This window comes from Amycolatopsis sp. NPDC004772 (assembly GCF_053601215.1).
In genome coordinates, this window is the sequence record NZ_JBSGBK010000032.1 from 1 (window position 1) to 54,453 (window position 54,453).

63 protein-coding genes (1 of these 63 only partly in view) are annotated in these 54,453 nt (G+C 70.7%); 45 read left to right on the forward strand and 18 right to left on the reverse strand.

The features are described 5' to 3' along the window. Positions 1 to 116: 116 nt before the first annotated feature. Genes ACWEF6_RS20565 through ACWEF6_RS20580 form a run of 4 tightly spaced genes read right to left on the reverse strand, consistent with a single transcriptional unit; the run spans position 117 to position 3,196 of the window. The gene (locus ACWEF6_RS20565) at positions 117 to 491 is read right to left on the reverse strand and encodes a VOC family protein (RefSeq protein ID WP_449684426.1); all 375 of its coding nucleotides are present in this window, start codon (positions 489 to 491) and stop codon (positions 117 to 119) included. An 11-nt stretch (positions 492 to 502) separates the two neighbouring features. Beyond that, complete coding sequence (locus ACWEF6_RS20570) at positions 503 to 1,768, reverse strand: mannosyltransferase family protein (protein WP_449684427.1); 1,266 nt, start codon at positions 1,766 to 1,768, stop codon at positions 503 to 505. Continuing rightward, on the reverse strand, positions 1,761 to 2,195 hold the full coding sequence (locus tag ACWEF6_RS20575; protein ID WP_310967032.1) for a GtrA family protein: 435 nt from the start codon (positions 2,193 to 2,195) through the stop codon (positions 1,761 to 1,763). The genes ACWEF6_RS20570 and ACWEF6_RS20575 overlap by 8 nt, the downstream gene beginning before the upstream one ends. Further along, positions 2,192 to 3,196, reverse strand: coding sequence for a glycosyltransferase family 2 protein (locus tag ACWEF6_RS20580; protein WP_310967033.1), 1,005 nt, complete (start codon positions 3,194 to 3,196; stop codon positions 2,192 to 2,194). The genes ACWEF6_RS20575 and ACWEF6_RS20580 overlap by 4 nt, the downstream gene beginning before the upstream one ends. A 323-nt stretch (positions 3,197 to 3,519) precedes the next feature. Here ACWEF6_RS20580 and prmC point away from each other — a divergent pair, with 323 nt between their 5' ends. Further along, entirely contained in the window at positions 3,520 to 4,386 is an 867-nt protein-coding gene (gene prmC / locus ACWEF6_RS20585) for a peptide chain release factor N(5)-glutamine methyltransferase (RefSeq protein ID WP_191316922.1), read from the forward strand. 388 nt (positions 4,387 to 4,774) lie between these two features. On the opposite strand, the gene ACWEF6_RS20590 is transcribed toward prmC, so the two are convergent. Next, a complete protein-coding gene (locus ACWEF6_RS20590; RefSeq protein ID WP_449684428.1) occupies positions 4,775 to 6,748 on the reverse strand; it encodes a M6 family metalloprotease domain-containing protein in 1,974 nt (657 codons plus the stop codon). 677 nt (positions 6,749 to 7,425) lie between these two features. Here ACWEF6_RS20590 and ACWEF6_RS20595 point away from each other — a divergent pair. The 14 genes from ACWEF6_RS20595 (at position 7,426) to aroA (ending at position 19,474) form a co-directional block, all read left to right on the forward strand. Continuing rightward, positions 7,426 to 8,076 (forward strand): L-threonylcarbamoyladenylate synthase, encoded by a 651-nt coding sequence (locus tag ACWEF6_RS20595; RefSeq protein WP_310967035.1) that lies wholly within the window; start codon positions 7,426 to 7,428, stop codon positions 8,074 to 8,076. A 74-nt stretch (positions 8,077 to 8,150) separates the two neighbouring features. Next, complete coding sequence (locus ACWEF6_RS20600; protein ID WP_310967036.1) at positions 8,151 to 9,308, forward strand: glycosyltransferase family 4 protein; 1,158 nt, start codon at positions 8,151 to 8,153, stop codon at positions 9,306 to 9,308. A 48-nt stretch (positions 9,309 to 9,356) separates the two neighbouring features. Beyond that, positions 9,357 to 9,800: a hypothetical protein gene (locus ACWEF6_RS20605; RefSeq protein WP_086840678.1), complete on the forward strand. Its 444-nt coding sequence runs from the start codon at positions 9,357 to 9,359 to the stop codon at positions 9,798 to 9,800. A 520-nt stretch (positions 9,801 to 10,320) separates the two neighbouring features. Further along, positions 10,321 to 11,106 (forward strand): F0F1 ATP synthase subunit A, encoded by a 786-nt coding sequence (gene atpB, locus ACWEF6_RS20610; RefSeq protein ID WP_310967037.1) that lies wholly within the window; start codon positions 10,321 to 10,323, stop codon positions 11,104 to 11,106. Between the two features lie 55 nt (positions 11,107 to 11,161). Continuing rightward, positions 11,162 to 11,419, forward strand: a complete 258-nt coding sequence (locus ACWEF6_RS20615) for an ATP F0F1 synthase subunit C (RefSeq protein WP_310968453.1) — start codon at positions 11,162 to 11,164, stop codon at positions 11,417 to 11,419. Positions 11,420 to 11,448: 29 nt separating this feature from the next. Continuing rightward, the gene (locus tag ACWEF6_RS20620) at positions 11,449 to 12,009 is read left to right on the forward strand and encodes a F0F1 ATP synthase subunit B (protein WP_449684429.1); all 561 of its coding nucleotides are present in this window, start codon (positions 11,449 to 11,451) and stop codon (positions 12,007 to 12,009) included. Between the two features lie 6 nt (positions 12,010 to 12,015). Next, the gene (locus tag ACWEF6_RS20625) at positions 12,016 to 12,840 is read left to right on the forward strand and encodes a F0F1 ATP synthase subunit delta (RefSeq protein WP_310967039.1); all 825 of its coding nucleotides are present in this window, start codon (positions 12,016 to 12,018) and stop codon (positions 12,838 to 12,840) included. A 57-nt stretch (positions 12,841 to 12,897) separates the two neighbouring features. Beyond that, complete coding sequence (gene atpA / locus ACWEF6_RS20630; RefSeq protein WP_449684430.1) at positions 12,898 to 14,535, forward strand: F0F1 ATP synthase subunit alpha; 1,638 nt, start codon at positions 12,898 to 12,900, stop codon at positions 14,533 to 14,535. Between the two features lie 11 nt (positions 14,536 to 14,546). Next, complete coding sequence (locus tag ACWEF6_RS20635) at positions 14,547 to 15,485, forward strand: F0F1 ATP synthase subunit gamma (protein ID WP_449684431.1); 939 nt, start codon at positions 14,547 to 14,549, stop codon at positions 15,483 to 15,485. Then, the gene (gene atpD / locus ACWEF6_RS20640) at positions 15,485 to 16,912 is read left to right on the forward strand and encodes a F0F1 ATP synthase subunit beta (protein ID WP_086840690.1); all 1,428 of its coding nucleotides are present in this window, start codon (positions 15,485 to 15,487) and stop codon (positions 16,910 to 16,912) included. The genes ACWEF6_RS20635 and atpD overlap by 1 nt, the downstream gene beginning before the upstream one ends. Before the next feature lie 113 nt (positions 16,913 to 17,025). After that, the gene (locus ACWEF6_RS20645) at positions 17,026 to 17,391 is read left to right on the forward strand and encodes a F0F1 ATP synthase subunit epsilon (protein ID WP_003102658.1); all 366 of its coding nucleotides are present in this window, start codon (positions 17,026 to 17,028) and stop codon (positions 17,389 to 17,391) included. Positions 17,392 to 17,416: 25 nt separating this feature from the next. Further along, positions 17,417 to 17,851, forward strand: a complete 435-nt coding sequence (locus ACWEF6_RS20650; protein ID WP_003102655.1) for a DUF2550 domain-containing protein — start codon at positions 17,417 to 17,419, stop codon at positions 17,849 to 17,851. 54 nt (positions 17,852 to 17,905) lie between these two features. Then, complete coding sequence (locus tag ACWEF6_RS20655) at positions 17,906 to 18,226, forward strand: putative quinol monooxygenase (protein WP_449684432.1); 321 nt, start codon at positions 17,906 to 17,908, stop codon at positions 18,224 to 18,226. Positions 18,227 to 18,235: 9 nt separating this feature from the next. Then, positions 18,236 to 19,474: a 3-phosphoshikimate 1-carboxyvinyltransferase gene (aroA, locus tag ACWEF6_RS20660; RefSeq protein WP_449684433.1), complete on the forward strand. Its 1,239-nt coding sequence runs from the start codon at positions 18,236 to 18,238 to the stop codon at positions 19,472 to 19,474. A 54-nt stretch (positions 19,475 to 19,528) separates the two neighbouring features. Here aroA and ACWEF6_RS20665 read toward each other — a convergent pair whose 3' ends face one another. After that, positions 19,529 to 20,104 (reverse strand): cob(I)yrinic acid a,c-diamide adenosyltransferase, encoded by a 576-nt coding sequence (locus ACWEF6_RS20665; RefSeq protein ID WP_449684434.1) that lies wholly within the window; start codon positions 20,102 to 20,104, stop codon positions 19,529 to 19,531. Positions 20,105 to 20,165: 61 nt separating this feature from the next. On the opposite strand from ACWEF6_RS20665, the gene murA reads away from it, so the two are divergent. Beyond that, entirely contained in the window at positions 20,166 to 21,440 is a 1,275-nt protein-coding gene (gene murA, locus ACWEF6_RS20670) for a UDP-N-acetylglucosamine 1-carboxyvinyltransferase (RefSeq protein ID WP_310967046.1), read from the forward strand. Between the two features lies 1 nt (position 21,441). Here the strand turns inward: murA and ACWEF6_RS20675 are convergent, their stop codons facing one another. Beyond that, positions 21,442 to 22,035: a TetR/AcrR family transcriptional regulator gene (locus ACWEF6_RS20675; RefSeq protein ID WP_449684435.1), complete on the reverse strand. Its 594-nt coding sequence runs from the start codon at positions 22,033 to 22,035 to the stop codon at positions 21,442 to 21,444. 50 nt (positions 22,036 to 22,085) lie between these two features. On the opposite strand from ACWEF6_RS20675, the gene ACWEF6_RS20680 reads away from it, so the two are divergent. Genes ACWEF6_RS20680 through ACWEF6_RS20690 form a run of 3 tightly spaced genes read left to right on the forward strand, consistent with a single transcriptional unit; the run spans position 22,086 to position 24,551 of the window. Next, the gene (locus ACWEF6_RS20680; RefSeq protein WP_449684436.1) at positions 22,086 to 22,553 is read left to right on the forward strand and encodes a nuclear transport factor 2 family protein; all 468 of its coding nucleotides are present in this window, start codon (positions 22,086 to 22,088) and stop codon (positions 22,551 to 22,553) included. Further along, the gene (locus tag ACWEF6_RS20685) at positions 22,546 to 23,364 is read left to right on the forward strand and encodes an NmrA family NAD(P)-binding protein (protein ID WP_449684437.1); all 819 of its coding nucleotides are present in this window, start codon (positions 22,546 to 22,548) and stop codon (positions 23,362 to 23,364) included. Before ACWEF6_RS20680 ends, ACWEF6_RS20685 begins: the two co-directional genes overlap by 8 nt. Then, positions 23,361 to 24,551 carry an alpha/beta hydrolase family protein gene (locus ACWEF6_RS20690; protein WP_449684438.1) on the forward strand — a complete coding sequence of 397 codons (1,191 nt, stop codon included), beginning with the start codon at positions 23,361 to 23,363 and terminating at the stop codon, positions 24,549 to 24,551. Before ACWEF6_RS20685 ends, ACWEF6_RS20690 begins: the two co-directional genes overlap by 4 nt. On the opposite strand, the gene ACWEF6_RS20695 is transcribed toward ACWEF6_RS20690, so the two are convergent. Both ACWEF6_RS20695 and ACWEF6_RS20700 read right to left on the reverse strand, forming a co-directional pair. Further along, positions 24,548 to 25,174, reverse strand: coding sequence for a LysE family translocator (locus ACWEF6_RS20695; protein WP_449684439.1), 627 nt, complete (start codon positions 25,172 to 25,174; stop codon positions 24,548 to 24,550). The genes ACWEF6_RS20690 and ACWEF6_RS20695 overlap by 4 nt on opposite strands. Then, positions 25,174 to 25,800 (reverse strand): LysE family translocator, encoded by a 627-nt coding sequence (locus tag ACWEF6_RS20700; RefSeq protein WP_449684440.1) that lies wholly within the window; start codon positions 25,798 to 25,800, stop codon positions 25,174 to 25,176. The genes ACWEF6_RS20695 and ACWEF6_RS20700 overlap by 1 nt, the downstream gene beginning before the upstream one ends. A gap of 260 nt (positions 25,801 to 26,060) precedes the next feature. Between ACWEF6_RS20700 and ACWEF6_RS20705 the strand changes: the two genes are divergently transcribed. The 3 genes from ACWEF6_RS20705 (at position 26,061) to ACWEF6_RS20715 (ending at position 29,255) form a co-directional block, all read left to right on the forward strand. After that, on the forward strand, positions 26,061 to 26,582 hold the full coding sequence (locus tag ACWEF6_RS20705) for a PH domain-containing protein (RefSeq protein WP_449684441.1): 522 nt from the start codon (positions 26,061 to 26,063) through the stop codon (positions 26,580 to 26,582). Positions 26,583 to 26,638: 56 nt separating this feature from the next. Next, complete coding sequence (locus ACWEF6_RS20710) at positions 26,639 to 27,151, forward strand: hypothetical protein (protein ID WP_449684442.1); 513 nt, start codon at positions 26,639 to 26,641, stop codon at positions 27,149 to 27,151. 85 nt (positions 27,152 to 27,236) lie between these two features. Continuing rightward, a complete protein-coding gene (locus ACWEF6_RS20715; protein WP_449684443.1) occupies positions 27,237 to 29,255 on the forward strand; it encodes a protein meaA in 2,019 nt (672 codons plus the stop codon). Here the strand turns inward: ACWEF6_RS20715 and ACWEF6_RS20720 are convergent. Next, entirely contained in the window at positions 29,248 to 29,790 is a 543-nt protein-coding gene (locus ACWEF6_RS20720; protein ID WP_449684444.1) for a cysteine hydrolase family protein, read from the reverse strand. The two genes, ACWEF6_RS20715 and ACWEF6_RS20720, sit on opposite strands and share 8 nt — an antisense overlap. Before the next feature lie 72 nt (positions 29,791 to 29,862). Between ACWEF6_RS20720 and ACWEF6_RS20725 the strand changes: the two genes are divergently transcribed. The 4 genes from ACWEF6_RS20725 (at position 29,863) to ACWEF6_RS20740 (ending at position 32,628) form a co-directional block, all read left to right on the forward strand. Continuing rightward, the gene (locus ACWEF6_RS20725; RefSeq protein ID WP_449684445.1) at positions 29,863 to 30,831 is read left to right on the forward strand and encodes a GlxA family transcriptional regulator; all 969 of its coding nucleotides are present in this window, start codon (positions 29,863 to 29,865) and stop codon (positions 30,829 to 30,831) included. Beyond that, the gene (locus tag ACWEF6_RS20730; protein ID WP_449684446.1) at positions 30,828 to 31,601 is read left to right on the forward strand and encodes an enoyl-CoA hydratase-related protein; all 774 of its coding nucleotides are present in this window, start codon (positions 30,828 to 30,830) and stop codon (positions 31,599 to 31,601) included. Before ACWEF6_RS20725 ends, ACWEF6_RS20730 begins: the two co-directional genes overlap by 4 nt. A gap of 65 nt (positions 31,602 to 31,666) precedes the next feature. Next, complete coding sequence (locus tag ACWEF6_RS20735) at positions 31,667 to 32,167, forward strand: TetR/AcrR family transcriptional regulator (protein ID WP_449684447.1); 501 nt, start codon at positions 31,667 to 31,669, stop codon at positions 32,165 to 32,167. Further along, positions 32,164 to 32,628, forward strand: coding sequence for a DUF2867 domain-containing protein (locus ACWEF6_RS20740; RefSeq protein ID WP_449684448.1), 465 nt, complete (start codon positions 32,164 to 32,166; stop codon positions 32,626 to 32,628). Before ACWEF6_RS20735 ends, ACWEF6_RS20740 begins: the two co-directional genes overlap by 4 nt. On the opposite strand, the gene ACWEF6_RS20745 is transcribed toward ACWEF6_RS20740, so the two are convergent. Continuing rightward, on the reverse strand, positions 32,600 to 33,145 hold the full coding sequence (locus ACWEF6_RS20745) for an NUDIX domain-containing protein (protein ID WP_449684449.1): 546 nt from the start codon (positions 33,143 to 33,145) through the stop codon (positions 32,600 to 32,602). The genes ACWEF6_RS20740 and ACWEF6_RS20745 overlap by 29 nt on opposite strands. 37 nt (positions 33,146 to 33,182) lie before the next feature. Between ACWEF6_RS20745 and nucS the strand changes: the two genes are divergently transcribed. The 10 genes from nucS to ACWEF6_RS20795 all read left to right on the forward strand — a co-directional run bounded on the left by nucS (position 33,183) and on the right by ACWEF6_RS20795 (position 42,698). Beyond that, entirely contained in the window at positions 33,183 to 33,842 is a 660-nt protein-coding gene (gene nucS / locus ACWEF6_RS20750; RefSeq protein WP_449684450.1) for an endonuclease NucS, read from the forward strand. A gap of 1 nt (position 33,843) precedes the next feature. Next, on the forward strand, positions 33,844 to 34,050 hold the full coding sequence (locus tag ACWEF6_RS20755; RefSeq protein WP_449684451.1) for a DUF1653 domain-containing protein: 207 nt from the start codon (positions 33,844 to 33,846) through the stop codon (positions 34,048 to 34,050). A gap of 385 nt (positions 34,051 to 34,435) precedes the next feature. Further along, positions 34,436 to 35,212: a hypothetical protein gene (locus tag ACWEF6_RS20760; RefSeq protein ID WP_449684452.1), complete on the forward strand. Its 777-nt coding sequence runs from the start codon at positions 34,436 to 34,438 to the stop codon at positions 35,210 to 35,212. Between the two features lie 199 nt (positions 35,213 to 35,411). Continuing rightward, entirely contained in the window at positions 35,412 to 37,109 is a 1,698-nt protein-coding gene (locus ACWEF6_RS20765; RefSeq protein ID WP_449684453.1) for a sodium:solute symporter family protein, read from the forward strand. Positions 37,110 to 37,118: 9 nt separating this feature from the next. Next, entirely contained in the window at positions 37,119 to 37,403 is a 285-nt protein-coding gene (locus ACWEF6_RS20770) for a hypothetical protein (RefSeq protein WP_449684454.1), read from the forward strand. Positions 37,404 to 37,450: 47 nt separating this feature from the next. Beyond that, the gene (locus tag ACWEF6_RS20775; RefSeq protein WP_449684455.1) at positions 37,451 to 38,443 is read left to right on the forward strand and encodes a DUF3558 domain-containing protein; all 993 of its coding nucleotides are present in this window, start codon (positions 37,451 to 37,453) and stop codon (positions 38,441 to 38,443) included. Positions 38,444 to 38,510: 67 nt separating this feature from the next. Next, positions 38,511 to 39,512 carry a dihydroxyacetone kinase subunit DhaK gene (dhaK, locus tag ACWEF6_RS20780; protein WP_449684456.1) on the forward strand — a complete coding sequence of 334 codons (1,002 nt, stop codon included), beginning with the start codon at positions 38,511 to 38,513 and terminating at the stop codon, positions 39,510 to 39,512. Then, a complete protein-coding gene (dhaL, locus tag ACWEF6_RS20785; protein WP_449684457.1) occupies positions 39,512 to 40,141 on the forward strand; it encodes a dihydroxyacetone kinase subunit DhaL in 630 nt (209 codons plus the stop codon). Before dhaK ends, dhaL begins: the two co-directional genes overlap by 1 nt. Next, positions 40,138 to 40,812 (forward strand): dihydroxyacetone kinase phosphoryl donor subunit DhaM, encoded by a 675-nt coding sequence (dhaM, locus tag ACWEF6_RS20790; protein WP_449684458.1) that lies wholly within the window; start codon positions 40,138 to 40,140, stop codon positions 40,810 to 40,812. The genes dhaL and dhaM overlap by 4 nt, the downstream gene beginning before the upstream one ends. Before the next feature lie 119 nt (positions 40,813 to 40,931). Beyond that, positions 40,932 to 42,698, forward strand: coding sequence for a 3-hydroxyacyl-CoA dehydrogenase family protein (locus tag ACWEF6_RS20795; RefSeq protein WP_449684459.1), 1,767 nt, complete (start codon positions 40,932 to 40,934; stop codon positions 42,696 to 42,698). On the opposite strand, the gene tsaA is transcribed toward ACWEF6_RS20795, so the two are convergent. Genes tsaA through ACWEF6_RS20810 form a run of 3 tightly spaced genes read right to left on the reverse strand, consistent with a single transcriptional unit; the run spans position 42,699 to position 44,373 of the window. Beyond that, entirely contained in the window at positions 42,699 to 43,094 is a 396-nt protein-coding gene (gene tsaA, locus ACWEF6_RS20800; protein WP_449684495.1) for a tRNA (N6-threonylcarbamoyladenosine(37)-N6)-methyltransferase TrmO, read from the reverse strand. It abuts the gene before it with no gap. An 11-nt stretch (positions 43,095 to 43,105) separates the two neighbouring features. Next, positions 43,106 to 43,534 carry a nucleoside deaminase gene (locus ACWEF6_RS20805; RefSeq protein ID WP_449684460.1) on the reverse strand — a complete coding sequence of 143 codons (429 nt, stop codon included), beginning with the start codon at positions 43,532 to 43,534 and terminating at the stop codon, positions 43,106 to 43,108. Beyond that, positions 43,531 to 44,373 (reverse strand): LLM class flavin-dependent oxidoreductase, encoded by an 843-nt coding sequence (locus ACWEF6_RS20810; protein ID WP_449684461.1) that lies wholly within the window; start codon positions 44,371 to 44,373, stop codon positions 43,531 to 43,533. Before ACWEF6_RS20810 ends, ACWEF6_RS20805 begins: the two co-directional genes overlap by 4 nt. A gap of 93 nt (positions 44,374 to 44,466) precedes the next feature. On the opposite strand from ACWEF6_RS20810, the gene ACWEF6_RS20815 reads away from it, so the two are divergent. Together ACWEF6_RS20815 and ACWEF6_RS20820 are read left to right on the forward strand one after the other, a co-directional pair. Further along, a complete protein-coding gene (locus ACWEF6_RS20815; RefSeq protein WP_449684462.1) occupies positions 44,467 to 44,931 on the forward strand; it encodes an Lrp/AsnC family transcriptional regulator in 465 nt (154 codons plus the stop codon). Further along, positions 44,915 to 45,439, forward strand: a complete 525-nt coding sequence (locus tag ACWEF6_RS20820; RefSeq protein WP_449684463.1) for an AAA family ATPase — start codon at positions 44,915 to 44,917, stop codon at positions 45,437 to 45,439. Before ACWEF6_RS20815 ends, ACWEF6_RS20820 begins: the two co-directional genes overlap by 17 nt. A 2-nt stretch (positions 45,440 to 45,441) precedes the next feature. Here the strand turns inward: ACWEF6_RS20820 and ACWEF6_RS20825 are convergent, their stop codons facing one another. Next, positions 45,442 to 45,918 carry an Lrp/AsnC family transcriptional regulator gene (locus ACWEF6_RS20825; RefSeq protein ID WP_086840754.1) on the reverse strand — a complete coding sequence of 159 codons (477 nt, stop codon included), beginning with the start codon at positions 45,916 to 45,918 and terminating at the stop codon, positions 45,442 to 45,444. Between the two features lie 58 nt (positions 45,919 to 45,976). Here ACWEF6_RS20825 and ACWEF6_RS20830 point away from each other — a divergent pair, with 58 nt between their 5' ends. Beyond that, positions 45,977 to 47,095, forward strand: coding sequence for a trans-sulfuration enzyme family protein (locus ACWEF6_RS20830; protein WP_449684464.1), 1,119 nt, complete (start codon positions 45,977 to 45,979; stop codon positions 47,093 to 47,095). On the opposite strand, the gene ACWEF6_RS20835 is transcribed toward ACWEF6_RS20830, so the two are convergent. Then, positions 47,092 to 47,304: an FmdB family zinc ribbon protein gene (locus ACWEF6_RS20835; RefSeq protein WP_020640946.1), complete on the reverse strand. Its 213-nt coding sequence runs from the start codon at positions 47,302 to 47,304 to the stop codon at positions 47,092 to 47,094. The genes ACWEF6_RS20830 and ACWEF6_RS20835 overlap by 4 nt on opposite strands. A 45-nt stretch (positions 47,305 to 47,349) precedes the next feature. On the opposite strand from ACWEF6_RS20835, the gene ACWEF6_RS20840 reads away from it, so the two are divergent. Continuing rightward, positions 47,350 to 48,474, forward strand: coding sequence for an alkaline phosphatase family protein (locus ACWEF6_RS20840; RefSeq protein ID WP_449684465.1), 1,125 nt, complete (start codon positions 47,350 to 47,352; stop codon positions 48,472 to 48,474). A gap of 139 nt (positions 48,475 to 48,613) precedes the next feature. Further along, positions 48,614 to 48,919 carry a hypothetical protein gene (locus tag ACWEF6_RS20845; protein ID WP_449684466.1) on the forward strand — a complete coding sequence of 102 codons (306 nt, stop codon included), beginning with the start codon at positions 48,614 to 48,616 and terminating at the stop codon, positions 48,917 to 48,919. Between the two features lie 48 nt (positions 48,920 to 48,967). Here ACWEF6_RS20845 and ACWEF6_RS20850 read toward each other — a convergent pair whose 3' ends face one another. Then, the gene (locus ACWEF6_RS20850) at positions 48,968 to 49,507 is read right to left on the reverse strand and encodes a GNAT family N-acetyltransferase (protein ID WP_449684467.1); all 540 of its coding nucleotides are present in this window, start codon (positions 49,505 to 49,507) and stop codon (positions 48,968 to 48,970) included. On the opposite strand from ACWEF6_RS20850, the gene ACWEF6_RS20855 reads away from it, so the two are divergent. Beyond that, the gene (locus ACWEF6_RS20855) at positions 49,506 to 50,267 is read left to right on the forward strand and encodes an alpha/beta fold hydrolase (protein WP_449684468.1); all 762 of its coding nucleotides are present in this window, start codon (positions 49,506 to 49,508) and stop codon (positions 50,265 to 50,267) included. The two genes, ACWEF6_RS20850 and ACWEF6_RS20855, sit on opposite strands and share 2 nt — an antisense overlap. On the opposite strand, the gene ACWEF6_RS20860 is transcribed toward ACWEF6_RS20855, so the two are convergent. Then, entirely contained in the window at positions 50,255 to 51,067 is an 813-nt protein-coding gene (locus ACWEF6_RS20860; protein WP_449684469.1) for a phosphotransferase, read from the reverse strand. The genes ACWEF6_RS20855 and ACWEF6_RS20860 overlap by 13 nt on opposite strands. 134 nt (positions 51,068 to 51,201) lie before the next feature. Between ACWEF6_RS20860 and ctaD the strand changes: the two genes are divergently transcribed. The 3 genes from ctaD to ACWEF6_RS20875 form a co-directional block, all read left to right on the forward strand. Further along, positions 51,202 to 52,989: an aa3-type cytochrome oxidase subunit I gene (gene ctaD, locus ACWEF6_RS20865; RefSeq protein WP_449684470.1), complete on the forward strand. Its 1,788-nt coding sequence runs from the start codon at positions 51,202 to 51,204 to the stop codon at positions 52,987 to 52,989. A gap of 115 nt (positions 52,990 to 53,104) precedes the next feature. Beyond that, the gene (gene serB, locus ACWEF6_RS20870) at positions 53,105 to 54,334 is read left to right on the forward strand and encodes a phosphoserine phosphatase SerB (protein ID WP_449684471.1); all 1,230 of its coding nucleotides are present in this window, start codon (positions 53,105 to 53,107) and stop codon (positions 54,332 to 54,334) included. Next, positions 54,331 to 54,453, forward strand: the 5' portion of a protein-coding gene (locus ACWEF6_RS20875) for a peptidyl-tRNA hydrolase (protein WP_449684472.1). It continues 678 nt past the right edge of the window; only the first 123 of its 801 coding nucleotides appear in the window; its start codon is at positions 54,331 to 54,333; its stop codon lies beyond the right edge, outside the window. Before serB ends, ACWEF6_RS20875 begins: the two co-directional genes overlap by 4 nt.

Genomic DNA, 54,453 nt, shown 5'->3' on the forward strand with positions numbered 1-54,453 from the left:
CGCCCATGGTGTCGGGGTGGGTGCCCCCCCCCCCCCCCCCGCCACATTGGGTGCGTCCAACGCAACCAACGCCACATTGGGGCGCATCGGACGTCGATGACTTGCGACGCGCGGGGCTAGCGGCGGACCAGCCAGCAGAGGCAGAAGGGGTGCCCGGCCGGGTCGGCGTACACCTGGAAGTCGTCACCGGTCGTGTTGCCCGCCGCCGGCTTCAGCACCCTCGCGCCGAGGGCCGTCACCTGCTCGTGGGCTTCGGCGAAGTCCTCGACCCACAAGTCGAGGTGGATCTGCTGCTTGACCGGGCCGTCGGGCCACTCCGGCGTCACGTGGTCCGGTGCGAGCTGCACGCCGATCCGCGGGGCGCCGTCCACCAGCACCATGTGCCAGTCGCCGTCGTCGTCGACCTCGCCGCCGAGGACGCCCGCCCAGAAGCGGCTCTCGGCCGCCAGGTCGGCCGCGTCGAACGTGACGACCTGGTGCATGATCCGCATCGCGGGACCTCTCAGCCGGACCAGAAACCCGTGATGAACCGCAGGTAGATCATCCCGCAGACCAGCGCGTTCGCGTAGAGCACGACGTGGACCGCGCCGCGCAGCCGCGGGCGGCGCTCGCCGAACAGCACCAGCGCCACGTACATCACCAGGCACGGCAGCAGGTACCGGTGCACCGACACCACGTTGTTGTTCATCGTCAGCATCACGATCGACGCGAACCCGAACAGCGCCAGCGGGATGCCCTTCGCGCGCAGCGCCACCAGGACGTACACCGAGGACGCGAACAGCAGCGCCAGGCCGATCATCGGCAGCACGTGGCTCATCAGCGTCCACGCGTCCATCTTGGTGTCGCCGAGCAGCGCGTGGCCGGTGATCTTGGCTTCGCGCCAGATCGTCTCGAGGATGTTCGGGTTGAACTTGTGGTACGACCACTCCCGCACACCCTTGAGCGCGTTGAAGCTGCCGAAGAAGTCGCCGGTCTGGATCTTCATGGCGACCATCACGCCGGCCAGGCCGACGAACGCCAGCGGGAACCACAGCAAGTTCCACGACAGCAGGCCGCGCAGCTTCCAGTCCTTCGACCGCCAGAACTCCAGGAAGCACAGGCCGACGAACACCGCCGCCGTGATGCGGGAAGCCGTCAGTGGGATGAGCGTCAGGCCCATCCAGAGCCATTGGCGGCGTAGTGCGAACAGGTAGGCCCAGAAGCCCAGCGCGCAGAACACCGCCTCGCTGTAGAACGAGTGCAGGAAGAACGCGGCGGGCGCGGTGAGGAACGCCGCGACGACCAGCCACGGGGCCCGTTCGCCGTCGAAGAAGTGGCGGCCGATCTTGAGCAGCGCGACGGCGGCCAGCCAGGTGGCCACCAGGTTGACCAGGAACCCGGCGGTGAGCAGGCCGATCGTGCCGAAGCTGACCGTCTGCACCAGCCAGACCAGTACCGGGAACACCGGGTAGAACGCCCGCGTCGGGGCGTAGCTGCCGGTGTAGGCGTGCATGGCGATCTCGCCGTAGTTGCCGGCGTCCCAGCGGTAGGTGTGCGCGAGCAGGCTCATCGTCGAGCCGATGCCGGTCTTCGGGATGCCCTCGTCGGTCGGGCTGGACGGCGCGAACAGGTACGCCAGCGCGATCAGCACCACGTTCCAGGCCAGCACCACCGCGAAGACGCGCGCGTAATCGCCGTTCAGCCAGGCCCAGCGGCTCGCGCGGGCCGTCTCCGGGCGCTCCGGCTCGACCTGGTCGGTGACCCGGGACTCCACGGCCGTGCTAGTCATGCGTAACCTCCGCGACCGGCGCCCCGGCCGCGGGCGCGGGCCGGTGCCGGAAGACGACCTTGTGGTAGAGCACGTAGTTCCAGACCAGGCCGACCACGATCCCGGCGCCCTTCGGGATCAGCACGTTCACCCCGGGGAACGCGCTGGTGACCGCGAAGATGATGGCCGCCTGCACGACCCACAGGCCGAACGCGGTGACGCCGAAGAACAGCAGGGCCTGGCGCCGGACGTCGCCGTCCTTGGCGCGGAACGTGAAGTTCCGGTTGAGCGTGAAACTGAGCAGCATGCCCGTGGTCGTCGAGATGAAGTTGGCGACGAACAGCGGGACGCCCAGCGTCACCAGCAGCGCGTAGCCGAGGGCGTCGACGAGGGTGTTCGCCACGCCGACGATCCCGAAGCGCAGCTGGGTCGCCGAGATCAGCTTCACCGGGCGCCTCTTCCCGCGTCGGCGCCTTCCCGGGCCTCGGCCGGCACCGCCGGGCCCGTGCGCACCGACGCGACGCCGTAGAGCGGCCGGTTCTGAACCTGGGAGTACGTGCGGCCGATGTAGCTGCCGAGCACGCCGAGCATGATGATCTGGATCCCGCCGAGGAAGAACATCGCGATCCCGAGGAACGCCCAGCCGGGCACCGCGGTCTCCGGCGCGAACAGCTTGACGCCGCCGACGTAGAGGATCCCGACGAAGCTCAGGAACGAGATCAGGTAGCCCATGCGCGTGATCATCCGCAGCGGCGTCACCGAGAAGCCGAGGATGCCGTCGGCGGCGAAGCGCAGCATCTTGCGCAGCGGGTAGCCGGTGACGCCGGCGTGCCGCTTGTCGCGGTCGAACAGCACGGCCGTCTGCTTGAAGCCGATGTAGCTGACCAGCCCGCGCAGGAAGCGGTCGCGCTCGCGGTACTTGCGCAGCTCGTCGACGACCTTGCGGTCGATCAGCCGGAAGTCGCCGGTGTTCTTCGGGATGTCGACCGCGGCCATCTTCCGCAGGAACCAGTAGAACCCGCCGGCGGTGAGCTTCTTGAACGCCGAGTCCTGGCGTGAGCGGCGCTGCGCGTAGACGACGTCGAAGCCTTCTTCCCACTTCTCGATCAGCTCGAGCGCCACCCGCGGCGGGTCCTGCATGTCGCTGTCCATGATGACGACGGCGTCCGCGTCGACCAGGTCCAGCCCGGCGGTGACGGCCATCTGGTGGCCGAAGTTGCGGGACAGCTCGACGACCGTGACCCGCTCGTCGCGCGCGCTGAGCTCGGTGAGCTTGGCCAGCGAACCGTCCCGGCTGCCGTCGTCGACGTAGAGGAAGCTGAAGTCGTACTTGCCGGCGAGGGGGGCGGTCACCTCGTCCACCGTCCGGTGCAGCAGGTCGATGTTCTCTTCCTCGTTGTAGATCGGGAAGATGAACGCCACCCGGCGGGTGATCGGCTCTGTGGGCACTGCGGGGCTCCCCGGAGTTTCGGTGCGGAACGGTTCGGGCGGCGCCGTCGAGCAGGCGAATCCCCGACCCGGTGCCCTGCATCCTAGAAGATCGGGCCGATCGGTCCTCCGGGACCCGGTCGGGGCGCCTGCGGCCTCGGCGGGGGACAGGCCGGTGCTCGCGGCGGGCCGGCCGGGTGCGGCGACCTGCCGCGGCGTCGGCGGGGTAGTTGTCGGCCCCGCCGCGGGGGTGCCTCGATACGCTGGACGGCGAAGGACCGGCGCGTGTCCTCACGGGGGAGTTCCGCCTGGTGTGCCAGGCTCGACGAGGTGAAGGACGACGAGTGAATCGGCAGCCGCTGCGCCTGGCCATCATCGAGGCCACCCGGATCCTCGAGCGCGCGGGCGTCGCCTCGCCGCGGTTCGACGCCGAGGTGATCGCCGCGCACGTGCTCGGGGTCGAACGCGGCCGGCTGCCGATGGTGCCGCTGGTCGACCCGCCGGTCATCGAGGCCATCGGCCAGCTCGTCCAGCAGCGCGCCAAGCGCATCCCGCTGCAGTACCTGACCGGCTGGGCCGCGCTCGGCGACATCACGGTCGCGGTCGGTGCGGGCGTGTTCGTCCCGCGGCCGGAGACCGAGCTGCTGCTCGAGTGGGGCGTCAAGTTCCTGCAGGGCCGGGAGTTCCCGGTGGTGGTCGACCTGTGCACGGGCTCGGGGGCGCTGGCGCTGGCGGTGGCCCACGCCCGCCCGGACGCGGTCGTCTACGCGGTGGACATCGACCCGCAGGCCCTGGCCTGGGCCCGCCACAACGCCGACGTCCACGCCGACGCGGGCAACACCCCGATCCGGCTGTACTCGGGCGACATCGGCGACCCGACGATGTTCGCCGAGCTCGACGGCCTGGTCGACCTGGTGCTCTGCAACCCGCCGTACGTCCCGGAGGGCACGCCGGTACCGCCCGAGGTCGCGGAGCACGACCCCCCGCGAGCGGTGTTCGCGGAGGAGAGCGGCCTGGCGGTGATCCGCCACGCGATCGCGGCCGGCGCCCGCCTCCTGCGCCCGGGGGGAGGACTGGCGATCGAGCACGACGACACGCACGGCTCGGCGGTCCCGGCCCTGGTCCGAGCGCGCCGGGTGCTGACCGGCGTCGAGGACCACGCGGACCTGACCGGACGTGCCCGGTTCGTCACCGCGCGCCGCCTGGGCTGAGCGGCTTCCTGGACCGGGCTGCCGAGCCGCGGGCTGTTGCGGCGGGTCATCGGCTTCATCGCCGACCGGCGATGGTTGCCGGCCTGCGCGACGAGGGTGCCCGGTAGAACATTGCCGAGCTGATTTCGATGGCCGAACAAGCCGAAGCGGAGTGGCGGCGGGCGGGTTCCAGGAGCGCGGCTGGTCGAGGGCGCCTTCGCGGCGGATCTCCGCGGTCGCCGCACCTCTTCGCGCCCCGCCTCCTGCGGGTCGCAGGTAAGCGCGTGCTCACCAGCCCGGCCGCCGCGGGGGCGCCCCCCGTCTTCCACGCTACCGGCGGCCACCGACAGTTCCGGGCAGTCCGGAGGGCTGCGGACCAAGTTGTCCACAACCCCTCCGGACTGCTCGCTCAGAAGCCGAACGCCGTGCAGCTCGCCGTCGCGGTCTTCGACGGGTCGCTCACCGACGTCGCCGTCAGCTTCACCCTCGCCGCGAGGTCGCCGCCCTGGCCGCGCTTCGCGTACGCCGGGACCTTCACGTGCCCGCCGAACTTCGCCGTCGCCAGCTCGTTCGGCAGCCTGACCTGCCAGCCCTTCGCGTCCGTCGACACGCTCAGCCGGTACGTGTCGGTGTCGTACGGGGCCTTCGCGCCGCGCGCCGCGCCCGTGTTGAGCAGGCCGAAGTCGCACGTTGCCAAGCCGCCGCGGGCGATGGCCGGGAGGGCCGGGGTCAGCGCGGCTCCGCGGGCCTGGCTGCCCGAGCCGTCCAGCGACGCCACCGTCACCGTGTACGACAGGATCCCGCGGCGGTCGCGCGCCAGGTCGGTGATGAGGAACCGCAGGCGGTTGGCCTCGTCGGTGTACTCGTACGGGCTCGCCGCCTCGGTGCCCGCCTTGAACAGGGCGTCGTTGAGCTGGCGGTAGTCACCGATGGTGATCTTGACCGGCGTCCCGTCCGGCTTCGTGTAGTCGGTGATGCCGATGTCCTGCGGGTTAGCGTCGATCACCCAGTCGAACGGGGCGTTGTCCTTGTTCTTCGTCTTGGTGATCATGACGCCGGAGTCCGGCGCGAACGAGTCCGCGCCCATCCGGTCGACGACCTCGACCGTGTAGTTGTCGTAGCCGCCGCCGTCGCAGAACGGGTCCTTCGACCGGTCGCACTTCGGCGCCTTGTCACCGCCGGTGAGCTTGATGTTCAGGCCGGTGAACGCGCCGGGCTGCGCTTCGGTTTCGCGCGCGGTGAGCCGGGCCGAGACCGGGCCGGTCTTCGCGAGCTCGTCGCGGTCGAGCTGGAGCACGTCCGCCGGGTCGACGATGCCGAGCTTCAGCTTGTTGCGCAGCTGGTGCTGGGCGCCCATCGAGCTGCCCTGCGTCGCCGGGATCTGCCAGCGGGTGTGCGGGCCGCCGGGGCCGTTGAACGTGCCGCGCGACAGCATGTCCCACGGTCCGCTGTAGGAACGTGACGGCGGGGTCCCGAACGGGTTGTTGTAGTTGTCGCCGATGCCCAGGATGTGGCTGAACTCGTGGGCGTAGGTCGACTGGCCCGAGCTTTCGGCCTGCACCGAGCTGCCGTCCTGGGCGTTCGGCCAGATGCTGGCGGCCGACGCCCACGACGTCCACGGCACGTACCGGGTGGCCGCGTAGTTGGGCAGGTCGTGGTCGGGCGGGCCGAAGCTGTCGGGCACGTTCTCCTTGTTGCCGAACTTCATCTCGCCGAATTCCTGCCAGGTCGAGCTCTCGTCCTGGCCGGCGGAGAGGTAGAAGACGAAGTCGAACTGGTTCGCGGTGTCGCCGACGTCGGCGCGCCAGGCGTCCCCGGCGTCCTTGCGGATGTCGCGGGCGCAGTTCGCGCCGGGCGGGCACGCGCTCGGCTGGAACTCCATGCCGTATTCGTAGGACTTCCCGGGCATCCGGTACGGCCCGAACGCGGTCAGCTGCACGCCGAACCGGCCGCCGGAGTCCTCCATCCAGTATTCGTTGATCGTGTGGCCGTTGTTGAGGGCTTCGGGTTTGTTGAGGAAGTCCTGGTAGTACTGGGCGACCTTCGCCCGCGGGACGTTCGCGGCGGCGGGGCCGGGGTTGCCGAAGATCGTCGAGTTCGCCGGCTTCGTGACGACGAAGTCCTGGTCCGGGTAGTCGGCGAGGACGACGGCGCCCTTGAAGGTGCGCTGGGTGGGTTTCAGGGTGGGATCGGCCCAGTTCGTGCCGGGGACCTTGCGGTAGTCGGACCAGGTCATGTGGTCCTGGTTCTCCCACCGGGCGGCATCGATCGGGGCGGGCCAGCCACGGGTGAGCGGCTCGGCGGCGGCGGTCCCGGCACCGAGCCCGGAGAGGACGGCCACGGCGGCGAGCAGGGCGAGCGCTTTCGGGGTTCTGGGGCGCATGTGCGGCTCCTTCACTGGGAACCCACGGGGGTGGTGGTTCCCGAAGATCGACCGTATTGAGCCCCGGTGTCGCGGTTCTCCCTCGCGGCGAGGTCTACCCGCTTGCCCCACGACGAAAGTCTGGCCGGATTGTCAGGTTCGGCTGGACGTCGCGTATGACTCAGGCTCGGCGTCGCGAATGGCTCATTCGCGACCTTTCGGCGCGCCGGGCGTTGTGGACAACTCCGGTCAGGGATGCCGGGAGCGCCGGGAACTGTCGGTGCGGGCCGGTAGCGTGGAAAACGGGGGCGCCCCCGAGGCGGCCGGGTGCGCGAGCCCTGTGCCGGCGGCGAGGTCCGGCCGAGAGGACTTGCGCCGGCGGGCGAAGTTCGGTCGGGCTCCCGCCGCGGCCCGGGCCGCGATGCCCGCCAGGCCCGGGGCCGCGATGCCGGCCGAGTCCAACGCCCCAATGCCCGCCGGACCCGGGGGCCGCAATGCCCGCCAGGCCGGGGGGCCGCAATGCGCGCCGGGCCTGGGCCGCGATGCCCAACGCCCCGACGCCTGCCAGGCCCGGGGCGCAATGCCCGCCGGGCCCGGGGCGCGATGGTCGCCGACCCAATGCCCGCCGGGCCGCTGCCCACCCACCCGGTGTGACGCGGCGAACGTCCCCCGAAGACGCCGGACTACTCTTGGCCCCCATGAGCGTGGTCTACGACTGCAGCAAGCGGGAGACCCGGGCCGATGGGCTGGCCGCCGCCGCCGGGGCGGTGCGGTCCAGCCGGCTGGTCGTGCTGCCCACCGATACCGTCTACGGGATCGGGGCCGATGCCTTCGACGCCGGCGCCGTTCAAGCGCTTCTGCGGGCCAAGAACCGCGGGCCGGACATGCCCGTCGGGGTGCTCGTCGGCTCCTGGTCCACTGTGGACGGGCTGGTGCTCGGGGTGCCGCCGCAGGCGCGGGCGCTCATCGAAGCCTTCTGGCCCGGCGATCTCTCCATCGTGCTGCCGCACGCGCCGAGCCTGCAGTGGAACCTCGGCGATGCCCGCGGCACCGTCATGCTGCGGATGCCGCTGCACCCCGTGGCCCTCGAACTGCTGCGGGACGTCGGCCCGATGGCCGTCTCGAGCGCGAACGTCTCCGGGCGCCCCCCGGCCAGCACCGCGCAGGAGGCGCAGGAACAGCTCGGCGACTCGGTCGCGGTGTACCTCGACGGCGGCTCGAGCGGCGAGCCCGTCGCGTCGAGCATCGTGGACCTGACCGGCACCGAACCGGTCGTGCTGCGCGAGGGCTCGGTGAGCAAGGACGCCATCGCGGAGGTGCTCGGTGTGCCCGCGGAATCGTTGGCCTGAAGCCGGATCACGGCGGAAACCGCGACACGATAGCGTGTCGCGGGTGACCCCGACCCCGCGAGCGTGACGTCCCCGTGCCGCCCACATCCGGTCTCCTCCCCATCCGGGAATACCTCCTCGTCGCGCTGACCGCGACGGCCGTGACCTACCTGCTCACCGGCGTCGTGCGCCGGGTCGCGATCCGCGTCGGCGCGATCGCCAACCCGCGCGCCCGCGACGTGCACGTCGCCCCGATCCCGCGGATGGGCGGGGTCGGCATCTACCTCGGCGTCGCCGGCGCGATGGGCCTGGCCCACCAGCTGCCCGCGCTGTCGCACGGCTTCGACGCCTCCTTCGACTCGGTCGGCGTGCTGCTCGCCGCCGGCGTGATCTCGCTGATCGGCGCGCTCGACGACCGGTTCGAACTGGACGCCTGGACGAAGCTGGCCGGCCAGGTCATGTGCGCCGGCATCCTGGTCATCTTCGGCGTGCAGTGGGTGTCGTTCTGGGTGCCGTGGGGCGGCACCGGCGGCTCGTTCGGCTCGGTGCTGGTGCTCGACAAGAACCAGGGCGCGCTGCTCACCGTCGTGATGGTCGTCGTCATGGTCAACGCGATGAACTTCGTCGACGGCCTCGACGGGCTGGCCGGCGGCCTCGGCTTCATCGCCGCCGCCGCCACCTGCGCCTTCTCGCTCGGCCTGCTCGACAGCTCCGGCGGTGACGTCGGCACCTACCCGCCCGCGCTGATCGCCGCCACCCTCGCCGGCGCCTGTCTGGGCTTCCTGCCGTACAACTTCCAGCCGGCCAAGATATTCATGGGCGACTCCGGCTCGATGATGATCGGCCTGATGCTCGCCGGCGCGACCACGTCGGCGTCCGGGCGCGTGCCGTACCCGCAGTTCAGCGGCAAGGACGCGATCGCGCTGCTCTCGCCGCTGGTGGTCGTGGCGGCGGTGCTGTTCGTGCCGATGCTCGACCTGATCATGGCGGTCGTCCGGCGCACCCGCCGCGGCGAAAGCCCGTTCGCCGCCGACAAGATGCACCTGCACCACCGCCTGCTGGAGATCGGCCACTCCCAGCGGCGCGCGGTCCTGCTCATCTACTTGTGGGCCGGGATCCTCGCCTTCGGCGCGGTGTCGGTGACGCTGTTCGACGACGCCGCGGCGCTGTGGATCATCGGGATCGGGCTGGTCTTCGCGGTGGTCGTCTCGATCGTCCCGCGGCTGCGCTCGCGCAACCAGCCGGGCACCTGACCGGCCGGGGTCTCTACACTCGGGTGGTAACCGAGCAGGGAGCCAGGTGTGAGCGAAGCCGAAACGCACGAGCAGGAGAACCCGCACGCCAAGGTGGTGCTGCAGGCGGCCCGCGCGATGACGAAGGCCTCGCTGCTGGTGACGCCGCCCGCGGTGCTGGTGTGCATCGCGTTGTTCAGCATCCTCAACGGCCTGCCCGGCTTCCTGGGCTCGCTCGTCGGCGGGGTGCTCGCGATGCTGGCGTCGCTGTCCACGCTGGGCATGATGAAGTTCAGCGCGGGCCAGGACCCGATGTTCGTCATGGTCATCGCGCTCGGCGGGTACGTCGTGAAGGTGGTCCTGCTCTTCGGGGCGCTGACGCTGCTGAAGGGCGTCACCGCGCTGCACCCGATGTCACTCGGCATCACGATGATCGTGGCCATCATGCTCGCCGCCGCGGCCGAGTTCGCCGCCTTCCGCAAGACCAAGATCCCGACGATCATCCCGTCCTGACCGGTTCGGGCTCGTCACTCTTCGTGCATCCGCCTGCGGCCGCTTGAGTGTGACCGGGACCACGAAAGTGCGCTTCCGTGCGCTGCTGCGGACCGTGACCGGGACCCCTCGCCTGCGACGTTCCGGACCCGGTCCCGCCGCGCACCGGACCTGGGTCCCGGGACGACCCGGGACCTAAGTCCTGGGCTGATCGGTTGGTTAGGAGTACGCCTGTCCGGCACGGATTGACCTGCTGGTATGGTCCGCGTCAAGGGTGGCGGCCTCGACCGCGCACTCCCTCAGACGAACCGCGATCAGCAGTGTGGCGACCGTGTAGTTCCGCCGTCCGGCCGCTGGTCCGAAGTAGACCGCAGGGCAGTGTTCACGCGAGACAACCCCGTGTGCAGAACGTGAAGCCGTGTTCATCGCACAGTGGGGCAGCCGCCTCCGACGTCCCGATACGTATCGGGTACGTTAAGTCCAGATCGTGACGATTCCCCCGGCGGAGTGAACGCCGGCCGGGAGAACCGGAAGGAGCCCAGTGGGCGCGCTGGTATTGGCCGAGGGTGCGACGTTCGCGCCGCCCGGCGCCGAAAGCTTCGAGTTGCCGGCGTTGTTCGGCGGAGTCACCAAGCCGATGCTGCTCGTCGTGCTTTCGGTTGTCATCATCGCGACGTACTTCCTGCTGGCGACCCGCAAGCTGCAGGTCGTGCCGGGCAAGGGGCAGTTCGTCGCGGAGTCGATCTACGACTTCAGCCGCAACAACATCGCGCGCGAGCAGATCGGTTCGAAGGATTTCAAGCCGTTCGTGCCGCTTGTTTTCGCACTGTTCACCTTCGTTTTGGTGAACAACCTCTACGGGATCATCCCGCTTCTGCAGTTCCCGACCATGGCGCGGTTCGGCTTCCCGGTCGCCCTGTCGGTCCTCGTCGTCTACCCGGTGTACCACTTCGTCGGGTTCAAGCGGCACGGTTTCAAGGGGTACTTCAAGAAGGAACTCGCGCCGCCGGGCGTGCCGGGACCGGTGCTGCCGCTGTTCGCGCTGATCGAGTTCGCGGAGAAGTTCTTCCTCAACCCGCTCACGCTCGCCATCCGTGTTTTCGCCGCCATGTTCGCGGGTCACCTGATCCTGGCGGTGTTCACCCTGGGCGGCACCTTCCTGCTGACCGAGACCTCGGGCTGGGCGCTGAAGCCGGTTTCCCTGGTGGCGTGGATCTTCGCCATCGGGATGACGTTCCTCGAGGCCTTCATCCAGGTGCTGCAGGCCTACATCTTCGCCCTGCTGTCGGCCGGGTACATCGGCGCCGCGCTGGCGTCGGAGCACTGAGAACACAAGCCCCCGATCCACGCGAGCGCGTGGACCGAAGTGAAGGGAAATGCACGTGAGCAACATCGTTCTGGCCCAGGCCGCGGAAGCCGCCGCCAACATCAACCCCGGCCTCGCCGCGATCGGCTACGGCCTGGGCGCGATCGGCCCGGGCATCGGTGTGGGTCTGATCTTCGCCGCCGTCATCAACGGCACCGCCCGCCAGCCGGAGGCGCAGGGCAAGCTGCAGGGCATCGGCTTCTCGACCTTCGTTCTGACCGAGGTGCTCGCCCTGATCGGCATCGTCATCTACTTCATCGCCTCCGCAGGCTGAGTCACGCTCATCTCGCTTAAGGAGACGCCGTGCTGAACAGTGCCTTGGTCCTCGCCGCAGAGGGCGAAACGCACAACCCGATCGTTCCGGACATCTCGGAGCTGATCCTCGGCATCGTCGCCTTCCTGATCCTGCTGTTCATCCTCAAGAAGTACGTCGTCCCTCGCTTCGAGGCCGCGTACGAAGAGCGTGCGCAGAAGATCGAGGGAGGCATCGAGAAGGCCGAGCGGGCCCAGGCCGAGGCCGAAGAGGCGCTGGCCAAGTACAAGGCCCAGCTGCAGGAGGCCCGCACCGAGGCCGCGAAGATCCGCGACGACGCCCGGCTCGAAGCCGAGCAGATCAAGGCGGAGCTGCGGGCCGAGGCGGAGGCCGAGTCCCAGCGCATCGTCGCCCAGGGCCAGGCCCAGCTGCAGGCCCAGAAGGCGCAGATCATCGCGGAGCTGCGGGCCGACATGGGCCGCAACGCCGTCGAGCTGGCCAGCCGGATCGTCGGCGAGTCGCTCGAGGACGAGGCGCGCCGCCGCGGCACCGTCGACCGGTTCCTGGCGGAGCTGGAGACCGCCGGTGCCTCCAACGGAGCGGGGAAGTAACCAGAAATGACGCTGCATGCTGCGAGCCGTGAAGCGCTCGGCCTCGCCGAGGAACGCCTCGGCGAGGTTCTGGCCGACGCGGGAGCCGACGCGGCCACGGTCGGCGACGAGCTGCTCTCGGTCGTCGACCTGCTGGACCGGGAAATCGGCCTGCGCCGCGCGGTGAGCGACGCTTCCGCGACGGCGGAGTCGCGCACCGGGCTGGTGCGCCGGCTGTTCGACGGCAAGCTGTCCGAACCGGCCCTGAAGGTGCTCGACACCGTGGCGGGCAGCCGCTGGTCCAGCCCCCGCGAGCTGACCGACGGCCTCGAGTCGCTCGGTCGCTCGGCCCTGCTCACCGCGGCGGAGAAGACCGGGAACGTCGACACCGTCGAATCCCAGCTCTTCCAGGTCTCGCGGGTCGTGGCCAACCACCCCGAGCTCGAGAAGGCGCTGTCGGACCTGACCGGTTCCGCCGACGCGAAGCGCACCCTGGTGCGCGGGCTGTTCGCCGACAAGGTGGACGTGGTCACCGAGACCCTCGTCGAGCAGGTCGTGCGCCGGGCCAAGGGCCGCGGCGTCGGCATCGGGCTCGACAAGCTGGTCAAGCTGGCCGCGGAGCGGCGCGAGCGCTCGGTGGCCTACGTGACCAGCGCGAACGCCCTGTCGGACGAGCAGACCGCCCAGCTGGGCGCGAAGCTCGACGCCCTCTACGGGCGGCCGATCGCGCTGCACGTCGAGATCGACCCCCGGCTCGGCGGCGGCCTCGTCGTCCGCGTCGGCGACGAGGTCATCGACGGGAGTGCGGCGGGGCAGCTCGCGGCGTTGCGCAGGCGGCTGGCCCGGGCATAGCCCCAGGTCACACAAGACTTTGCATACTGGCAAGAACGAAGCGAGAGCGGGAAAGACATGGCCGAGCTGACGATCTCCTCGGATGAGATCCGTAGCGCGATCGAGAACTACGTCTCGAGTTACGCCCCGGACGTGAGCCGGGAAGAAGTTGGCACCGTGGTGGACGCCGGTGACGGCATCGCCCACGTCGAGGGTCTGCCCTCGGCCATGGCCAACGAGCTGCTCGAGTTCCCCGGCGGCGTCCTGGGCGTCGCCCTGAACCTGGACGCGCGCTCCATCGGTGCCGCGATCCTCGGTGACTTCGAAAGCATCGAAGAGGGCCAGCAGGTCAAGCGCACCGGCCAGGTCCTGTCGGTGCCGGTCGGCGACGGCTACCTCGGCCGCGTCGTCAACCCGCTGGGCCAGGCGATCGACGGCCTCGGCGACATCGAGACCACCGACCGCCGCGCCCTGGAGCTGAAGGCCGCCTCGGTGGTCGAGCGCCAGCCGGTGTCGGAGCCGCTGCAGACCGGCATCACCGCCATCGACGCGATGACGCCGATCGGCCGCGGCCAGCGCCAGCTGATCATCGGTGACCGCAAGACGGGCAAGACCGCCGTCGCCGTGGACACGATCATCAACCAGAAGGCCAACTGGGAGACCGGCGACCCGCAGAAGCAGGTCCGCTGCATCTACGTCGCGGTCGGCCAGAAGGGCTCCACGATCGCCGCCGTGAAGAAGTCCCTCGAGGACGCCGGCGCGCTGGAGTACACCACCATCGTCGCGGCCCCCGCGTCCGACTCGGCCGGCTTCAAGTGGATCGCGCCGTACACCGGCTCGGCCATCGGCCAGCACTGGATGTACGAGGGCAAGCACGTCCTGATCGTGTTCGACGACCTGACCAAGCAGGCCGACGCCTACCGCGCGATCTCGCTGCTGCTGCGCCGCCCGCCGGGCCGCGAGGCGTTCCCCGGCGACGTCTTCTACTTGCACTCCCGCCTGCTGGAGCGCTGCGCGAAGCTGTCGGACGAGCTGGGCGCCGGCTCGCTGACCGGTCTCCCGATCATCGAGACCAAGGCGAACGACGTGTCGGCCTACATCCCGACCAACGTCATCTCGATCACCGACGGCCAGTGCTTCTTCCAGTCGGACCTGTTCAACGCCGGCCAGCGCCCGGCCATCGACGTGGGTATCTCGGTGTCCCGCGTGGGTGGTGCCGCGCAGGTCAAGGCGATGAAGGACGTCGCGGGCTCGCTCCGGATCGACCTGTCGCAGTACCGCGAGCTGGAGGCCTTCGCGGCCTTCGCCTCCGACCTCGACGACGCGTCGAAGGCGCAGCTCGAGCGTGGTGCCCGGCTGTACGAGGTGCTCAAGCAGCCGCAGTACTCGCCGATCCCGGTCGAGGAGCAGGTCCTCACGGTGTACCTGGGCACGAACGGCCACTACGACTCGGTCCCGACCGAGGACGTCCGCCGCTTCAACCACGAGTTCATCGACTCGGCCCGCCGCAAGCACGCCGACCTGATCAAGGGCATCCGCGAGTCGGGCAAGTTCCCGCAGGAGACCCGCGAGGCCGTCGTCGAAGCGGTGAACGAGTTCAAGAAGGAGTTCACCACCTCCGAGGGCAAGCCGCTCGAGGAGAACGCGGACGCCATGGAAGCCGACAAGGTCGGGCAGGAGACCGTCAAGGTCAACAAGCCCGCCCCGAAGAAGTGAGCTGGTAGCTCATGGCCGCACAACTCCGGGAACTCCGGTCGCGCATCAAGGCGACCAAGTCGATCGGCAAGATCACCAAGGCGATGGAGCTCATCGCCACCGCGCGCATCACCAAGGCGCGGGCTCGGGTCGCCGCTTCCCGGCCGTACGCGGACGAGATCACCAAGGTGCTCTCGGCGCTGGCCGGCGCGGCCACCACGCTCGACCACCCCATGCTGGTCGAGCGCCCGAACCCGAAGCGGGCCGCCGTCCTGGTCGTGACCAGTGACAAGGGCCAGTGCGGTGGGTACAACTCCAACGTGCTGCGCGCGACCGAAGAGCTGCTCGCCCTCCTCCGCGAGGAGGGCAAGGAGCCGCAGGTCTACGTCACCGGCAACAAGGGGCTGAACTACTACCGGTTCCGGGGCCGCGAGGTCGTGGACGGCTGGACGGGCTTCTCCGACCAGCCGGGCTACGCGAACGCGGTCGCGGCCGGCGACGCCCTGGTCGAGTCGTTCATGCGGGGCGTCGACGACGAGCACGGCAACACCGACGGCATCACGGGTGTCGACGAGATCCACATCGTCTACACCGAGTTCGTGTCGATGCTGACCCAGCGGCCGACCGCCAAGCGCGTCGCGCCGCTCGAGGTCGAGTACTCCGAGGGAGAAGAGGAGAAGCCCGCCGGGCTGCTCCCCAGCTACGAGTTCGAGCCGAGCGCCGACAAGCTGCTGGACGCCCTCCTGCCGAAGTACATCAACACGCGGCTCTACGCGGCCCTCCTCGAGTCCGCGGCGTCCGAGCTGGCCGCCCGCCGGACGGCGATGAAGGCCGCGTCGGACAACGCGAACGAGCTGGTCGGCAACCTGACGCGGGAGATGAACCAGGCCCGCCAGGCGCAGATCACCCAGGAGATCTCCGAAATCGTCGGTGGCGCGAACGCGCTCACCGCAGCAGGAAGTGATGATTGATGACCAGTACTGAAGCCCCGCGCGCCAAGGGGCGCATCGTGTCGGTGACCGGTCCGGTCGTCGACGTCGAGTTCCCGCGCGGTTCCGTGCCCGACCAGTTCAACGCGCTCAAGGTCGAGATCGAGTTCGAGCAGCTGCGCAAGACGGTGACCCTCGAGGTCGCCAGCCACCTGGGTGACAACCTCGTCCGCACCATCTCCCTGCAGCCGCAGGACGGCCTGGTGCGCGGCGCCGAGGTCACCGACACCGGCGGCCCGATCACGGTCCCGGTCGGCGACAAGGTCAAGGGCCACGTCTACAACGCCCTCGGCGAGTGCCTCGACGAGCCCGGCTACGGCGAGGACCTCGAGCGCTGGGGCATCCACCGCAGCGCCCCGTCCTTCGACCAGCTCGAGGGCAAGACCGAGATGCTGGAGACCGGCCTCAAGGTCGTCGACCTGCTCACCCCGTACGTCCAGGGTGGCAAGATCGGCCTGTTCGGCGGGGCCGGCGTCGGCAAGACGGTGCTCATCAAGGAGATGATCACCCGCGTCGCCCGGAACTTCGGTGGCACCTCGGTGTTCGCCGGCGTCGGCGAGCGCACCCGTGAGGGCAACGACCTCTTCCTGGAGATGTCCGAGGACGGCGTCATCAACGACACCGCCCTCATCTTCGGCCAGATGGACGAGCCGCCGGGCACCCGCATGCGGGTCGCGCTGTCCGCGCTGACCATGGCGGAGTACTTCCGCGACGTCCAGAACCAGGACGTGCTGCTGTTCATCGACAACATCTTCCGGTTCACCCAGGCCGGCTCGGAGGTGTCGACCCTGCTGGGCCGCATGCCGTCCGCCGTGGGTTACCAGCCGACGCTGGCCGACGAGATGGGGCAGCTGCAGGAGCGGATCACCTCGACCCGTGGCCGGTCGATCACCTCGATGCAGGCGATCTACGTCCCCGCGGACGACTACACCGACCCGGCCCCGGCCGCGACGTTCGCTCACCTGGACGCCACCACCGAGCTTTCCCGTTCGGTGTTCCAGAAGGGCATCTTCCCGGCGGTGGACCCGCTGGCGTCGACGTCGACGATCCTCGACCCGGCCATCGTCGGTGAGGACCACTACCGCGTCGCCTCCGAGGTCATCCGGATCCTGCAGAAGTACAAGGAGCTGCAGGACATCATCGCGATCCTCGGTATGGACGAACTCTCGGAAGAGGACAAGCTGACCGTTCAGCGCGCGCGCCGCATCGAGCGGTTCCTGTCGCAGAACATGCTGGTCGCCGAGGCGTTCACGCAGATCCCGGGCTCGACGGTGCCGCTGTCGGAGACCATCGAGTCGTTCGACCGCATCACCAAGGGTGACTTCGACCACTACCCGGAGCAGGCGTTCCTGGGTATCGGTGGCCTCGAGGACCTCGAGAAGAAGTACAAGGAAATCACCAAGAAGTGAGCTCGTGAGCTCGGCGGGGGCTGTGTCCATTGTGGACTCGGGCCCCCGCCGTTCTCGTAACGGGAGACAGACCTATTACACTCGGTGGCAACACCCCGAGTTAAGGAGTGCACGTGGCTGAGATGTCCGTGGAGCTGGTGGCCGTCGAGCGCCGTCTCTGGTCGGGTACTGCCACTTTCGTGGTGGCCCAGACCACCGAGGGTGAGATCGGCATCATGGCCGGTCACGAACCCGTGCTCGGGCAGCTGGTCGAGGGTGGCGTGGTCAAGGTGACGACCACCGACGGTGAGACGGTCTGCGCGGCCGTGCACGGTGGCTTCCTCTCCGTGACCGGCACCGGGGTGAGCATCCTCGCCGAGAGCGCCGAGCTCTCCGACGAGATCGACGTCGAGGCGGCCAAGGCGGCCCTGACCGGGGACGACGAGACCGAGCGGGCGAGGGCTTCGGCCCAGCTCCGCGCAGCGGGTCAGTCGGCCTGAGCGCGAGACGGGCAGGAGCCGGGCCGTGAAGATCACCGTGGTCGTAGTCGGGCTCCTGATCGTGCTCGCGGTGCTGGCCGCCTGGTACGGCCAGCGGTGGATCCGGATGCGCCGCGGCGGTGGCGTGAGCGTCGCGCTGCGGTGGCGTCCGGACAACCCGCGGTCCAGCTGGCACCTGGGGCTGGGCCGCTACGAGGGCGACGAGTTCGTCTGGTACCGGGTGTGGAGCCTGCGCACCGGCGCGGACCGCGTCTTCCAGCGCGAAAGCATGCAGATCGCCGACCGCCGCGACCCGTCCGGCACCGAGGCCTATGCCGTGCCCGAGGGCTCGACGGTGCTGCGCTGCGAGTCGGAAACCCAGGAAGCGATCGAGATCGCGATGGGGCCGGGCGCGCTGACGGGTTTCCTCTCCTGGCTCGAGTCCGCCCCGCCCGGACGACGTCTCCCGCGCGCCTCCTGAGGCTGTCTCATTCCGAGACAGCCGCGGCCGCTGCTTTCGCCTACGGTTGAGCGCATGATTCTCATCGTGGTCAAGTTCCCGGTCAAAGCGGAGCACGCGGAAAACTGGCCGGAGATCGTCGCGGACTACACCGCGAACACCCGCGCGGAGGCCGGCAACCGGTTCTTCGAATGGTCCCGCAGCCTCGAGGACAAGAACACGTACGTGCTGGTCGAGGGCTTCGACGGCCAGGATGCGGCCGTCGCGCACGTCGGCTCCGACCACTTCAAGTGGGCGGTCGAGAACCTGGGTGCGTACCTCAGCGACAACCCGCAGATCATCAACGTCCAGGACGCCTCCGACTGGGGCCCGATGGCCGAAATCTCACCGCACTAAACTCGGGGTGTGACCCTCGTCGAGATCCCCGGCTCCAAGTCCGTCACCGCCCGTGGCCTGTTCCTGGCCGCGGCCGCGCACGGCACCACGACGCTCGGCCGTCCGCTGCACTCGGACGACACCGAGGGCTTCGCCGAGGGCCTGGCGAAGCTCGGCTACCGCGTCGACCGGCAGGCGGACGCGTGGACCATCGAGGGCCGGCCGTCGGGTCCGGGGGTCACCGAAGCCGACGTCTTCTGCCGGGACGGCGCCACGACGGCCCGGTTCCTGCCCGCGCTGGCCGCGGCCGGCACCGGGACGTTCCGCTTCGACGCGTCCGACCAGATGCGCCGCCGCCCGCTCGGGCCGCTGACCGACGCCCTGCAGGAGCTGGGTGTCGACCTCGAATTCCGTGGCGAGCCGGGCCACCACCCGCTGACGGTCCGCGCGAACGGCATCAAGGGCGGGGAGCTGACCCTCGACGCGGGCCTGTCGTCGCAGTTCCTGACGGCGTTGCTACTGGTCGGGCCGCTGACCGCGGAGGGACTGCGGATCACGGTGACCGACCTCGTGTCGGTGCCGTACGTCGAGATCACGCTGGAGATGATGCGCCGCTTCGGCGTCGACGTCCGCCGTGAGGGCCGGACGTTCGTGGCGCCGGCGCAGCCGTACCGCGCGTGCGAGTACCCGGTGGAGCCGGACGCATCGACGGCCAGCTACTTCCTCGCCGCGGCGGCGGTCACCGGCCGCACGGTGACCATCCCGGGCCTCGGCTCGGACGCCCTCCAGGGCGACGTGAAGTTCGCCGACGTGCTGCGGGAGATGGGCGCCCACGTCGACCTGGCGCCGGACTCGGTGACGGTCGCGGGCCCGTCGGACGGCCTGCGCGGCATCACGGTGAACATGCGTGACATCTCGGACACCGTCCCGACCCTGGCGGCGATCGCCCCGTTCGCGTCCGGCCCGGTGCGCATCGAGGACGTCTACAACACGCGCATCAAGGAGTGCGACCGCCTCGACGCGTGCGAGGAGAACCTGCGCGCTCTCGGTATCCAGGTCGAGACGGGCCGCGACTGGATCGAGATCCAGCCGGGACAGCCGACGGGCACGCTGGTGGCGTGCCGTCGCGACCACCGCATCGCGATGGCGTTCAGCATCACGGGCTTGCTGACCGACGGCATCACCCTGGATGATCCGGACTGCGTGAAGAAGACGTTCCCCGGCTTCCACCAGGCGCTCGCCGACTTGCGTGAGCAGTGGGCCTCGTGAGTGGTAAGGCGGGTTAGAACCCGCCTTACCACTCACGACAAGGTGGGCCGAGACCTACTGGGGCTGCCCGCCCGGCTGCCACAGCACGTCACCCTCGGGGTTGGCCAGCCGGGCCAGGATGAACAGCAGGTCCGACAGCCGGTTCAGGTACTTCACCGCGATCGGGTTGGTAGCCTCGGGCTCCGCCTCGTGCAGGGCCCAGGCCGACCGCTCCGCCCGGCGGGCCACCGTGCGCGCCTGGTGCAGGAACGCGGCTCCCGGCGTGCCGCCCGGCAGGATGAACGACGTCAGCTTCGGCAGGCGCTCGTTGAACTCGTCGCACCAGCCTTCGAGCCGCTCGACGTACTTCTCGGTGATCCGCAGCGGCGGGTACGGCGGGTCGTCCGAGATCGGCAGGCAGAGGTCCGCGCCGACGTCGAACAGATCGTTCTGGACCGCACGCAGCACGTCCGTCACTTCGGCGGGCAGCGCGCCGACCGCGATCGCCAGGCCCAGCACCGAGTTCGTCTCGTCGGTGTCCGCGTACGCGCCCAGCCGCGGTGACGTCTTCGGCACGCGGGAGCCGTCGCCGAGCGCGGTCGTGCCGTTGTCGCCGACCTTGGTGTACACGCGGTTGATGCGAACGACCATGAACCCACCATAGCGGCCCCCGCCCGGGCCGAATCCGGGCGAGAGGGCATGATTGGCGGCCATGAGCGAGCACTTCGACGTGCATGGCGGAGCCCGGCTGGTCGGCGAGGTCGACGTGGTCGGCGCCAAGAACAGCGTGCTGAAGCTGATGGCCGCCGCCCTCCTCGCGGAGGGGACCACGACCATCACGAACTGCCCGCAGATCCTCGACGTCCCGCTGATGGGCGACGTGCTGCGGAGCGTCGGCTGCGAGGTCGTCATCGAGGGCGACACGGCCACCATCACGACGCCGGCCGAGCTGTCGCACCGCGCCGACTCGGCGGCGATGGGCAAGCTGCGTGCGTCCGTCTGCGTGCTGGGGCCGCTGGTCGGCCGGCTGAAGCAGGCCGTCGTGGCGCTGCCGGGTGGGGACGCGATCGGTTCGCGGCCGCTGGACATGCACCAGAACGGCCTGCGCAAGCTGGGCGCGACGAGCACGATCGAGCACGGCTGCGTCGTCGCGAAGGCCGAGACGCTGGTCGGCGCGCAGATCTGGCTGGACTTCCCGAGCGTCGGCGCGACCGAGAACATCCTGATGGCGGCCGTGCTGGCCGAGGGCACCACGGTCATCGACAACTGCGCGCGCGAGCCGGAGATCGTCGACATCTGCACGATGCTGACCGAGATGGGCGCGAAGATCGAAGGCGCCGGGACGTCGACGCTGACCGTGCACGGCGTGGAGCAGCTGCACCCGACGACGCACAGCGTGATCGGCGACCGGATCGTGGGCGCGACCTGGGCGTTCGCCGCCTCGATGACCCGCGGCGACATCACCGTCCGCGGGGTCAACCCGCACCACCTCGACCTGGTGCTGAACAAGCTGCAGCTGGCCGGCGCGGACGTCGAGACGTTCGGCGACAAGGGTTTCCGCGTGGTCCAGCCGGAGCGCCCGAAGGCGGTCGACTGGGTGACGCTGCCGTACCCCGGCTTCGCGACCGACCTGCAGCCGTTCGCGGTGGCGCTGTCGGCGGTGTCGGAAGGCACGTCGATGATCACGGAGAACGTCTACGAGGCGCGCTTCCGGTTCATCGAGGAGATGGTGCGGCTGTCCGGTGACGCCCGCACGGACGGCCACCACGCGGTGGTCCGCGGCGTCGAGAAGCTCTCGAGCGCGCCGGTCTGGGCGTCGGACATCCGCGCGGGCGCCGGGCTGGTGCTGGCGGGCCTGTGCGCGGACGGCGTCACCGAGGTCTGGGACGTCTTCCACATCGACCGCGGCTACCCGCACTTCGTCGAGAACCTGAACCGCCTGGGCGCGAACATCAAGCGCGTCGCGGGCGAGCCGGACCGGAGCTGAATCAGCCGCCCTGCGCGCCCAGTGCGCGCAGGGCGTACTCCACGAGCCGGTCCACATAGTTCGGCTCCGCCTCGGCCTGCCGGACGACCAGGCGCCAATAGATCGGCGCGGCCAGGACGTCCAGCGCCATCTCCATGTCGAGGTCCCCGGGTAGTTCGCCGCGCGCGATGGCCCGGCGCAGCATCGCCTCGCCGACCTCGCGCCGCGGCCCGCCGATGTTCTCGCGCGTGCGGCGGCCGCGCTCCGGGTTCCGCGCGTCCTCCGCGACCAGGTCGGGCAGGATCCGCGAGAACAGCGGGTGGGTCAGCCAGTCGATCAGGGCCTGCATCGTTTCGCGGAGGTCGCCGCGCAGTGAGCCGGTGTCCGCCTCCGCCGCCCGCGTCACGCTGAACTCCGTGACGACCGCGGCGATCATCTCGTCCTTCGACCGCCATCGCCGGTAGAGCGCGCTCTTGCCGACGCCGGCGCGCTTGGCGACGGCCTCCATCGACAGCCGGCCGTAGCCCTGCTCGGCGAGCTCGTTCAGGACGGCGTCGGTGATCGCCGACGTGACTTGGTGCTGGAGGACCGCGGCGCCGGTCGGGGTGCGTGCCATGGATCGCAGTCTAACGGGTGGACGAGACGGTACCGTTCCGTCTATCGTGGTTGACGTCGGGACGGTACCGTCTCGTCCGAACGTCGAAGGAGGCTGCGATGCGCGACTTCGTCGAGCACGCACTCGATCTGCTGCTGAAGCACGACATGGCCGGGTTCGCCGGGCTCTGGGCCGAGGACGGCGTCCTCGAGTTCCCGTTCGCCGGTCCGGGCTACCCGAAGCGCGTCGAAGGGCGCGAGGCGATCCGCGAGTACCTGCGCGACTACCCGAACCTGCTGGACATCCGCGAGGTCACCGCGAAGACCGTGCACGAAACGACCGACCCGGCCGTGGTCGTCGCCGAATTCACCGTTGCCGGAGTCGTGGTGGCGACGCAGAAGCCGTACGAGCTGTCGTACATCGCCGTGATCACCGTTGCGGACGGTCTCATCCGCCACTACCGCGACTACTGGAGCCCGCTCGCCGCCGCAGAGATCCTCGGCGGCGCCGACGAACTGACGGCGGCGTTCGGTGGCTGACGTCCTGGTCCTCGGCGGCACCGGCACGACCGGCCGCCGGGTCGTCGCCGGCCTGCGTGCCGGGGGATTCGCGGCCCGGGCGGCCACGCGGAAGCCGGGCGAGGCCGGGCAGGTCCGGTTCGACTGGGCGGATCGGTCGACCCACGCCGAGGCGCTGCGCGGAGTCTCCGCGGTCTACCTCCTGGCGCCGATCGGTGAGGCTTCGCCGGCCGGCCTGGTGGCGCCCTTCCTGGACGACGCGCTGGCGGCGGGTGTCCGGCGGGTCGTCCTGCTCAGCTCTTCGGCGGTCACGCAGGACACCCCGGGCCTCGGCGACCTGCAGCGGCTGGTGCGCACGGCACCGGAGTGGGCCGTGCTGAAGCCGTCCTGGTTCATGCAGAACTTCACCGGCGAGCACCTGGTGGCCCAGGGGGTGCAGGACGGCGAGATCGTCACGGCCACCGGCGACGCCCGGGTCGCGTTCGTCGACGCCGGCGACATCGCGGCGGTCGCCGTCCGCGCGCTGACCGATCCGGTACCGCACAACACCGACCACGTCCTGACCGGACCGGCCGCGTTGAGCTACGCCGAAGCGGCGGCGATCGTGTCCGCGCGCCTCGGCCGTCCGGTGCGGCACCGCGCGGTCGGCACCGGGGCCTTCGCGGCTTCGCTGACGTCGTCCGGGATCCCCGCCGAGTTCGCCCGCGTGCTGGCCGCCCTGGACGAGGACATCCGGCGCGGCGCCGAAGACCGCGTCACCCCGGCCGTCGAGCAGGTCACCGGGCGGCCGGCCCGTTCGTTCGAAACCTTTGTGCAGGAGGAAATCCGATGAAGCAGCTGATGTTCGAAGAAGACCGGCAGTTCTGGTTCGAGACCCTCCGCCTGTTCGGCCACGCGGCCTACGGCGGCTCGGACTTCGGCGAGGTCCTCGCGGCGGCGTCGACCGTGACGCCGGGCGACTACGACAGCTGGCACGACGCCTACCGCGCGCTGGCCGATCGCCTGTACGCCGAAGCGGCCGACGCCGGCCCGGTCACCGCGCGCGACCTGCTGCTGCGCGCGTCGACGTACTACTTCTCCGCGGAGTTCTTCCTCCACGGAGACCCGGCGGACCCGCGCATCGCGGCGGCCTACGATCGCAGCGTCGAGTGCTTCCGCCGCGCGGAGGTGGCCGAGCCGGTCGAAATCCCGTACGAGGGCACGGTTCTGCGCGGGTACTTCTACCGCGCGCCGGGGGCCGGGCCGAAGCCGTTGCTGATCATGCACAACGGCTTCGACGGCAGCGCCGAGGAATGCCACTTCATGGGCGCGGCGGCGGGCGCCGCGCACGGTTACCACGTCCTGACGTTCGACGGCCCGGGCCAGCCGAGCGCGATCCGGCACGAGAAGCTCGTGTTCCGCCCGGACTGGGAGCACGTGGTGACGCCGGTGGTGGACTTCGCCCTGGCCCTCGACGGAGTCGACCCGGAACGCATCGCGCTGCTGGGGGTGAGCCTGGGCGGCGAGCTGGCCCCGCGCGCGGCGGCGTTCGAACACCGGCTGGCGGCCGTGGTCGCGGTGGACGGTGTGTACGACGCGGGCGCGGCGGTGACGGGCCTGCTGCCCTGGTCGCGCGAGGAGATCGTGCGCCGGGCCCAGGCCGCGGCGGACGAGGAGTTCGACGCGCTGCTCGCGGCGGGCCGCGAGGCGAGCCCGACGCTGCGCTGGGCGTGCGACCACGGCCGGTACGTCCTGGGCGCGGCGACCGACCGCGAGTTCATCGCGAAGTACCTGGAGTACACGCTGGAGGGCGGCATCGCGGAGAAGATCGAGTGCCCGGTACTGGTCTGCGAAGCGGCGGACGACCTGTTCTTCGGCGGCGACCAGGAGACCGAGCCGAGGCGGCTGTACGCGCACTTGGAGGCACCGAAGACGCTGCTGACGTTCACGGCGGAGGAGGGCGCGGACGCGCACTGCCACGTCGGCGCCCAGCGCCTGGCGGCGGGCCGCATCTACGACTGGCTGGACCGGACGCTCTAGCCTTCGAGGGCGAGCGCCGCGCCGAACCCGACCAGCGCGGCGCCCGTCGCGCCGTCCATCGCCCGGCGGACCTTGCGCTGCTGCAACCAGCCCCGCACCCGGTGCACGAAGAACAACAGCACCACCTGCCACACCACGCCCAGGGCCGCGACCGTGTACGCCAGCAGCAGCGCATCGCCCTGGTCGGTGACTCCCGGCGTCAGGAACTGCGGCAGCACCGACAGGTACAGCACGATCACCTTCGGATTGGTGATGTTGGACAGGAACCCTTCGCGGAACCGGCGTCCGCGGGAGGCGCGGGCTTTCCGGACGTCGTCGAGGGCGGCGTAGTTCCCGCGCCAAGCGCCGCGGAGGGCCTGGATGCCGAGGAAGACCAGGTAGGCCGCGCCGAGCCACTTCACCGTCTCGAACACCGGCTGGTAGCGGGTGATCACCGCGCCCAGCCCGAAGGCTGCCGCCGTCCCCTGGAGGAAGTTCGCGATGGTGATCCCGGCGCACGCCCAGCCGCCGCCGCGCGCGCCGCCGGTCAGGGCGTTCTTCAGCACGACCATGGTGTCCGGGCCCGGCATCATCGCCAGGAAGGCCATCATCCCGGCGAAAGCCGCGTAGGTGTGCCAGGTCATCAGGCCTCCAGGGCGAGGGCGGCGCCGAAGCCGAGCAGGGCGGTACCGGTGACGCCGTCCAGCGCCCGGCGCACCCGGCGGCGCTCCAGCCACGCCCGCACGCGGTGCACGAACACCAGCAGCACCAGCAACCACAGCATGCCCAGCACGGCAACGGTGTAGGCGAGGGCGAGCGCGTCCCACGTCGTGGTGCGGACCGGGTCGAGGAACTGGGGGAGGACGGACAGGTACAGCACCAGCACCTTCGGGTTGGTGATGTTGGAGAGGAAGCCCTCGCGGAACCGCCGGAAGCCCCCGCCTCGCTGCCGCCGGCCCTCGTCGACGGCGTGGTAGTTGCCGCGGAAGGCGCCCCGCAGCGCCTGGAACCCGAGGAAGACGAGGTAGGCGGCGCCGGCCCACTTGAGCGCGAGAAACACCGGCTGCGACCGCGCGATGAGGACGCCGAGCCCCAGCGCCGCAGCGCTGCCCTGAACGGCGTTGCCGGCGAAGATGCCCACCGACGCGAGCAGCCCGCCCCGGAACCCGCCGGACAGCGCGTTCTTGAGCATCACCATCGTGTCCGGCCCCGGCGCGAGGACGATCAGGACCACGATGACCAGGTAACTCCCGTACGCACTCCACGTCACGGCTCCCCACGCTAATCGACGGGGCAGGGGCGGGTCTCGCGGATTTCGGTCACACAGTCCACAACTCGCGCAAGCCGGCCTTCCGCTGGCTTGGACAGGAGGTCATGGGGAGGCCTGGGCGGGGGGCCGGTCCGGGTGTCCGCGTGCCGTTGGGGTCGGCGGGGCAGCGGCCCGCGATCGGCCGCGCACACAGGGTGCACGACCGCATCCAGCGCGTGCGGGACTCGGCGGAAGCACCTCCGGCAGAGTAGTGTTCGGCCATGTCAGCAGGGGAAATCGAGCTGTTGCCCGGTGAACGCGTGCTCTGGGCGGGGGAGCCGGTCCAGCGCCCGCTCTACGTCGCCGCGGATGGGGTGGTTGCCCCGGTCGGGCTTCTCCTCGCCGCCGCCGCTCTCTGGCTGCTGCTCACCCGCGAACCCAGCGGTCTCACCATGGCCGCGGTCGTTGTTGCGCTCGTGATCGGTCTCTACGGTGCCGTCGGCCGGTCGATCGTCCGGTACCTCGCGCTCGGGCGCACCACCTACGCCGTCACCGACAGCCGGATCATCGCGCGCTCGGGGCTGTTCCGGCAGAAAGAACGCTCCAGCGAGCTGGCCGGACTGCCGGCCCCGATGCTCAAGGCGGGCCCGTCCCGCACCGGGACCATCACCTTCGGCGGCGCGGGAACCGTGACGCTGATCGGGATCGGCGAGCCCAAGCGCGTCCGCGACCTGCTCACCAAGGCGATCGACGAAGCCCACGCCCGCCAGGCCCCGCCGGAAGCCGACAGCCCGGCTGCCTGATCGGGGCAACCCGCGCGGCCTCCCGGTGCGTCAGCCCGGCAACCGAGGAGGTTGCCGTGGACGAACCGCTGATCGCCCTGGAACCGGGTGAGCGGCTGCTGTGGTCGGGACGGCCGCGGCGGATCGCCCCGACCGGGCTCGAGTGGTACCGCCTCGTCTTCGGCTCGGTCATGGTGTCGGGGTTCGCCGTCGCCATCGGGCTGCCGGCCCCCGGGGCGGCCGTGACCTTCGGGAGCATCGGGCTCGCCGTCGTCTGGGCGCCGGTGCTCTGGCGGCTCCGCACGACGCGCCGCGCGGTGTACGCGGTGACCGACCAGCGGGTCGTGGTGGCCGACCGCGTTTCGGGCCGCATCCGCACGTGCGAGTACCTGAATGACCTGGAGCCGCCGGTCGTCCGGCGCGACCAGGGCGGCGGCGGCCGGCTCACGCTCACGAGGCGGGACGGGTCCGTGTACCTGCTCGGATATTCCCTGCCGAAGAAGGGGCAACCGGCCCCGATCGAGCTGTTCGACGTGCCGGACGTCGACGGGTTGCGCGACCTGATCGTGCACGAGCAGGCGGCCGGTTGACGTCACCCGGACGTGTCCCATTGCACTGCCACCATAAGTTACCGGTCGGTACACTCGACGAAACGTCCACCGCCGGAGGTGCCCAGTGCCGTACCCATCCGACAACGAGCGGGATCGCCCCTGGGTGATGCGCACGTACGCGGGGCACTCCTCCGCCGCCGCGTCGAACGAGCTCTACCGGCGCAACCTCGCGAAGGGGCAGACCGGCCTTTCGGTGGCCTTCGACCTGCCCACCCAGACCGGCTACGACCCGGACCACCAGCTCTCCCGCGGTGAGGTCGGCAAGGTCGGCGTCCCGGTGTCGCACCTCGGCGACATGCGGCGGCTCTTCGACGGCATCCCGCTCGCCGAAGCGAACACGTCGATGACCATCAACGCGCCGGCCATGTGGCTGCTCGCGCTGTACGTCTCCGTGGCGCGCGAGCAGGCCGAGGCCGAGGGGCGCGACGTCGACGAGGTGCTCGCGAAGCTCGCCGGCACCACGCAGAACGACATCATCAAGGAGTACCTGTCCCGCGGGACCTACATCTTCCCGCCCGGGCCGAGCCTGCGGCTGATCACCGACGTGATCGCCTGGACCGTGCACCACGTCCCCAAGTGGAACCCGATCAACATCTGCAGCTACCACCTGCAGGAAGCCGGGGCGACGCCGACGCAGGAAGTCGCCTACGCGCTGTGCACCGCGATCGCCGTCCTCGACGCCGTCCGCGACTCGGGGCAGGTCGACGCGGCCGACATGGCGAAGGTCGTCGCGCGGATCTCCTTCTTCGTCAACGCCGGCGTCCGGTTCGTCGAGGAGATGTCCAAGATGCGCGCGTTCACCGCGCTCTGGGACGAGCTCACGCGCGACCGTTACGGCGTAACGGATCCCAAGGCCCGCCGGCTGCGCTACGGCGTGCAGGTCAACTCGCTCGGGCTGACCGAGGCCCAGCCGGAGAACAACGTCCAGCGGATCGTGCTGGAGATGCTCGCGGTGTCGCTTTCCCGCGGCGCCCGCGCCCGCGCCATCCAGTTGCCCGCGTGGAACGAAGCCCTCGGCCTGCCGCGGCCGTGGGACCAGCAGTGGGCGCTGCGGATGCAGCAGGTGCTCGCCTTCGAGACCGACCTGCTGGAGTACGAGGACATCTTCGACGGCTCGCACGTCATCCAGGCCAAGGTCGACGAGATCATGGCCGGCGCCCGCGAGGAGATCGCCCGCGTGCAGGACCTCGGCGGCGCCGTCGCCGCGGTCGAGAGCGGCTACATGAAGTCGCAGCTGGTCGCGTCGCTGGCCGAGTACCGCCGCGAGATGGAGAACGGCGAGCGGATCCTGGTCGGGGTCAACAGGTTCGGCACGACCGAGCCGTCGCCGCTGCAGGCCGAAGGCGCGAAGGCGATCGAGACGATCGACCCCGCCGTCGAGAAGGCCGCCGTCACCGCGATCGAAGAGTGGCGCACCCAGCGCGACAACGAGGCCGTCGAACGGTCGCTGGCCGCGCTGAAGGAACGCGCGCAGACCACGGAAAACCTGTTCGAGGCCACTGTGGACTGTGCACGGGCCGGCGTGACCACCGGCGAGTGGGCCGGCGCGCTGCGCGAGGTGTTCGGTGAATACCGGGCGCCCACCGGCGTTTCCGCCTCCGCGGTCGCCGGAGCCGGGGACCCCGAGCTGGAGCGGGTGCGCACGCGGGTCCGGGAAACCGAGGCGGAGCTGGGCGAGCGGCTGCGGATCCTGGTCGGCAAGCCGGGCCTCGACGGGCACTCCAACGGCGCCGAGCAGGTCGCCGTCCGGGCGCGCGACGTCGGCTTCGAGGTCGTCTACCAGGGCATCCGGCTGACACCCGAGCAGATCGTCGCGGCCGCGGTGCAGGAAGGCGTGCACGTCGTCGGGCTCTCCGTGCTCTCCGGCTCGCACCTCGAGGTCGTCCCGCACGTCGTCGACGGCCTGCGCGCCGCGGGGGCGGGCGACGTGCCGGTGATCGTCGGCGGCATCATCCCGCCCGACGATGCCGCGCTGCTCACCGAACGCGGCATCGCCCGGGTGTTCACGCCCAAGGACTACGAGCTCACCGGGATCATGGACGGCATTGTCAGCCTGATCCGCGAGCGGCACGGCCTCAGCTGAGCTCGGCCAGTACGTCCTTTGTGGACTTCACGGTGGCGAACTGGTTCGCCAGGTTCGCCGCCGTGACGCGGGAGAGCTCGTCCGCGGGCACGCCCGGGAGGTCGAAGGTGAACGTGGCGTCGAGCGCGAAAGTGACGTCGTAGCCGAGGTTCCCACCCATCCGCGCGGTGGTTTCGCAGCAGAAGTTCGTCTGGATGCCGGCCACGACGAAGCTCGTGATGCCGCGCTTGCGCAGCCACGCGTCGAGGTCGACGTCGCCGAGGAACGCCGAGTTGACCTTCTTGCCGAACACGAGGTCCGGCCGGGCGCCGTCGAGTTCGGGCTTGAAGTCGTTGCCCGGCTGGCCGGGACGCAGCGGCGAGCCGGGCTTCGGCGAATCGTGGTGCACCAGGACCACCGGGAGCCGCCGCTCCTGCCACGCGTCGAGCAGGGCCTTCATGTTCGCTTCGGCGCCCGGGTTGTTGCGCGGGCCCCAGAGCTCCGGGTCGTCGAACCCGCGCTGGACGTCGATCAGGATGAGTGCCGTTTCGGTCATGCCGTCGAGTCTCGCGGGGGTGCGGTGCGCGAGGGGAGTGGCAGAAGACGCGCGATGCGGTACTTTCCTGCCATGCGCACCATCGGCGTCCTCCTGCTGCCGGGCACCCGGGTGTTCGACCTCGCGGTGATCGGCGAGGTCTGGGGCCAGGACCGGACCGACAGCGGCATCGGCCCGTTCACCGTGCGGCTGTGCAGCGCCGGCCGGGTGCGGACGGCCACGTCGCCGTTCGGTGACGTCGCGGCCACGCACGGCCTCGCCGGGCTCGACGGCTGCGACCTCGTGCTCGCACCGGGCCGCGACGACCCCCTCGCTCCGGTGCCGCCGTCGGCCGTCACGGCGCTGGGTCGCGCCCACCGGGCGGGCGCGACCGTCGCCGGGTTGTGCTCCGGCGCGTTCACCCTCGCCGCCGCCGGCCTGCTCGACGGCCGCCCGGCGACCACGCACTGGCGCGACCTCGACGCCCTCGCCGAGGTCGCCCCGCGCGCGGACCTGCAGCGCGACGTGCTCTACACCGACGACGGCGGCGTCCTGACGTCCGCGGGCGTCGTCGGCGGCCTCGACCTCTGCCTGTACCTGGTCCGGCGCGACCACGGCGCCGACATCGCCGCCATGCTGGCGCGCCGCCTGGTGATGCCGCCGGCGCGCGAGGGCGGGCAACGCCAGTACGTCGACCACCCGCTGCCACCGAAGGCGGCCCAGCCCGGTATGGCGTCCACAATGGACTGGGCGCTCGCGCGGCTCGGGGACGGCATCGGCGTCGAGGACCTGGTCGGGCACGCGCGGATGAGCGAGCGGACGTTCCACCGCGAGTTCGCCGCGGCCACCGGGGTGACACCCGGACGCTGGCTGCGCGTCCAGCGCGTCCGGTACGCGCAGCGGCTGCTGGAGACGACGTCGCTGCCGGTCGAGCGCGTCGCCGAGCGGTCCGGGCTGGGCACGGCGGCCAACCTGCGGCGCCGGATGCGCGCCGAAGTCGGCGTCGCGCCGGACAGCTACCGGCGCACATTCCGCGCGGGAAGTACTACCGTCGGGGCATGACCGAGTACGAGCACATCCTGGTCAAGCGCGACGGCGACACCGTCACGATCACCATGAACCGGGCGGCGCGGCGCAATGCGCTCTCGGCGGAGCACCTCGCCGAGCTGCTCGCGGCGTTCCGCGAGGCGGGGACGACCGACGCGACCGGCGTCGTGCTGGCCGCCGACGGCCCGGTGTTCTCCGCCGGCCACGACTTCGCCGACGTCGCCGCGCGCGACCTGGTGGGCGTGCGCGAGCTGCTCACGTTGTGCACGGACGTCATGAAGACGATGCAGTCGATCCCGCAGGTGGTCATCGCCCGCGTGCACGGCCTGGCCACGGCGGCGGGCTGCCAGCTGGTGGCATCGTGCGACCTGGCCGTGGCCGCCGAGTCGGCGGGCTTCGCGCTGCCGGGCGGCAAGGGCGGCTGGTTCTGCCACACGCCGGCCGTCCCGGTGGCGCGGTCGATCGGCCGCAAGCGCCTGATGGAGCTGGCGCTGACCGGCGACGTCATCGACGCGGCGACGGCGCTGGACTGGGGCCTGGTCAACCGGGTCGTCCCCGACGAGCAGCTCGACGACGCCGTCGCGGAGCTGCTGGCCCGGGCCACCCGCGGCAGCCGCGCCAGCAAGTCGATGGGCAAAGTGACGCTCTACGCCCAGCTCGACCGCCCCGAAGCCGACGCCTACGCGATCGCGCTCGAAGTCATGGCGGCGGCGTCCCAGCTGCCCGGCGCCCGCGAGGGCATGGCGGCGTTCCTGGAGAAGCGCAAGCCCTCCTGGCCCGACTGATCGGCGAGAGGGTCCGGCCGGGTTTCGGCGTGGCCACCGACCGTACCATACGGTATGGTATGGCCATGGCGAGCAAGCGGGATTGGCTGGACGCGGGGCTGGTGCTGCTGGCGGAGCAGGGCGCGCCCTCGGTGACCATCGAACGGCTCACCGAACGCCTCGGGCTGTCGAAAGGCTCCTTCTACCACCACTTCAAGGGCATGAGCGGCTACCGCACCGCCCTGCTGGAGCACTTCGAAGCCGAACGCACCACGCGGTTCGTGGAGCAGGCCGAAGCGGCGGACGGCGACCGGCTGAGCGCGTTGCTGAAGCTGGTCCTGGCGCCGGGACCCGGGCCGGAGCTGGAGATCGCCGTCCGGGCGTGGGCCCTGCAGGACGCCGAAGCCCGGGCGGTGCAGGAGCGCGTGGACGCCACCCGCGTCGCCTACCTGACCGAGATCGGCGGCGACGCCGACCTCGCGCGGGCGTTGTACCTGATCGTCGTCGGCGCCGGGCAGGTCGTGCCGCCGCTGACCGGCCGGCAGCTGAAGAGCGCGTTGGAACTGGTACTGGGGAGACGGAAATGACCGAGCCTTACGTCGACGGCGCCGACTACGTCGAGTTCAAGGAAATCGAGAGCGAGAACAGCCTGCGCGAATTCGTCGCCGGCGTCTTCGGCTGGTCGCCGGCCTGGGTGAAAGCCCTCTTCGGCGTCCGGTACGTGCTCGCCAAGGCGCTGCGGCTGGAGACCGCGTCGGTTCCGCGGACCGGCCGGCTGCGGCCCGAGGACATCGGCTTCGCGCCCGGCGACCGCGTCGCGTTCTTCACCGTCCGCGCCGGGGATCCGGAGCGGTACCTGGTCGCGGGCGTGGACGACAGTCACCTGACCGGGTACCTGACGGTCGAAGCGGTGTTGCGCGGCTTCCGGCTCGGCACGATCGTGCACTTCCACAACCGCGTCGGCCCGGCCTACTTCGCGCTGATCAAGCCGTTCCACCACCTGGTGATCCGCGGGATGCTCAAGGCCGGTGCCGCTCGAACAGCATGAGCTGCGCCCACGCGGCGATCGACTGCGCGTCGGTGATGTCCCCGGCGAGGATCATCTTCTCGACGTCGGCGCGCGCGAACCACGCGCTGCGCATGTCCTGCTCCTCGTGCTCGCGCTCCGGCTCGCCCTCGCTGATGTCGGTGGCGAGGAACACCCAGCCGCGCTGGCTGCTCATGCCGGCGGCGACGTCGAGCTTGCCGAGGGGGACCATCGAGCCGGCCCGCAGGCCGGTTTCCTCGCGCAGCTCCCGGACGGCGAGTTGGGCCGGCGGCACGTCCGCCAGGTCCGGCGCGGTGCCCTGCGGGAACTCCCAGCGCCGCTCGCCGAGCGGGTAGCGGAACTGCTCGACCAGCCGGAACCGGTCGCCGTCCTGGGCGATGACCAGCGCGTACGACGGCTTGTCGATCACGCCGTAGATGCCCGGCGAGCCGTCGGGGCGGCGGATTTCGTCCTCCCGCACCGTCATCCAGTTGTTCCGGTACACCTCGCGGGACGCGACACGCTGAATGGGGTCCACGCGCCCAGTATCGCCGACCCTGTCCTACCCTCCTCGGGTGCGTCTCGTGATCGCGCGGTGCCAGGTCGACTACGCCGGCCGGCTCACCGCCCACCTGCCGATGGCCACCCGCCTGCTGCTCGTCAAGTCCGACGGCTCGGTGTCGGTGCACTCCGACGACCGTGCGTACAAGCCGTTGAACTGGATGAGCCCGCCGTGCTGGCTGATCGAGGACGGCAAGCTCTGGATCGTCGAAAACAAGCAGGGCGAGAAGCTGGTGATCTCGATCGACGAGATCTTCCACGACTATTCCCAGGCCCTGGGCGCGGAACCGGGCCTGCAGAAGGACGGCGTGGAAGCGCACCTGCAGGAACTGCTCGCCGAGCACATCAAGACCCTCGGCGACGGCTACACGCTGGTCCGCCGCGAATTCCCCACGGCGATCGGCCCGGTCGACATCATGGCCCGCGACGCCGACGGCCGTTCGGTGGCGGTCGAGATCAAGCGCCGCGGCGAAATCGACGGCGTCGAGCAGCTGACGCGCTACCTCGAGCTTCTCAACCGCGACCCGCTCCTGGCGCCGGTGCAGGGCGTGTTCGCGGCCCAGATCATCAAGCCGCAGGCCCGCACGCTGGCCGAGGACCGCGGCATCCGCTGCCTGACCCTGGACTACGACGAACTCCGCGGCATCGAGTCCGACGAGTTCCGGCTGTTCTGAGGTGGAGCCGGGTCGGTACGTCCACTACAAGGGCGGCGAGTACGAGGTGCTGGGCCTGGCCCGGCACAGCGAGACGGAAGAGGAACTCGTGGTGTACCGGGCGCTCTACGGCGAGCGCGGGCTGTGGGTGCGTCCGGCGGCGATGTTCGCGGAGACGGTCGAGACACCGGACGGCCGGGTGCCGCGGTTCCGGCGCGTGGCAGACTGACCGCGGGGCGTTGAAAAATTGACCCCGCGGTCGCCCGAAGGGACGTATCTCGGTGCCGATACCGAATCGATGCCGAAATCGGTGTATCTGATTCGGTGATTATTGCTCCGCCAGGAAATCTTTGACCCGATAGGTGCGCGGGTGGTCAGCGGAAACTTTTTCACCGTGATTCCTGCGCTGTTCGGGTGAGTTCGGGATCTTATTCGGCGTTTTCGTGCGACACTCGATTCGAGGGGTTCCGCCGGTGCGTCCGGCGTGGCCGGAGGGTGGTGCGCTCGGCCGTCTTTCTTCGTCGTGCCAACGTTTCAGTCCGCCTTCGAGCTCGGGGTGCGCATGCCATCCGGCCGGCGTGTGCGCATTTTCGCCTGCACGCAAGGAGGAAGTCATGCGTTATCGCCCACTCGGTTCCGATCCGGCCGACCCGCGCCTGGGCCGGTTCATTCCGGACGACTGGCGGCACGTGGAAAGGTATCCGCTCGGCGCGCTGGCCGACGAAGACCGGCCCACCCGGGCGCCGGTGGTGATCGGCGTCAACTGGTACTCGGCGTTCGACCAGCCCGAGCAGGACGAGAAGTCCGGCGAGTTCTTCATCGCGAAGGCCGGCGTCAAGAAGCTCGGCCGGATCCGCGGCGGCCACTGCGTGTGCCTCGAGCCGGGCGGCACCCCGGACACCGACGCCTGGTACGCGTTCTACGACCAGGGCCACGAAGGCGCCTGCGTCGGCTTCGGCTGGTCGCGGTGCATGTCGATCTTCAACGGCAGCGAGTACGCGGCCCGCTGGCTCTGGGACTCGGCCAAGAAGCGCGACGAGTGGCCCGAGACCAACCCCGGCGACGAGAACGGCACGTCGGTCCGCGCCGCGGCCGAGGTGCTCAAGGACACCGGGCACGTCCTGTGGGACGACTCCTACGGCAACGACGACTGGCACACCCGCGAGAAGTACACCGCCGAGGCCAAGCAGGGCATCAAGGCGTTCCGCTGGGCGAAGTCGGTCGACGACGTGCACTCGGTGCTCGCCAACCCGCGGGCCGACGAGCTCGGCGCCGTGCCGATCCTCAACTCGTGGGGCCCGGGTTACCCGCACCGGACCTACCTGCCCGACGACGTGCTGGCCCACCTGATCGCCGAGGACGGCGAGATCGCCGTTCCGACCGACCGCTGATCCCCGCCGCTCCCGCGGCGCGCGGAACGAGGGCGCGTTCTCCCTGGTCAAGGCCGGGAGAACGCGCCCTCTGACCATTTTGGACACGTCGGCGTGCCGACCCTGAATCCATGCAGTACTGTCCGGATCCGACGGGATGCTGGTGATTCCTGTCGGATCTTGTCCTGTTTGAAATAGGGAACTGCCGGAGGTGGGTCGGGTGCTCGTCCTAGCCGATGCGAACCTGCGACTCGACGCGAGCGCGATCGACTACATCGAGTTGGCGTTCTACTTCGCGCTCGTGCTCGGCATCGGGTACCTGGCGCGGCGGCAGGTGTCGAGCAGCCTCGACTTCTTCCTGTCGGGCCGATCGCTGCCCGCCTGGGTCACCGGCCTGGCCTTCATCTCGGCGAACCTCGGCGCGGTCGAGGTGATGGGCATGTCGGCCAACGGCGCCCAGTACGGCCTGCCGACCGTGCACTACTTCTGGATCGGCGCCATCCCGGCGATGCTGTTCCTCGGCATCGTGATGATGCCCTTCTACTACGGCTCCAAGGTCCGCAGCGTTCCGGAGTTCATGCGGCGGCGCTTCGGCAAGCCGGCCCACCTGGTCAACGGCGTCAGCTTCGCCGCGGCCCAGATCCTCATCGCGGGCGCGAACCTCTTCCTGCTGGCCAGCGTGGTGAACCTGCTGCTGGGCTGGCCGCTGTGGGTGTCGATCATCGTCGCCGCCGCGATCGTGCTCTCCTACACCGCGCTCGGCGGCCTCTCCGCCGCCATCTACAACGAGGTCCTGCAGTTCTTCGTCATCGTCATCGCGCTGGTGCCGCTGACGATCATCGGCCTGGTCAAGGTCGGCGGCTGGCAGGGCCTGGTCGACAAGGTGACCAACAGCCCGGGCGGCACCGCGCAGCTGCACTCGTGGCCCGGTGACAACCTGACCGGCTTCGGCAACAGCGTCCTTTCGGTGCTGGGCATCGTCTTCGGCCTCGGGTTCGTGCTCTCCTTCGGTTACTGGACGACGAACTTCGTCGAGGTCCAGCGCGCGATGGCGTCGAAGAGCATGTCGGCCGCGCGGCGGACCCCGATCATCGGTGCCTTCCCGAAGATGCTGGTCCCGTTCATCGTCATCATCCCCGGCATGATCGCCGCGGTCACCGTGTCCGAGTACGTCAAGGACAAGCAGGTGCTGCTCGACGGCGGCAAGGCCGACAGCGGCGTCACCTTCAACAACGCGCTCCTGCTGCTGATGCGCGACCTGCTGCCGAACGGCATGCTCGGCATCGCCATCGCCGGTCTGCTGGCCTCGTTCATGGCCGGCATGGCGGCGAACCTGAGCTCGTTCAACACGGTCTTCACGTACGACATCTGGCAGACGTACGTGAAGAAGGACAAGCCGGACCACTACTACCTCAACCTCGGCCGCATCGTGACGTCGGGCGGCACGATCCTCGCGATCGGCACGGCGTTCATCGCGTCGAACTCCGGCAACATCCTGAACTACCTGCAGGACCTGTTCTCCTTCTTCAACGCGCCGCTGTTCGCGACGTTCATCCTGGGCATGTTCTGGAAGCGGATGACCCCGCACGCCGGCTGGAGCGGCCTGGTGCTCGGTACCGCGTCCGCGATCACGATCTGGGGCCTGTCGCAGGCCGGGGTGATCGGCCTGGAGGGCCAGGGCACCAGCTTCGTGGCCGCCGGGGTCGCCTTCGTGGTCGACATCGTGGTGAGCGTCGTCGTGTCGCTGGCGACCAAGCCGAAGCCGGACGAAGAACTGGTCGGCCTGGTCTACTCGCTGACGCCGAAGGAGACGCGCCAGCACGACGCGACCGGCGAGAACGCGGGCTGGTACCGCAAGCCGGGCCTGCTCGCGGGCATCGTGCTCGTCCTGACCATCGCCCTGAACATCATCTTCTAGGAGGTCGGAATGGCTACCGAGTCGCAGCCACGCGCGCACAAGGCAGGCGCCTTCGACATCCGGCTGATCATCGCCCTGCTGATCGGCGTCTACGGCGTCATCCTCACCGTGATGGGCATCGGCTTCACCTCCGACGAGGAGCTCAAGAAGGCGGCCGACGTCAACATCAACCTGTGGGCCGGGATCGGCATGCTGGTGGTCGCCGCGCTGTTCGTCACCTGGGCCCTGGTGCGCCCGCTCGTCGTGCCGGCCGAGCCGGAGACCGGCGACACACCGGCGGCGGCGGCCGAATAGCCGGGTTGTCCGGACAGCGGCGTTCGGGTGCCGCTACCGTGCATCGCGTGTTCCCAGACGTTCGGCACCGCCGTCTCCCGAAGCTGTTCCTGCTGGTCACCGCGCTCGCGCTGCCGTTGACGGCGTGCGGGCCGGACCTCGGCAAGTCCAACTTCGCCCGGACGACGGTGCCCGCGGCGGCCGGCTCCGGCCAGGTCCCCGACAGCCCGATCACCGACGCCGCCGTGGCGGCCGGCGTGCTCCGCACGATCCAGCCATGCCAGTTCCTGACCAAGGACGCACTGGGCGCACTCGGCCTCGGCACGGTCGAGGCCGACCCGTCGCCGTCGTCCATCGCCTTCGACACCTGCAGCAACAAGGTGAAGGACCCCGGTGGCAAGGAAATCCGGCTCGAGCTGGAGATCGGCAGCACCCTCGTGCCGCGGGCGGACAAGACGACCGGGGTGGCCGGCGGGCTGCCGCTGCGCGTGAACAAGACCGGCGACACCGACTGCACCGTCGCGGTGATGACGGCGCTGAACCCGGATGTGGCGCTCGGGGTGTCGGTCACCTACGCCGGTGACCCCTGCCGCCCCGGGCAGGCACTCGCCGAAGCCGTCGTCCAGAAGGTGCACAACTCGCCGGAGAAGTACTCGACACCCGCGGGCACCGTGCTGACCGCCGAGCCGTGCGCGATGGCCGACGCCGCGGCGGTGACCGCCGTCGTGCCGTCGGCGAAGCCCGCCCCCTCGGGGCTGCACTCGTGCGAGTGGCGGGACCGCGGCCCGACGGTGACGGTCGGGTTCCGGCCGGGCCTGCCCCCGCTCGTCGGCGACGGCAACTCCAAGGTGGACCTCGGCAACGGCGTGACCGGCTTCCAGAAGCAGGCGACCGGCGGTTCGGCGCGGTGCAAGGTCGAGTGGCAGCACCGGCCGTGGCAGGGCGACGACGTCGAACTGGCCCAGGTGGACTACCAGGGGTATGCCGACAACGACACCGACCCGTGCGGCAAGGCGGTGACCGTCGCGAAGAACGTGGTCACCAAGCTCCCCAAACCCTGATCTGGCGGCGGGCCGCGCGGAGAGGTAGGAAGGGGACACCCCACCCGCCGATGCGCCGGAGGCTGCCGTGAAGAAGATCATCAACGATCCGGCGAACGTGGTCGCCGAGTCGCTGCGGGGGCTCGCCGCCGCGCACGCCGACGTCCTCCGCGTCCAGTACGACCCGGACGTCGTGATCAGAGCCGACGCGCCGGTCGCGGGCAAGGTCGCCGTGATCTCCGGCGGCGGGTCCGGGCACGAGCCGCTGCACGGCGGGTTCGTCGGCCACGGCATGCTCGCCGCGGCCGTGCCCGGCGCGGTGTTCACCTCGCCGACGCCGGACGCGGTGCAGGCCGCCGTCACCGCGACCACCGGCGACGCGGGCGCGCTGCTCATCGTCAAGAACTACACCGGCGACGTGCTGAACTTCGAGACGGCCGCCGAGCTGGCCGCCGCCGAGGGCCTCGAGGTGCGCAGCGTCGTGATCGACGACGACGTCGCGGTCAAGGACTCGACGTACACCGCGGGCCGCCGCGGGGTCGGCGGCACGGTGCTCCTGGAGAAGATCACCGGCGCCGCCGCCGAGCGCGGCGACTCGCTCGACGCCGTCACCGCGATGGCACAGAAGGTGATCGGCCAGGTCCGGTCGATCGGCGTCGCGCTCACCGCGCCGACCGTGCCGCACGCCGGCACCCCCAGCTTCGACCTCGCCGACGACGAGATCGAGTTCGGCATCGGCATCCACGGCGAGCCCGGCCGCGAGCGGCTCCCGGCCGAGCCGGCCGACGCGCTGGTGGCCCGGATGGTCGAGGCGGTCGTGTCCGACCTGCCGTTCGCCTCGGGCGACCGCGTGCTGCTGTTCACCAACTCGATGGGCGGCACCCCGCTGGTCGAGCTCTACCTGGCCCACGGCATCGCCGAGCGGCTGCTGGCCGACCGTGGGATCGTGGTCGAACGCCGGCTGGTCGGCCCGTACATCACCAGCCTCGAGATGCAGGGGATGAGCCTGACGTTGCTCAAATTGGACGACGAGCTGACCGAGTTGTGGGACGCCCCGGTCAACACCGCGGCCCTGCGGTGGGGGCTCTGATGGCGTGTGAGGCCGCGGGGGTCGCGGCGGCGGTGCGCGCCGCCGCGGCGGTGGTCGCCGAGCACCGCGTGGAACTGATCGACCTCGACCGCGCGATCGGCGACGGCGACCACGGCGAGAACCTCAACCGCGGCTTCGCGGCCGTCGTGGCGGCGCTCGATTCGGCGGTTCCGGACACACCGGGCGGGGTGCTCAAGCTCGTCGCGACGACGTTGATTTCGAAGGTCGGCGGGGCCGCGGGCCCGTTGTACGGCACGGCTTTCCTGCGTGCCTCGGCCAAGCTGGGCGCCGTCGGGACCGTCGACGTCCCGGCGTTGCTGGACGCGCTGCGCGCCGGCCTCGAAGGCGTCCAGGCCCGCGGCAAGGCCGTGGGCGGCGACGCCACCATGGTCGACGCCCTGATCCCCGCGGTGGCGGCCGCGGAGAAGGCGGCCGAGGGCGGCGGGGACGTCGCCGCGGTGCTGACCGCGGCGGCCGACGCGGCCGACACCGGCGCGGAGTCCACAGTGGACCTGGTGCCGCGGAAGGGCCGGGCGTCCTACCTCGGTGAGCGGGCCGTGGGGCACCTGGACCCCGGTGCCCGGTCGTCGGCGCTGCTGCTGCGGGCGTTCGCGGAGGCCGCCCGGTGAGCGTGGGAATCGTGCTCGTGTCGCACAGTGCGAAGCTCGCCGAAGGCCTGGCCGAGCTGGCCGCCCAGATGGCGCCGGACGTCACCATCCTCCCGGCCGGCGGCCTCTCCGACGGCTCGATCGGCACGGACTACGACGAGGTCGTCGCCGCCACCCAGCGCGCCGACTCCGGCGACGGCGTCGTGCTGCTCTACGACCTGGGCAGCGCGCAGATGACGGCGGAGCTCGCCGTCGAGTCGCTGGCCGACCCGTCGGCCGCGATCGTCGCGGACGGCCCGCTGGTCGAGGGCGCGATCGCGGCGGCGGTCGCGGCGCAGGCCGGGCAGGGCCGCAAGGCGGTGGCCGAGGCCGCCGCGGCGGCCGGGATCCCGGACGACCTGGCGCCCGCCGAGGAGGCTCCGGCCGACGCCGCCGAAGTCGAGCTGGAGCTGCACAACGACGTCGGGCTGCACGCGCGGCCCGCCGCGGTGCTGGTGCGCACGCTCAGCGAGTTCGACGCCGAGGTGACCGTGCGGCTCGGCGACCAGGAGGCCGACGGCCACAGCGTCCTGGCCTTGATGTCGCTCGGCGCACGCCAGGGCGACCGGATCCGCGTCCGGGCGCGCGGGCCACAGGCGTCCGCCGCGCTGGAGAAGGCGAAAGAGCTGGTGGACGGCAATTTCGGCGAGTGAAGCCGCACTCGCCGACCGGGTGACTTGAGCCGTACTGACTCGATTCCGTCTGGGCTCCGGCGGTGCCTCGTGGCAGTATCGAGGCCAATTACCAGCGAGTAACATCTCTGGAGGCCTCGATGGCGCGGGACATTTCGACGGTCGGTGTGGTCGGCCTGGGCACCATGGGGGCCGGCATCGCCGAAGTGCTCGCCCGCAGCGGGCTCGACGTCGTCACGGTCGAAGTCGACGAAGCCGGCATCGCCCGCGGCCGCGGTCACCTCGAGCACTCGACCGAACGGGCGCTCTCCGGCGGCAAGCTGGACGCCCCCGGGCGGGAGGCCCTGCTGGGGCGGATCCGGTACGGCACGTCCTTGTCGGATCTGTCCGAAGTGGACCTGGTGATCGAGGCGATCCCGGAGAGTCTCGAGCTGAAGGCCGAAGTCTTCGCCGAGCTGGACAAGATCACCCGGCCCGAAGTGGTCTTCGCGTCCAACACGTCGTCGCTGTCGATCACCGAGATCGGCGTGCACACCGCGCGGCCCGGCAAGGTCGTCGGCATGCACTTCTTCAACCCGGCGCCGGTGCAGAAGCTCGTCGAGATCGTCAAGACCGTGGTGACCGAGCCGGACGTGGTCGCCGAGGTCGTCGAGTTCTCCGAGCGGCTCGGCAAGGTGCCGGTGGTGATCGGCGACCGGGCCGGCTTCATCGCCAACGCACTGCTGTTCGGCTACCTCAACCACGCGGTGCGGATGTACGAGCAGCGCTACGCCACCCGAGAGGACCTCGACGCCGCGATGCGCTTCGGCTGCGGCTACCCGATGGGCCCGCTCGCGCTGCTCGACCTGATCGGGCTGGACACCGCGAACGAAATCCTCGACACGATGTACCACCAGTCCCGCAACCGCCTGCACGCGCCCGCGCCGCTGCTCAAGCAGATGATCACGGCGGGCCTGCTGGGCCGCAAGACCGGCCGGGGCTTCTACACCTACGACGCCCCGGACTCGCCCAACGTGGTCACGTCCGGCGTCGTGTCCACAGCGGACAGCGTTCCGCCGCGCCCGGTGGCGAGGGTCGGCGTGGTCGGGACGGGCACGATGGCCACCGGCATCGCGGAGGTGTTCGCCAAGCGCGGCCTCGACGTCGTGCTGCGCGCCCGGAGCCTGGAGAAGGCGCAGGCGTCGGTGGCGCGCGTCAAGAAGTCGCTCGACAAGGCCGTGGTCAAGGGCAAGCTGTCCGAAGAGGACGCCGCGGTGGCGCTGGCCCGGATCACCCCGGTCACCGACTTCGAGGCGCTGGCCGACGTCGACCTGGTCGTCGAGGCGGTGGCCGAGGAGCTGGCGGTCAAGCAGGCGGTGTTCTCGGCGCTGGACGAGGTGGTCCGCCCCGGCGCTGTGCTGGCCACGACGACGTCCTCGCTGCCGGTGATCGAGTGCGCGGCCGCGACGTCCCGGCCGTCCGATGTGGTCGGTCTCCACTTCTTCAACCCGGCCCCGGTGATGAAGCTGGTCGAGGTGGTCTCGACGATCGCGACCGCCCCGGACGTGGTGGCGACGGCGAGCGCGGTCTGCGCCGCGGTCGGCAAGCACGCGGTGCACTGCGGCGACCGCGCGGGTTTCATCGTCAACGCGTTGCTGTTCCCGTACTTGAACGACGCGGTGAAGATGCTGGAGGCCCACTACGCGGGCGCGGACGACATCGACACGGCCATGAAGGTCGGCTGCGGCCTGCCGATGGGCCCGTTCGAACTGCTGGACGTCGTCGGCCTCGACGTCTCCCTGGCCATCCAGCGGACGCTCTACAACGAGTTCCGCGAGGAGGGCTTCGCGCCGGCGCCGCTGCTGGAGCACCTCGTGACGGCCGGCCGGCTGGGGCGGAAGACCGGGAAGGGCTTCAAGGACTACTGATCAGCGCTCGGCCACCTCGCCGAGGACGGGCTTGACGTCGAGCACCGGCGTGCCGTCGATCGCTTCCAGGCCGGTGACGGTGAGCGTGCTGCCCTCGACCGCCGTCACCGTCACCGTGTGGAGGCCGATCGGGTTCGGGCGGTCCGGTGAGCGCGTCGAAAACACGCCCTGCAACGGGCGGGCCGGATCGCTGCGCGGGTGGACCGCCTGGACGTCGCGGTCCGCTTCGTGCAGCCACGTCAACAGGACCAGGCGGTCGCCCGGGCGGAGATCGGCCGCCGCCGGGGCGAATTCCGGTTCGAACACCACCCGGGACGGTGGCGCGCCCTCGTCACCCTGCTTCGGAGCCGACGCGCGGTCCGCCAGGGATGACTCGATGCGCGCCACCGGACGCACCTGGTAACCCGTCACTGGTAATAGCCCTCGACCGGCACGCGGGCCTCGTCGAACAGGGCGGGACCCTCCATCTTGTGCCGGCCCCACGTGAGCGGCGGCCGCAGCGTGAGGAACTGCTCCGTCGACAACGCGTAGACGACGCGGCCGAGCCCGGACCGCTCGATCGCCCCGGTGCACATGCCGCACGGCTGCGTGCTGGTGAACATCGTCGTGGCCGCCGCGGTTTCCGGGTCCAGGTTCTGCGCCGCCCAGCGGGCCAGCTTCAGTTCCGGGTGGGCCGTGATGTCGTTGTCGGTCAACGAGGTGTTGCGGTCCTCGACCAGGACCTTCCCGTCGGCGTCGGCCAGCAGGGAGCCGAACGGCGGGTTGCCGTGCTCCTCGCGCGCCTCGCGGGCGAGTTCGATCGCCCGCCGCAGCAGGGCTTCTTCGGTGTCCTTCACAGGTTCTCCCTCCAGGATGCGGCCACCGCCGCGAGATCCCGCCACGCCACCTCCGGGCGCAGCGTTTCGGCCGGGTCCGAGTCGAACGGGTCGAGCACGACGGTGTCCGCCCCCATCGCCCGCAATTGCGCCAGGTCGTCGACGACCTGCTCGAGCGTGCCTTCCCCGGCACGCCGGCCCGGCCCGGTCACCGGCGCCGCCGTCACCCGCAACAGGATCCGCGGCGCGAAGGCGGGCACCGGCCTGTCCCCGGCCAGCTTTTCCAGACGCCCCAGCGTTTCCCGGAACCCGGCCATCGTCAGCCGCAGCGGGTGCCACGCGTCGCCGAGCTCGATCGCCCGCCGCAGCCCGGCGTCGCTGTGCCCGCCGAGCCACAGCGGGATCGACCCCGCGCGGTAGTCGTCCGTGTCGGCCCACGCGGCACGGATCGCCCGCAGGTGCTCGGTGGTGAGCTTGCCGCGCTGTTCGAACGGCACGCCCAGCGCGTCGAACTCCTGCTTCGCCCAGCCGATCCCGGCGCCGAGCACCAGCCGGCCGCCGCCGCTGAGCTCGTCGAGGTTCGCCGCCATCCGCGCCACCAGCAGGGGATGCCGGTACGGCACCACGAGCACCGTGGTGCCCAGCCGCACCCGCTGCGTCACCCCGGCCAGCCACGACAGCGTCGTGAACGGCTCGTAGAACGGCGCCGGGTACTGGCCGGCGACGTCCGGCGTGATGGCGACGTGGTCGGACACCATCAGCAGGTCGTAGCCGAGGCCTTCGACCGTCTGCGCCCAGGCGCGCAGGACACCCGGGTTCGTGCCGGGCCCGAAATTGGGGACGTTCACGCCGATCTTCACCCGGAAAGGCTATCGACGTTTTGCCCGAATCCGGAAGGGAACGATCACGGCGTTCGGCCCGTTCCGCCGTGGATCCCACGGTATGTTCGGCGGATGACCGAGAGTCTCGATCCGACGGACTGGGCCATCCTGGCCGAGCTCCAGCGCGACGCCCGGCTGCCGCTCACCGAGCTCGGCCGCCGCGTGAACCTCAGCGCGTCCGCGGCGACCGAACGGCTCCGGCGGCTCGAGACCGCCGGCGTGATCAGCGGCTACCGCGCGGAAATCGACCTCGGCAAGGTCGGCTACCCGGTGCTCGCCGTGGTCCGCCTCAAGTACCCGGGCAGCCGCCACGAGCCGTTGCACAAGCTGCTCGGCGAGCGTTCGGAGATCCTCGAATGCCTCCGCACCACCGGCGACGACTGCTACACGCTCAAGATCGCCGCGGCCTCGATGGCCCACCTCGAGCGCACGGTCGACGAGCTGTGCCAGTTCGGCAGCACGACCACGAACCTCGTCTACAGCCAGACCCTGCCCTACCGCGGACCGCGGGAGCCCGCCCGTGACCTCGAGGCCTGAGCGCATCGTCATCGTCGGCGTCACCGGCTCGGGCAAGTCGACGCTCGCGGCCCGGATCGCCGAGCGCGCCGGCCTGCCCTACCACTCCGCGGACGACATCTGCTGGCAGCCGGGCTGGGTCGGCACCCCGGACGAGGAGCAGCACCGCCGGATCGCCGAGGTGTGCGCCCGGGAGCGCTGGGTCCTCGACGCCGGCTACAGCAAGTGGCAGGACGTCGTGCTGCCCCGCGCACAGCTCATCGTGGGCCTCGACTACCCACGCTGGCTTTCGCTGGGCCGCCTGGTGCGCCGGACGTTCGTGCGGGCGGTGACCCGGCAGCGGATCTGCAACGGCAACGTCGAGTCGTTCCGCCAGGTGTTCTCCGCGGACTCGATCATCCGCTGGCACTTCGCGTCGTTCGCGCGCAAGCGGGACCGGATCCGGGCGTGGGCCGCCGAGCCGCCCGGGCCCGCCGTCGTCCGGCTGACGTCCCCGCGCGAGACCCGCCGCTGGCTCGAGACGCTCTGAGCTCAGGCCCCCGGCGGCAGCAGCGGGCCGCCGCTCCAGTGCTGGAACACCAGGTTGGTGTGCACGCGGGCGACCTCGTCACGCGCGGTGAGCTCGTCGAGGACCAGCCGCTGCAGCTCCCCGGCCGAGCTGGTCGCGACGTGCGCGAGGAAGTCGTCCGGCCCGGTCAGGTGGTAGACCGCGCGCACCTCCGGCAGCGAGAGCAGGTGCTCGATGAACGGGTCCACCAGCGGCCGCCGGTGCGGGCGGACCTGGACGAACAGGAACGCCTCCAGCGGACGGCCCAGCTTGGCCGCGTCGACCGACGCGTGCTGCCCGGTGATCACGCCGGTGTCCCGCAGCCGGGCGACGCGATCCAGGCACGTCGACGGCGCGATGCCGACCGCGGCCGCGAGGTCCTTGTTGGTGATCCGGGCATCGTTCTGCAGCAGGCGCAGGATTTCGAGATCGACCGGACTCAATTCGACGGAAGCGGACATCGCCGAATGATATCCGAGAGTGTTGCCCCCGGCCCGGGGAAAGCTCGACCATGCTGCCATGACTTCCTCGCTGCGCACGCGAGCCGTCCACGCCGGCCGTGACGATCTCACGGACCTCGGCGTGCACGCCGCTCCGCTCGACCTGTCCACGACCTACCCGTCCCGCGACAGTGCCGCCGAAGCCGCCCGGATCGACGCCTTCGCCGCGGGCGCCGAACTCGACGGGCCGCCGATCTACGGCCGGGTGGGCAACCCGACCGTCGAGCGGTTCGAGCGGGCGCTCGCCGAGCTGGAGGGGTTCGAACACGGCGTCGCATTCGCCAGTGGCATGGCCGCCGTCTCGGCCTGCCTGCTTTCCGCGGTGGCGCAAGGGAAACGCCACGTCGTCGCGGTGCGCCCGCTCTACGGCTGCAGCGACCACCTGCTCGAGTCCGGGCTGCTCGGCACGGAGGTCACCTGGGCCGCGCCCGACAGTGTCGCCGCCGCACTGAGGCCGGACACCGGGCTGGTGTTCGTCGAGACGCCGGCGAACCCGACCCTGGCCGAGGCCGACATCGCCGAGCTGGCTCGCGTGTGCGGAGAGGTGCCGCTGTTGGTGGACAACACCTTCGCGACGCCGGTGCTCCAGCGCCCGGGCCGCCACGGCGCGCGGATCGTGTTGCACAGCGCGACGAAGTTCCTCGGCGGCCACGGCGACGTGATGGGCGGGATCGTCGCCTGCGACGCGGCGGAGGCCGCCCGGCTGCGGCAGATCCGCTTCGCGACCGGCGGCGTGCTGCACCCGCTCGCCGGATACCTGTTGCTGCGCGGGCTTTCCACGCTGCCCCTGCGCGTCAACGCGGCCTCGGCGACCGCGGCGACCCTGGCGTCACGGCTTGGCGAGCACCCGGCCGTGACCGCCGTCCACTACCCGCGGATCGGTGGGCCGTTGGTGGCGTTCGAGGTCGACGGCGACCCGCACGCCCTGATCGGGGCCGTCCGGCTGATCACGCCGGCCGTCAGCCTGGGCAGCGTCGACACGCTGATCCAGCACCCGGGCTCGATCAGCCACCGGATCGTCGACGAGGGCGACCGCCACGGCGCCGGGGTCTCCGACCAGCTGATCCGGTTGTCCGCCGGCCTCGAGGACGTCGAGGACCTGTGGGCCGACCTGGAGCAGGCGCTGAAGGCGGTCTAACCGCAGCAGCCGCCTCCGCAGCAGCCACCGCCACCGCCGGCCGGGGCCGCGGGACCGCTCGCGGCCCCGGTGAGGGCGACCGTGGTGAGCAGCTTGACGGTGTCGGCGTGGCCCTCCGGGCAGGCCGCCGGCGCGCCGGATTCGCTCATCGGGCGCAGGAGCTCGAACGTCTCGGTGCACTCGCGGCAGCGGTAGGCGTAGGTCGGCATGCCGCGATTATCGCCGGAGGCGCCCGGGGATGGGAAGCTGGGCGCGTGCAGCCGCCCTCGCTCGCCGACGTCCCGCACCTCGGCCAGGTCGTCCCGTCCCTGCTCGCCGCGCTCGAGGTGCCCGGTTGCGGGAACGCACTGGCGTTGCCGGAGGCCCGCAGCGCCGGCGTGCTGCTCGTCGACGGGCTCGGCTGGGAGCTGCTCGCCGAGCACGCGGCGGACGCCCCGGTGCTGACCGAGCTCGCCCGCGAATCGCTGCGCGTGGGCTTCCCGTCGACGACGGCCGCCGGGGTGGCCGCGATCGGCACCGGGCTCGCCTCGGGCGAGCACGGGATGGTCGGCTACACCTTCGAAATGCCCGGCACCGGCGTGCTCAACGCGTTGCGCTGGTGCAGTCACGAGGACGGCAGCGACCTGCGGGGCGCCCTCCCGCCCCGCGAGGTGCAGCCGCTGCCGACGACGTTCGAGCGCGCCGCCGCGGCGGGCATCGAAGCGGCCGTGGTGTCGTCGGCCAAGTTCCGCGACACGGCGTTGACCCTGGCCACCCAAAGCGGCGCGCAGTACGCCGGGGTCCACGCGCTGGGCGACCTCGCCGCGCGGACGTTGTCGGTGCTCGGCGGGCGCGCGTTCTGCTACGCCTACCACAGCGAACTCGACCTGCTGGGGCACGTCTACGGCCCCGGTTCGACCGCCTGGCGGATGCAGCTGCGGCAGATCGACCGGCTCGTCGAGTCCCTTGTGGACGGTCTGCCGCCCGGCGCGCTGCTCGCGGTGGTGGCCGACCACGGGATGGTGACCGTCGAGGACAAGCTCGACCTCGAAGACGTCCCGGAGCTGCTGGCCGGCGTCCGGACGTTCGGGGGCGAGGTCCGGGCCCGGCACGTCTACACCGAGCCGGGTGCGGCCGCGGACGTCCTCGCGGCCTGGCGGGCGGTGCTGGGCGAGCGGGCCTGGGTGCGCTCGCGCGAAGAGGCCGTCGCGGAGGGCTGGTTCGGGCACACGGTGAGCGACCGGGTGCTGCCGCGGATCGGCGACGTGGTGGCCGCGGCCCGGGACCGGTTCGGGATGGTGCGGGGGCTCGCGGAGGCCGTCGAGACGTCGCTGGTCGGGCAGCACGGGTCGCTCACCAGCGCCGAACAGCTGGTGCCGCTGGCGTTGGCCCAGGGGTAGGCCGTACCCGGGCGGACGACACGCGTACCTGGAGGGACGACACGCGCGGGTGGGCTCGGGTGTGTCCGGTTCCGAGTGCTTGGGCGTCGACTCGGGTGCCTGGGGGTTGGGTCGGGTGGGTGGCGGTTACCGTTTGGGCGTGCCACGACGCAACCGTCCCGGCCGCCGTTCGGAGGGCGGGCCGCCCGAGCGTGACCTCGGGGCCGCCACCGGGTGGGCGCGGGCCGAGTCCGGGGTGGACGGGGACTGGCTCGTGCGGACCGTGCCCGGGAGCCAGGCCACGAAGGTCTACCGCTGCCCCGGGTGCGACCACGAGATCCGGCCGGGAACGCCGCACCTCGTCGTCTGGCCCGCCGACGAGACCGGGTCGGTCGCCGACCGGCGGCACTGGCACCGGGCCTGCTGGGAAGCTCGGGCCCGGCGGCGGCCGTCCCGCCGGCGGTGAGGTGGCCGGCCGGGTTCACTCTGGAGTTGTCAAACAACGACCGGCGGGTCAGCGCCGGTAGTGCCTCGACATCGCGCCCTCGTACATCTCCTCCGTGTACTCCGCGAAGCCCAGGCGCTCGGCCACCCTGAGCGAGGGCTTGTTCGCGATGCTCACGCTCGCCAGCACCGGCACGGACGGCAGCTCGCGGGCGCACCACGCCAAGACCGCCTGGCCCGCCTCCACCGCGTACCCCTTGCCCCACGCCGACGGGCGGAAGCGGTAGCCGAGGTTGAGGACCTTCTCGCCGTGGAACTCGCGCAACCGCACCCCGCACATTCCGAGGACCTCCGTTCCGCCGCGCTCGAGGACTGCCGGGTAGCCGAAGCCGTGCTCCGACCAGTGCGCCAGCCACTCCGAGAACATCGCCGACGCTCGTGGCACGTCGGGCGGGTCGGGGTGGAAGCGGTTGGTGCGCGGGTCCGTGTGGATGTCGACCATCGCCTGCCTGTCCGCCTCGTGGAGCGGACGCAGCCGGAGCCGGTCGGTTTCGATGTCGGTGAACACATCGGCGAAGCTAGCGAGGGGGTCCGACAAAATGGCGCCCATGACCGAACTGCCGCTGGTCCTCCTCCACGCCTTCCCCTTGGATTCCCGCATGTGGAACGCGGTGCGCGCGCCCCTCGCTTCACACCTTCGGGTGATCACCCCGGACCAGCGCGGGCTCGGCCGCTCGCCGCTGCCTGAGACCGATCGCGAGCCGAGCCTCGAGGACGCCGCGCGGGACGTCGTCGCCCTGCTCGACCGGCTGGACCTCGACCGCGTCGTGCTCGGGGGCTGCTCGATGGGCGGCTACCTCGCCATGGCCGTGCTGCGGCTCGCGCCGGAGCGGGTCGGCGGGCTCGTGCTCATCGACACCAAGGCCACGCCCGACACCCCCGAGGCCGCGCAGACGCGGCTGGACGTCGCCGCCCGCGTCGACCGCGAAGGCACCGAGACGTGGCTCGCCGAGGCGAACCTGCCCAACCTCCTGGCCGGATCGACGCGGGAACAGCGTCCCGAACTCGTCGAGACGGTCCGGGGGATCATCGAATCGCAGCCGCCGTCCGGGATCTCCTGGACCGCGCTGGCGCTGCGGACCCGGCCCGGTTCACTGGACCTGCTGCGGGACTCGGACGTCCCGGCGCTGGTGATCGTCGGCGAAGAGGACCCGATCACCCCGGTCGCGGCGGCGAGCGAGATGGTCGAGGTCATGGACGGCGCGACGCTCGTCGTGCTGCCGGACGCCGGGCACCTGACGCCGCTCGAAGACCCCGCGGGCGTGGTCGAGGCGATCCTCTCCTGGTACCCCGCGACTCACGAGAAGTAGGCGTCGAGCGCCGAGCGGGCCTCGGGCAGCCGGTGCGGAAATCGGATGGCGATGACGAATCGCCACACGACCGAGTACAGCTCGCGTAGCCGCGTACACACGCGAAGCGCCTCTTCGTCCACGGAGCCCGGGTAGGCGGCCAGGAATTCCGGGCCGCCCTGCCGGGCGAGGATGCCGAGGTCCCAGGCGAGCGGCCCGCGCCAGGTGTCCTCGAAGTCCAGCCAGCAAGGACCCGCGGGCGTGGCGATCAGGTTCCCGGGGTGGGCGTCGCCGTGCAGCGGCTGCACGGCGACCTCCGGCAACGCCGCCGCGAGGCGGGCCGCTTCCCCGCGCAACCGGGGGTCCAGGTCGTGGCGGTCGAAGACGCGGCCGAGGTCGTCCAGCGGGCCACGCCGGGGTAGTTCGCCCGGGTACTCCCGCAGCGCCGCGTGCACCTCGGCGAGCGACCGGGCGACGACTTCCGGTGCGTACCGGTGGTCCGGGTCGTGCGGGGTGTGGTGCCAGAGAGTGACCGGCAGCCCGTCGGCGAAATGGGGTCCGGCCGGGGGATCCGTGCTGGGTGAGACGACGCGCACACCACGTTCGGTGAGGAACCGCGACACCGCCACGTCCCGCTCCTGCCAGGCCGGCCCGGTCCGCGCCAGGCGGATGGTGGCGGGCACCCTGGCGACCAGCGGACCCAGTCTCACCAGCACGTTCGAGCGTTCGTGGAGCACTTCGGGATCGTGGGCGGACAGGCCCAGCCGGGCCGTCACGGCGCGGGCCGCGCGCACCGCCGCGCGGGTGTAGTCGTCGGCCACGCCCCGATCTTGCCAGCCGGTGCGCGCGACTGTCGGTAGCGAGGGCTACGATCCCCCTAAGCCGCCGGATCGGGCCTCGTTCGACCCGGTGGCGCGACGATGACCACCACAAGGTTTCAGTGTTGGAGGCAGGAGTGACGGCCGTAGCCCCCAAGCCGATCGCGACGCGCCCGTACCCCGCGCGCGAGTCGGTCAAGGGTTCGTACCTGCTGCGGTTGTTCCGCACGACGGACCACAAGCAGATCGGGATCATGTACCTGGTCACGTCGTTCGCCTTCTTCATGGCGGGCGGCGCGATGGCCATGCTGATCCGCACCGAGCTGGCGCGGCCCGGGCAGCAGTTCCTGTCGCAGGAGCAGTACAACCAGCTCTTCACCATGCACGGCACGGTGATGCTGCTGCTGTACGCGACCCCGATCCTCTTCGGCTTCGCGAACTTCGTCCTGCCGCTGCAGATCGGCTCGCCGGACGTCGCCTTCCCGCGGCTGAACGCGTTCTCGTACTGGCTGTACCTCTTCGGCGGCCTGATCGTGATGTCCGGCTTCCTGACCCCGGGTGGCGCCGCCGACTTCGGCTGGTTCGCCTACACCCCGCTGTCGGACGCCATCCACTCGCCGGGCGTCGGCGCCGACCTCTGGATCTCCGGCCTGGTGATCGGTGGTCTGGGCACCATCCTCGGCGCGGTCAACATGATCACCACCGTGGTCTGCCTGCGCGCGCCGGGCATGACGATGTACCGGATGCCGATCTTCACCTGGAACATCCTGGTCACCAGCATCCTGGTCCTGCTCGCCTTCCCGATCCTGACCGCGGCCCTGATGGGCCTGCTGGCGGACCGGCACCTCGGGGCGCACGTGTTCGACCCCGAAAACGGCGGCGTGATCCTCTGGCAGCACCTGTTCTGGTTCTTCGGCCATCCCGAGGTGTACATCGTCGCGCTGCCGTTCTTCGGCATCGTGTCGGAGATCTTCCCGGTGTTCAGCCGCAAGCCGCTGTTCGGCTACAAGAGCCTGGTCTGGGCGACGCTGGCCATCGCGGCGCTGTCGGTCGCGGTGTGGGCGCACCACATGTACGCCACCGGCGCCGTGCTGCTGCCGTTCTTCTCCTTCATGACGTTCCTGATCGCCGTCCCGACCGGCATCAAGTTCTTCAACTGGATCGGCACGATGTGGAAGGGCCAGCTGTCCTTCGAGACGCCGATGATCTTCTCGATGGGCTTCATCGTCACGTTCCTCTTCGGCGGCCTGACCGGCATCCTGCTGGCCGCGCCGGCGATCGACTTCCACGTGTCGGACAGCTACTTCGTCGTCGCGCACTTCCACTACGTGCTCTACGGCACGATCGTGTTCGCCACCTTCGCCGGCATCTACTTCTGGTTCCCGAAGATCACCGGCCGGATGATGGACGAGAAGCTCGGCAAGTGGCACTTCTGGACCACGTTCATCGGCTTCCACGGCACGTTCCTCGTCCAGCACTGGCTGGGCGCGGAGGGCATGCCCCGCCGGTACGCGGACTACCTGACCAGTGACGGCTTCACCACGCTGAACACGATCTCGACGATCGGCGCGTACATCCTCGGTGCCTCGACGCTGCCGTTCATCTGGAACGTCTTCAAGAGCTACCGGTACGGCGAGATCGTCACGGTGGACGACCCGTGGGGCTACGGCAACTCGCTCGAGTGGGCGACCTCCTGCCCGCCGCCGCGGCACAACTTCACCGAGCTGCCCCGGATCCGCTCCGAGCGGCCGGCGTTCGAGCTGCACTACCCGCACATGATCGAGCGCATCCACTCCGAAGGCGAGATCGGCTTCTTCGGGAAGCAGAAGGTCAACAGCCACGCGGCGCCGTCGCAGCTGCTCACCGAAGCGGTGATCCCGGGAGACCACTCCAAGGACAACGCGAGCGAGCAAGGCGACAAATAGAACCTGAACGAGTGAGCGCGTGCCCGGCTTTTGTGAAGCCGGGCACGCGCTGTACTTATGTCCGGCTCCGGACCGGCAGACTGGCCGGGCAGCGTTGCCGAACGAGGGATGACCAGTGACCCAGACCCCCGTCCTGATCACGACGACCGGCCCCGACAAGCCGGGTGTCTCGTCCGTGCTGTTCGCCGTGCTGACCCGGCACGACGTCGATGTGCTCGACGTCGAGCAGGTGGTCATCCGCGGGCAGCTCGTGCTCGGGGTGCTCGCCGGGGTCTACCGCGACCCGGAGGGGTTGCAGGAGACGGTCGAGCAGGCGATGGCGTCCGTCGGCATGCAGGTCGACGTCAAGATCGGCACGGCGATCGGCGAGGACCCGTTCGCGCTCGGGCGCCGCGATTCGACCCACGTGCTGGTGGTGCTGGGCCGCCCGGTGACCGCGCGGGGCTTCTCCGAGGTCGCCCGCCGGCTGGCGTCGCTGGGGGCCAACATCGACGCGATCCGCAGCGTCGCCGACTACCCGGTGACCGGGCTCGAGCTGTACGTCTCGGTCGACGAAGACACCGCCGAGGCGGACGCCGCGCTGCGCTCCGAGCTCGCCGACGCCGCCGTCCAGGCGGGGGTCGACATCGCCGTGGAGCGGGCGGGCATCATGCGCCGGGCGAAGCGGCTCGTCGTGTTCGACGTCGACTCGACCCTGATCCAGGGCGAGGTCATCGAGATGCTGGGCGCGCACGCCGGGGTCGAGCCGGAGATCCGCGAGATCACCGAAGCGGCCATGCGCGGCGAACTGAACTTCACCGAGTCGCTGGAACGGCGGGTCGCGCTGCTGGCCGGCCTGCCGTCGACGACGATCGACCAGGTCGCCGCGTCGATCGAGCTCACGCCGGGCGCCCGCACCACGATCCGGACGCTCAAGCGGATGGGCTTCCGCGCCGGCGTCGTCTCGGGCGGCTTCATGCAGGTCATCGAGGGCCTGGTCGACGAGCTCGGGCTCGACTTCGCGGTGGCGAACGAGCTCGAGATCGTGGACGGCAAGCTCACCGGGAAGGTCGTCGGCGACGTCGTCGACCGCGCAGGCAAGGCGAAGGTGCTTCGCCGCTTCGCCGCGGAGTACGACATCCCGCTCGAGCAGTGCGTCGCCGTCGGGGACGGCGCCAACGACATCGACATGCTGTCGGCCGCGGGCATGGGGGTCGCGTTCAACGCGAAGCCCGCGCTGCGCGAGGTGGCCGACGCCGCGCTGTCACACCCGTACCTCGACGCCGTGTTGTTCATGCTCGGCCTCACGCGCGGCGAGGTCGAAGCGGCCGACGCCGCCGACGGGCTCGAGCTGATGCGTCCGTGAGCAGCGTTCTCGACCCCCTGGGCGCCCGCTACGCCTTTTGGCTGGGGCTTCCGGCCGAAGACACTTCGGACACCTCCGACGAGCTCCCGGAGGAAGTCCGCGCGATGCCGGTCATCCTG

Bases quoted from the DNA above. Each gene is read 5' to 3' on its own strand.
- ACWEF6_RS20565 (WP_449684426.1), bottom strand. From the start codon at position 491: ATGCGGATCATGCACCAGGTCGTCACGTTCGACGCGGCCGACCTGGCG.
- ACWEF6_RS20570 (WP_449684427.1), bottom strand. From the start codon at position 1,768: ATGACTAGCACGGCCGTGGAGTCCCGGGTCACCGACCAGGTCGAGCCG.
- ACWEF6_RS20590 (WP_449684428.1), bottom strand. From the start codon at position 6,748: ATGCGCCCCAGAACCCCGAAAGCGCTCGCCCTGCTCGCCGCCGTGGCC.
- ACWEF6_RS20595 (WP_310967035.1), top strand. From the start codon at position 7,426: ATGAGCGTGGTCTACGACTGCAGCAAGCGGGAGACCCGGGCCGATGGG.
- ACWEF6_RS20625 (WP_310967039.1), top strand. From the start codon at position 12,016: ATGACGCTGCATGCTGCGAGCCGTGAAGCGCTCGGCCTCGCCGAGGAA.
- atpA (WP_449684430.1), top strand. From the start codon at position 12,898: ATGGCCGAGCTGACGATCTCCTCGGATGAGATCCGTAGCGCGATCGAG.
- ACWEF6_RS20635 (WP_449684431.1), top strand. From the start codon at position 14,547: ATGGCCGCACAACTCCGGGAACTCCGGTCGCGCATCAAGGCGACCAAG.
- atpD (WP_086840690.1), top strand. From the start codon at position 15,485: ATGACCAGTACTGAAGCCCCGCGCGCCAAGGGGCGCATCGTGTCGGTG.
- ACWEF6_RS20655 (WP_449684432.1), top strand. From the start codon at position 17,906: ATGATTCTCATCGTGGTCAAGTTCCCGGTCAAAGCGGAGCACGCGGAA.
- ACWEF6_RS20665 (WP_449684434.1), bottom strand. From the start codon at position 20,104: ATGGTCGTTCGCATCAACCGCGTGTACACCAAGGTCGGCGACAACGGC.
- murA (WP_310967046.1), top strand. From the start codon at position 20,166: ATGAGCGAGCACTTCGACGTGCATGGCGGAGCCCGGCTGGTCGGCGAG.
- ACWEF6_RS20675 (WP_449684435.1), bottom strand. From the start codon at position 22,035: ATGGCACGCACCCCGACCGGCGCCGCGGTCCTCCAGCACCAAGTCACG.
- ACWEF6_RS20690 (WP_449684438.1), top strand. From the start codon at position 23,361: ATGAAGCAGCTGATGTTCGAAGAAGACCGGCAGTTCTGGTTCGAGACC.
- ACWEF6_RS20695 (WP_449684439.1), bottom strand. From the start codon at position 25,174: ATGACCTGGCACACCTACGCGGCTTTCGCCGGGATGATGGCCTTCCTG.
- ACWEF6_RS20705 (WP_449684441.1), top strand. From the start codon at position 26,061: ATGTCAGCAGGGGAAATCGAGCTGTTGCCCGGTGAACGCGTGCTCTGG.
- ACWEF6_RS20720 (WP_449684444.1), bottom strand. From the start codon at position 29,790: ATGACCGAAACGGCACTCATCCTGATCGACGTCCAGCGCGGGTTCGAC.
- ACWEF6_RS20725 (WP_449684445.1), top strand. From the start codon at position 29,863: ATGCGCACCATCGGCGTCCTCCTGCTGCCGGGCACCCGGGTGTTCGAC.
- ACWEF6_RS20730 (WP_449684446.1), top strand. From the start codon at position 30,828: ATGACCGAGTACGAGCACATCCTGGTCAAGCGCGACGGCGACACCGTC.
- ACWEF6_RS20735 (WP_449684447.1), top strand. From the start codon at position 31,667: ATGGCGAGCAAGCGGGATTGGCTGGACGCGGGGCTGGTGCTGCTGGCG.
- ACWEF6_RS20740 (WP_449684448.1), top strand. From the start codon at position 32,164: ATGACCGAGCCTTACGTCGACGGCGCCGACTACGTCGAGTTCAAGGAA.
- ACWEF6_RS20760 (WP_449684452.1), top strand. From the start codon at position 34,436: ATGCGTTATCGCCCACTCGGTTCCGATCCGGCCGACCCGCGCCTGGGC.
- ACWEF6_RS20770 (WP_449684454.1), top strand. From the start codon at position 37,119: ATGGCTACCGAGTCGCAGCCACGCGCGCACAAGGCAGGCGCCTTCGAC.
- dhaL (WP_449684457.1), top strand. From the start codon at position 39,512: ATGGCGTGTGAGGCCGCGGGGGTCGCGGCGGCGGTGCGCGCCGCCGCG.
- ACWEF6_RS20795 (WP_449684459.1), top strand. From the start codon at position 40,932: ATGGCGCGGGACATTTCGACGGTCGGTGTGGTCGGCCTGGGCACCATG.
- ACWEF6_RS20815 (WP_449684462.1), top strand. From the start codon at position 44,467: ATGACCGAGAGTCTCGATCCGACGGACTGGGCCATCCTGGCCGAGCTC.
- ACWEF6_RS20825 (WP_086840754.1), bottom strand. From the start codon at position 45,918: ATGTCCGCTTCCGTCGAATTGAGTCCGGTCGATCTCGAAATCCTGCGC.
- ACWEF6_RS20830 (WP_449684464.1), top strand. From the start codon at position 45,977: ATGACTTCCTCGCTGCGCACGCGAGCCGTCCACGCCGGCCGTGACGAT.
- ACWEF6_RS20835 (WP_020640946.1), bottom strand. From the start codon at position 47,304: ATGCCGACCTACGCCTACCGCTGCCGCGAGTGCACCGAGACGTTCGAG.
- ACWEF6_RS20855 (WP_449684468.1), top strand. From the start codon at position 49,506: ATGACCGAACTGCCGCTGGTCCTCCTCCACGCCTTCCCCTTGGATTCC.
- ACWEF6_RS20850 (WP_449684467.1), bottom strand. From the start codon at position 49,507: ATGGGCGCCATTTTGTCGGACCCCCTCGCTAGCTTCGCCGATGTGTTC.